Genomic DNA, 55544 nt, shown 5'->3' on the forward strand with positions numbered 1-55544 from the left:
CGGGGGCGGCGGCTTCGGCCGGAGCGGCCTCGGCGGCAGCAGGGGCATCGCCGGCAGGGGCCGCGCCGCTGCCGTCACCGATGCGGGCCAGCAGAGCACCGACCTCGACGGTCTCGTCCTCGGCGACGAGGATCTCCTCGATGACGCCGGTGACGGGGGAGGGGATCTCGGTGTCGACCTTGTCGGTCGAGATCTCGAGCAGGCCCTCGTCCGCCTGGACGGTGTCTCCCACCTGCTTGAGCCAGCGGGTGACCGTACCCTCTGTGACGCTCTCACCGAGAGCGGGGAGGACCACGGATGTGCTCATGACTGAGTCTCCTTCAGAAGTTGTATGACGCTTGTCTAGCTTAGTGACTCGGGCACCGGTTGGTGCTCAGAGGGCGTGCAGGGGCTTTCCGGCCAGCGCGAGGAAGGCTTCGCCGAGTGCCTCGCTCTGGGTCGGGTGGGCGTGGATGAGCGGCGCGATGTCCTCCGGGTGGGCTTCCCACGCGACCGCGAGCTGCCCCTCGGTGATGAGTTCGCCGACGCGGTCGCCGAGGAGATGTACACCGAGGACGGGACCGTCCTTGAGGCGGACGACCTTGACGAGGCCGCCCGTGCCGATGATCTCGCTCTTCCCGTTCCCCGCGAGGTTGTACTCGTAGGAGTGGACGGCATCGGCACCGTGCGCGGCGACCGCCGCCTCCTCCGTGAGACCGACCGAGGCGACCTCGGGGCTGGAGTAGGTGACCTTCGGGATCTGCACGTCAGGCACGTTCACGGGGGAGAGGCCCGCGATGCGCTCGGCGACCGCGATCCCCTGCTGGAACCCGCGGTGGGCGAGCTGGAGGCCCGGGACGATGTCGCCGACCGCCCAGATGCCAGGGACGCCGGTGCGGAGCTCGTCGTCCACTGTCACGAACCCACGGTCCAGGCGCACTCCGGCTTCCTCGAATCCCAGGTCGGCGGTGGCGGGGCCGCGGCCGACGGCGACGAGGAGGTAGTCGGCGGTGAACTCCTTGCCGTCCTCCAGTGTGACGGTCACGGAGGAGTCGTCCTGCGTGGCGGTCTGGAAGCGTACGCCGAGCGAGTACTGGATGCCGCGGCGACGGAAGGCGCGCTCGAGGCCCTTGCTCATCGCGATGTCCTCGTTCGGGACGAGGTGGGGCAGCGCCTCCACGATCGTCACCTCGGCACCGAAGGAGCGCCACACGCTCGCGAACTCGACGCCGATCACGCCGCCGCCCAGGATGAGCACGCGCTCGGGGATGACGTCCAGGGCGAGTGCCTGCTCGCTGGTCAGGATGCGTCCGCCGATCTCCAGCCCGGGCAACGAGCGGCTGTAGGAGCCCGTGGCGAGGATCACGTCCGTGCCCACGTAGACGTCGTCGCCCACGCTGACGCTCCGGTCCGTGTTGAGGCGGCCGAGCCCGGGGACCGTCGTGATCCCGCGCGCCTTCACGAGCCCCTCGAGGCCCTTGTACTTCTTGGCGACGATGCCCTCGCGGTACGTGCGCACGCCCGCGGGGTCGATCCCGCCGAACGAGGCCGTGACGCCCACGGAGGAGGCGTCGCGCACGTGGTCCGCCACCTCGGCGGCGTGCAGCAGCGCCTTCGTCGGGATGCACCCGCGGTGGAGGCATGTGCCTCCCACCTTGTCCTTCTCGATCAGCGCGACGGACTTGCCGAGCTCGCTGGCTCGCAGTGCCGCGGCGTACCCGCCGCTGCCGCCGCCCAGGACGACGATGTCGAAGGTGTGGGTTGTCATGGGTGTCATGCCTCCGGGTGGGATGCTGCTTCGGCGAAGGCGATGATCGATCGGACCATCGCCCCCGTGGGGCCCTTCTCGGTGAAGCCGTAGGGGGCGCCGGCGTGTTCACCGGAGCCCGCGATGTCGAGGTGCACCCAGGGGATGCGCGGCGCGTCATCCGCGTCCGAGGTGCGGCCGACGAAGCGCCGCAGGAAGAGGCCGGCGAACGAGGCGCCGCCCATCCGGTCTCCCATGTTGGCGTTGATCATGTCGGCGATGGGGGAGTCCAGCGTCTCCTCCATGTAGGCGGGCAGAGGCATGTGCCACGCCGGCTCTCCCGTGCGCGCGGCGGCGGCGAGGAACTCCGCGACCGTCTCGTCGTCGCCGAAGACGCCGGTGTGGCGGTGGCCGAGGGCCGCGACGATCGCGCCGGTGAGGGTCGCGACGTCGATGATGACGTCGGGATTCTCCCGGCTCGCTGCGACCAGCCCGTCGGCGAGGACGAGGCGCCCCTCGGCGTCGGTGTTCAGCACCTCGACGGTGGTGCCGTCGAGGATGCGGATGACGTCGCCGGGGCGGAGGGCACGACCGGAGGGCATGTTGTCGGTGATGCAGAGCCACGCCGTCACATGCACGGGGAGGCGGAGAGCGGCGATGGCGCGGAGCGCGGCGAGAGAGGTCGCGGCACCCGCCATGTCGAACTTCATGCCGACCATCGACGCGGCCGGCTTCAGGGAGAGCCCACCGGTGTCGAACGTGATCCCCTTGCCGACGAGGGCGATGTGGCGCTGCGCGTCCGCGGGCGCGTAGTCGAGGCGGACGAGGCGCGGCGGTCGGTCGGATCCCTGGCCGACGCCGAGGATGCCGCCGAAGCCCTGTTCCGCGAGAGCGGTCTCGTCGAGGATCTCCACGGTGACATCCAGGTCCGCGACGCTGTCGGCAGCGCTCTGCGCGAGCTGCGCGGGGCTCTGCCACTCGGCGGGCACGTTCACGAGGTCTTTGACGAGGGCGACAGCTTCGCCGGTGGCATGGGCGCGGGCGATCGTCTCGTCGTCGAGCGGGGCGTGGACGACGACCGCCGTCGCCCGCTTCTTCCTGCCGTTCTCGGCGCGGTAGTCGTCGAAGCGGTAGCCGCCGAGGACGGCGCCCTCCGCCGCGGCGGCCGCGTGCTTCTCGAGCCCGGCCGCGAGGCCGAGCGCGACCGTGTCGAAGCCGGTCAGGGAGCGGAGAGCCACGCCGGCTGCGCTCCGAACGGACGCGTCGTCGATGGTGGAACCGACGCCGACGACGGCGAAGGGCAGGCTCGTCACCTGCGGCGCATAGACCCTGGTGAACCCGCCGGCGGCGCCGGTGAAGCCGATGCCCGCCAGGACGTCGGCGAGACCGGGATGAGCCGCCAGCGACTCGGCCGACTCGGAGAGATCGGGGACGACGAGCACTGCGGCATCGGCAGCGCTTCCGGGGAACTGATCGGTGGTGTGCGAGAGCACGGGAAGCGTCATGCTCTCCATCCTAGGATCTCTGCACCGGGGTCGTCGGTCCGGCGGCCGGGGTGTGTTCGCTCTCAGCGAGACACGTCAGAGCCCGGCTCCGGGTGCGGCTCGTAGCATGGAGACATGCCCTTCTCCGGAGAGATCCACGAACGCGTCGCGAACGCCCCCGCGGTGCCCCACGGCCTGCCTCTCGTGATGCTGCTCACCGGTTTCACCGACGCAGGCAGTGCGGTGTCCGGGCTCATCGATCACCTGCGGGAGACGACGTCGCCGCAGCCGCTCGCGATCTTCGACAACGATGTGCTCCTCGACTACCGCGCGCGCCGCCCGGTCATCTCGTTCGACCAGGACCACCTCGCCGAGTTCCGCCCGCCGCGCCTCGAGCTCTCCCTCGCCACGGACGCGCTGGGACGCCCGTTCCTGCTGCTCACCGGGTATGAGCCCGACTTCGCGTGGAATGCCTTCGCGGAGACCGTTCTGGATCTCGCTGCGGAGTTCGAGGCCTCGGGACTGCACTGGGTCCACTCGATCGCGATGCCCGTGCCGCACACGCGTCCCATCGGGACGACGGTGAGCGGGAATCGGCGCGATCTCGTGGTGTCGCACTCCGTGTGGCGTCCGCGTACGCAGGTCCCGGCGACCGCGGGTCACCTGCTCGAGTTCCGGTTCGCGGAGCGGGGCGAGCGCGTCGTCGGCTTCGTGCTGCTGGTGCCGCATTACCTCGCCGAGACCGAGAATCCGGAGGCGGTCAGCGCGGCAGCGGAGAAGCTGATGGCCTCGACCGGGCTCGTGCTCATGCTCGACGCAGTCCAGGAGCGGCGTGCGGACTACATCGCGAGGGTGGACGAGCAGGTCGCCGCGAACGACGAGCTGCAGCAGATGGTGCACAACCTCGAGCGGCGGTACGACGCCTACATGGCCGGTCGTGACCCCGAGGACGACTCGTACGACGAGGGCGGGTTCAGCGAACGCGACCTGCCCAGCGCCGATGAACTCGCGGCCGAGCTTGAGCGCTACCTCGCCTCGCGTCCGTCCGGCGACGAGGACAAGCCGGGGCGCGGCTGAATCTCTCGCAGCGGATCGCCCTCGAATGCGTCCTCATCGCCATACGTGTGCGATACTAGGAGTCCGACCCGTTGTCAATCAGTGTTTTCGAGCGCTGGACTTGACAAGGGTCTTACTAGTGTCCGAAATGTCCCGGGGTCTCCCAGCGGCCCCGTGAAAGGCGAAACGTGACTCCTGCCACGACGAAGAACACGCGGACGAAGAAGGCCGATCAGATCACCGCGGATCCCGAGGTCGAGGACGTCGAAGCGACCGAAGCGGCTCCCGCGCCCAAGCGTGCCGCGGCCAAGCGCGCCCCCGCGAAGAAGAAGAAGGCGGACGACGTCGTCGAAGAGGACGACGCCGCTGCGGCCGAAGACGCCGCGGGCGACGAGGAGGAGGACGACACGAAGCCGGCCTTCACCGAGCCGCTGCCGACCGGTGCGATCGTCATTTCCTCCAAGGATGACGAAGAGGTCCCGGTCTACTCGACTCAGATCACCGGAGCCACGGCGGACCCGGTCAAGGACTACCTGAAGCAGATCGGAAAGGTCGCGCTGCTGAACGCGGCCGAAGAAGTCGAGCTCGCGATGCGCATCGAGGCGGGTCTCTTCGCGGAGGAGAAGCTCTCCGCGATGTCCCCCGCCGAGAAGACGAGCCAGCTCGGACTCGACCTGCAGTGGGTCGCCCGTGACGGTCAGCGCGCGAAGAGCCACCTGCTGGGCGCGAACCTCCGTCTCGTGGTCTCTCTCGCCAAGCGGTACACCGGTCGGGGCATGCAGTTCCTGGATCTGATCCAGGAGGGCAACCTCGGTCTCATCCGCGCGGTCGAGAAGTTCGACTACACCAAGGGCTTCAAGTTCTCGACCTACGCCACCTGGTGGATCCGTCAGGCCATCACCCGCGCCATGGCCGACCAGGCCCGCACGATTCGCATCCCGGTGCACATGGTCGAGGTCATCAACAAGCTCGCCCGCGTGCAGCGGCAGATGCTGCAGGACCTCGGTCGCGAGCCCACTCCGGAGGAACTGAGCCGCGAGCTCGACATGACGCCGGAGAAGGTTGTGGAGGTGCAGAAGTACGGCCGCGAGCCGATCTCGCTGCACACCCCGCTCGGTGAAGACGGAGACAGCGAGTTCGGTGACCTCATCGAGGACACCGAGGCCGTGGTCCCTGCCGACGCCGTGGGCTTCACGATGCTGCAGCGTCAGCTCGAGCAGCTCCTCGACTCGCTCTCCGAGCGGGAGGCCGGCGTGATCCGGATGCGCTTCGGCCTGGGCGACGGTCAGCCGAAGACGCTCGACCAGATCGGTGACACGTTCGGCGTGACGCGTGAGCGCATCCGCCAGATCGAGTCGAAGACGATGGCCAAGCTGCGCCACCCGAGCCGCTCGCAGTCGCTGCGGGACTACCTCGAGTGATGCAGGCGAACGAGGGCAAGGCGCTCGAGACGAGCGTCGACGGAAAGAGCTACGCGCGGATTCCGCTGCGCACCCGTGTCGTGATGCCGGACGACGATCTCGACGCCATCATCACGGAGTACGCGAAGGCTGCCGTCCAGCCGGGCGACCTGCTGTTCGTGACGGAGAAGATCGTCGCGATCACGCAGGGTCGGTCCTACCGCTTGGACGAGATCAAGCCGCGCAAGCTCGCGCTGTTCCTGTCGAAGTACGTCACCCGCACGCCGTACGGCATCGGTCTCGGCATGCCGGAGACGATGGAGATGGCGCTGCGCGAGTGCGGTACGCCGCGCATCCTCTTCGCGGCGGCCGTCTCGGCGGTCACCAAGGCGTTCGGGCGCAAGGGCGATTTCTACCGCATCGCGGGGGACAAGGCCCGCGCGATCGACGGCCCGACGAAGCACACCATCCCTCCGTACAACGAGGCTGTGGTGCTCGGGCCGAAGGACCCGGACCGGGTCGCGGCGCACCTGAAGACGCTGATCGGCGGCCAGGCCGAGGTGGCCGTGGTCGACATCAACGATCTCGGCGGCAACATCCTCGGCTCCACCCTGGACAAGGCGGGGGAGCTGCGTCTGGTGAAGATCCTCGGGGACAACCCACTCGGCCAGGGCCTCGAGTCCACCCCGCTCGGCATCGTCCGCGCGGTCTGAGCAGGCCGAACCACCCCTTTTCAAACGAACCGGCCCCTTGCGTGCAAACGCAAGGGGCCGGTTCGTATGTAAAGGGCCGGGTCGGCGCTTCGACAGGCTCAGAAGCCGATGACCTCGCGATACCGCGGCTTGTGGCCGGTGCGGATGCCGGTGACGCTGGGCTTGTTCTCGTACACGCCCGCACCCCAGTTGCCCTCGACAAGCACGGGGCCGTCCGGGGTCACGACGACGTCCCACCCGACGTACTGCACCTGCGGCACGACGCGGGCGACCTGATCGATGAACGCGCGCACCTCGTCCATGTAGGGCAGCTGGAAGTCGGCGATGCGGAACCCGGAGTCCGGGTGCGTCTCGTGGACGTGGCCGTGCGAGTCGTAGCCGGCCCCCACCGCGTGCCCGTTCTCGTCGAGCATCGTGTAGAAGCCGCCGAAGGTCATCTGGTCGCTGACCGCGCCGCGTCCGAACTTCTGGGCCATCGCGAGGATGTGTGCCTTCTCGCCGTCGAAGAACGCGGTGATGCGCGTGGTGTTCACGGTCCCGGGGCACACGGCCGCCAGGTCGTCGTGCTGACGGATGACCTCTTCGATCAGCAGCTCGCCGCGATCCAGGAGGCCGCGGTGGAACTCGGTCCAGTCCGTGATGTCGGCCGCGTGATACCGGTGCACGCCGGTTCCGGCCTGGCCGACCGGCTCCTTCGTGACGATTGTGCCGAGGCGCTCCGTCAGAGCGCGGACCTCGTCCGCGTTCCCCTCCTCGACCACCATCCACTCCCGATGGAGGTGCGCGGAGAACTTGCGGTTGAACTCGATCTTGTCCTGGAAGATCCAGCGGAAGTCGGGGTGGTCGTACTTCTGCGAGAGCTGGTTGGACACGGGGTGCGTCATGTACGTCTCGCGCTCGGCACGGTTGAGCATCGCGAAGTCGTAGTCGATGTAGTCCTGGAACCCCACGTTGTGACGAGCCGCCGACCAGAGCATGTCGGCGACGATCGTGGGCACGGGCCGGTTGTGCTGGGCCGAGGCCTCCCTGGCCCGTTCGAACACCGAACCGACGTCGATGCGGCGGGCGCGGCTGAGGAGATAGCGGATGCGGGGCGCGAGAGAAAGACGTGACATGAAGCTCCGGGTCTAGGGGTCGACGTCCCAGTCTACGCGGGGAGCCCCCAGGCTCCTGGGAGCGCGGAAGCTAGTCTGGAAGACGTGTGTGACACGAGTTCGAGTGCGCTTCCGCAGGCGATGATCTCGCGATCGGCCCTCGCGGCCGGCGCGTCCACGGCGATCCGGGCGGGGGGTCGCCGAGCCGACCTCCGGCGCGATGCGTGGGGACATGGGCTGCTCGCCGTCGCTCAGGCAGTGACCGCCGCGGGGGCGGAGGAGGTGCTCGTGGACTCTCCCGGAGAGGTCGAGGCGCTCCGTCTCGAAGGCATCACCGCCACCACCACCGGACTGCCGGACCTCGATCCCGGTCTCCTCTACGGGCTGCCGTCCGCACAGGGACTCCCGGCGACGCCTCCGGTCATGCGCCTGGTCGGCCGGGTCATGTCCACCAAGCGTCTCCGGGCGGGGGAGGCCGTCTCCTATGGCTACACCTTCCGTGCGGCGGAGGACACCGTCGTCGCGCTCGTGACGGGCGGCTACGCCCAGGGCGTCGTCCGAAGCCTCGGCAATCGGGTCGACGTGGAGATCGACGGTGAGCCTCGTCCCATCGTCGGACGTGTCGCGATGGACGTCTGCGTCATCGATCTCCAGGGCACCACGGCGGACGTGGGCGACGCGGTGACCTTCTTCGGCGGTGCCGGCCCCGCGTCCGGCGCCATCGCGCGCTGGGCGACGCTCACCGGGATGACTCCGGCAGAGCTCGTCGCCGTCCCCGGGGCGCACGCCGTGCGCGGATGGGAGGCATGATGGGTGGCCCGATGCGCCCCGAACTGCGTCTGGACAGCGCCGTGTTCCGCACGAACATCCAGGCGGTCCGAGACCGCCTGGGCGACTCCGCGCTGATGCTGGTCCTCAAGGACGACGCCTACGGCCACGGGCTCCGCTGGGCGGTCGAGACGGCTCTCGAGGCCGGAGTGACCTCTTTCGGCAGCTACGACGTGCGCGGGGGCGTCGAGGTCCGGCGTATCGCGGGCGGGGAGGTGACGGTGTTCGCCTGGGCGACCTCGACCGATGAGGAGATCGACGAGGCGCTCCTGCAGGACATCGAGCTGGGCGTCGGCACAGTCGAGTACCTCCGACGGATCATCGCCCGGGCGGAGGTCCTCGGCGCGCGTGCCCGGGTCCACCTCAAGATCGACACCGGGCTGCACCGCAACGGCGTGCGGCCGGAGGACTGGGAAGGCGCGGTCGCCGAAGCTCGGGAGGCGGAACGCTCCGGTGCCCTCGCCCTCGTCGGGGTATGGAGCCATATCGCCGAGGCGAGCGACGCCGAGGACGACGAGGCGCACGCCGTGTTCCTCGACGCCGTCCACGTCGTCGGCCGCTCCGGGCCGCGGCCGGCGTCCCTGCACCTCACAGCCTCGGCGGCGTCCTGGTGGCGACCCGAGCTGCGCGGCACCGTGTCGCGCGTCGGCGCGTTCTGCTACGGCATCCGCTCGGCGGACGGCCCGGATCTCGACGGCGTGCGCCCCGCGGCCCGTCTCGTCGCCCCGGTGGTGCGGGTGGAGGGCGAGAGCGCGATCATCGCCGTCGGGAGTCTGGACGGCGTCCCCTCCACGCTGACCGGGATGACGGTGGGCACCCCCGCCGGCTCGCGTGCGGTCTCGACCATCGATGTCGCCACGATGACGGTCGAAGGCTGGCCGGAGATGGCGGTCGGCCACGAGGTGACGATCTTCGGCCCCGGCGCACAGGGGGAGGAGACAGCAACGACCCTCGCCGAGCGGATCGATACGGTGGGCGAGGAGATCCTCACCCGCCTCGGTCCGCGGATTCGGCGGAGGGTCGTGGACTGAACCGGTTCAGCCGGCTCAGGCGCTGATCAGACCGTCTCGATGAGACGAGCGGTCTCGTCGTGCCAGCTCGTGGCCACGCTGCGCAGCTTCTCTTCGTACTTGCGGCCGTGGTGGGCGCAGAAGAGCAGTTCGGAACCGTTGACCTCGGCGGCGATGTAGGCCTGCGCTCCACACGAGTCGCAGCGGTCCATCGCGGTCAGGCGGTACTCGACAGCGGAGGTCTCACGTTCGGTCGTTGCATTCATCTCGGGGCCTCCTCGGGTGTCGGCGTCCTTGTTGGTCGTGCTCAATACAACCACGCTGCACCTGGGGGCATGCCCGGTCGACGGCGTGTTTCGCTCAGCGCGTACGCGCGCACCCGCGAAGGCGGCGCCCCGGGGAGTGTCTGCGAGGGGCGGCTCCCTCCCGCGAATAGACTCGGAGATTGTGAATGCCGAGTACTCCGCCCATCATCTCCAGGTGCTCGAAGGACTCGAAGCGGTCCGCAAGCGCCCCGGCATGTACATCGGCTCGAACGGTTCGCCCGGGCTCATGCACTGCCTCTGGGAGATCATCGACAACTCCGTCGACGAGGCGGTGGCAGGCAACGGCTCGCGCATCGACGTCATCCTCCACGACGACGGCAGCGTCGAGGTGCACGACCGCGGTCGCGGCATCCCCGTCGACGTCGAGCCCCGGACCGGTCTGACCGGTGTCGAGGTCGTTTACACCAAGCTGCACGCCGGAGGGAAGTTCGGCGGCGGCTCCTACGCCGCGTCGGGCGGTCTCCACGGCGTCGGCGCCTCGGTGGTGAATGCGCTCTCCGAGCGCCTCGACGTCGAGGTCGACCGCGGCGGCAAGACCTACGCGATGTCCTTCCACCGCGGCGAGCCCGGCATCTTCCAGGACTCGGGGGAGAAACGGCCCGATGCGCCCTTCACCCCGTTCGAGGAGAACAGCGAGCTGCGGGTCGTGGGGAAGGCTCCGCGCGGGGTCACCGGCACCCGCGTGCGCTACTGGGCGGACCGTCAGATCTTCACCAAGGACGCCGCGTTCCAGCTCGCGGAGCTCGAGACGCGGGCGCGACAGACGGCATTCCTGGTCCCCGGGCTCGAGATCGTGGTGCGCGACGAGCGCGCCGCGAGCGCCGTGGTGGGGGAGGACGGCACCCCGACCGGCCCCGTGGAGACCTCGTACCTCTACGAGGGCGGCATCTCCGAGTTCGTGGAGTACCTGGCGGTCGACCCGCCGGTGACCGACACCTGGCGCATCCAGGGCGAGGGCACGTTCACCGAGACCGTCCCGGTCCTGCAGCCCGACGGGCACATGGTGGCGACCGAGGTCGAGCGCGTGTGTGCGGTCGACATCGCCCTGCGCTGGGGCACCGGCTACGACACCCGTATCCGCTCCTTCGTCAACATCATCTCCACGCCCAAGGGCGGCACCCATCAGCAGGGCTTCGAACAGGAGCTGCTGAAGGTCCTGCGCAGTCAGGTCGAGCAGAACGCCCGCCGGCTCAAGGTCGGCAACGACAAGCTGGAGAAGGACGACGTCCTCGCCGGCCTCACCGCGGTGCTCACGGTCAACGTGCCGGAACCGCAGTTCGAGGGTCAGACGAAGGAGGTGCTCGGCACGCCCGCCGTGCGCCAGATCGTGGCTCAGGTGATGCGGAAGGACCTCCAGCAGCGGTTCACCTCCACCAAGCGCGACGACAAGAGCCAGGCCACGCAGCTGCTCGACAAGATCGTCTCCGAGATGAAGGCCCGCGTGTCGGCACGGGCGCACAAGGAGACGCAGCGCCGGAAGAACGCGCTCGAGTCCTCGACCCTGCCGACCAAGCTCGTCGACTGCCGGACGAACGACGTGGAGCGCAGCGAGCTCTTCATCGTCGAGGGCGACTCGGCCCTCGGCACGGCCAAGAACGCGCGCAACAGCGAGTTCCAGGCGCTGCTGCCGATCCGCGGGAAGATCTTGAACGTGCAGAAGGCCTCGGTCGGCGACATGCTGTCCAACGCCGAATGCGCGTCGATCATCCAGGTGATCGGGGCCGGTTCCGGTCGGACCTTCGACATCGACGCGGCGCGCTACGGGAAGATCATCCTCATGAGCGACGCCGACGTCGACGGCGCGCACATCCGCACCCTCCTGCTCACGCTGTTCTTCCGCTACATGCGGCCCCTCATCGAGCACGGGCGGGTCTTCGCGGCGGTGCCGCCGCTGCACCGGATCATCGTCATCAACCCGGGATCGAAGCCGAACGAGACCATCTACACCTACAGCGAGCAGGAGCTGCACGCGCTCCTCGCCAAGCTCCGCAAGGCCGGCAAGCGCTGGCACGAGCCGATCCAGCGCTACAAGGGTCTCGGCGAGATGGACGCGGAGCAGCTCGCGAACACGACGATGGACCGCTCCGGTCGTCTGCTCCGTCGTGTGCGGATGGAGGACGCGGAGGCGGCGGGCCGGGTCTTCGAACTGCTCATGGGCAACGAGGTCGCTCCGCGACGCGAGTTCATCATCGACTCCGCCGACCAGCTCTCGCGCGAATCCATCGACGCCTGACGGCCACCGCGACGAAGAAGGGGACTCGGCGACGCCGAGTCCCCTTCCTCGTGGAACGGATCAGACGAGTGTGCGGCCGATGCTGCCGATGACCCCGTCGATCGGCTGGCCGGAGGCATCGCGTCGTGCCCCGACGTCCGGGAGCTTGCGCACCGCGCCGGTGGGGTCGACGGCCAGGGCCGGGTTCGGGCCGACCCAGGCGACGGTGAGGCGGTCCTCGCCCTTCAGGAAGGCGTGTGCGCGGACGCCACCGGTCGCGCGGCCCTTCGACGGGTACTCCGTGAAGGCCGAGACCTTCGCGCGGCCGGGGTCGGTCCCGGGCAGGATGCTCTCCGCGCCGGAGACCGTGGCGACCACAGCCTCGGTGTCGGGGGCGACGGCGCCGAAGAAGAGGACCGTGGCGCCGGAGCCGAGCTTGATGCCCGCCATGCCACCCGCAGGTGCCCCCTGGGGGCGTACCGTCGAAGCCGAGAACCGCAGGAGCTGCGCGTCGGTGGTGAGGAACACGAGGTCGGCGTCATCCGCAGCGTCGGCAGCACCGACCACGGCGTCGCCGGCCTTGAGGCCGATGACCTCGAGGTCGGGGCGCACCGGAAGAGTCGACGGCACGATCCGCTTCACGATGCCCTGAGCGGTGCCGAGGGCGACCGGGGTCTCGCTGTCGAAACGGACGAACCCGAGGATGCGCTCGCCCTTGGTCGTGATCCCCAGGTAGTCGCGCAGCGGGGTCCCCGCGGCGAGCTGCACGGAGGTGCCGGGCACCGAGGGCAGGTCGACGGGGGAGAAGCGGACGACGCGCCCCGTGCTCGTGAGGGCACCGACCTCACCGCGGACCGTCGTCTCGACGGTCGCGAGGATGGCGTCGTGCTTGCTGCGCCGGGCAGGAGCCGTCAGCTCCTGTCCTTCGCCGAGGTCCACGCGCACGGCGCGGCCCGTGGTCGAGAGGACCACCGTGGTCGGTGCGTCGGCGATCTGCAGATCCACCGCGCCCTTCGTCGCGCGAGGTTTCGGAGGGGCGGCGTTCATCAGCAGGGTGCGACGCGGCGTGCCGTAGGCCTCGGCCACGGCGTCCAGCTCCTGGGCGACGGCCGCGCGCAGCAGCGCCGGGCTGGCGAGCAGCTCGCGCAGGGACGCGATCTCCGCGAGGAGGGCATCCCGCTCCGCTTCGAGCTCGATGCGCGAGAACTTCGTCAGACGGCGCAGACGCAGCTCGAGGATGTACTCGGCCTGCGGCTCGCTGAGGTCGAACACGGAGCGGAGCCGGGTGCGGGCCTGCTCGGTGTCGTCCGACGACCGGATGACCTGGATGACCTCGTCGATGTCGAGGATCGCGATGAGCAGACCCTCCACCAGGTGCAGGCGCTCCTCCCGACGGGCGAGACGATAGCGGCTGCGGCGGGTGATGACCTCGATGCGGTGGCCGACGTAGACGCTGAGCATCTCCTTGAGCCCGAGCGTGCGGGGCTGGCCGTCGACGAGGGCGACGTTGTTGATGCTGAAGGAGTCCTCGAGCGGCGTGAGTCGGTACAGCTGCTCCAGAACGGCGTTCGGGTCGAATCCGGTCTTGATCCCGATGGCGACGCGGAGACCGTGGTTGCGGTCGGTGAGGTCGGTGACGTCGCTGATGCCCTGGAGCTTCTTCGCCTGCACCGCGTCGCGGATCTTCTCGATCAGACGCTCCGGGCCGACCATGTACGGCAGCTCCGAGACGATGATGCCCGTGCGCCGGGGGCCGAGCGGCTCGATCGACGTGCGTCCGCGGACCTTGAGGGCGCCGCGACCGGTCGTGTAGGCGTCCTTCACGCCGTCGAGCCCCATGAGGATCCCACCCGAGGGGAAGTCGGGGCCCGGGACGTACTCCATGAGGTCCTCGGTGGTGGCGTCCGGGTTCTCGAGCAGGTGGGTCGCCGCGGCGACGACCTCGATGAGGTTGTGCGGCGCCATGTTGGTCGCCATGCCCACGGCGATGCCGCTGGCGCCGTTGACGAGCAGGTTCGGGAAGGCCGCAGGCAGCACGGCGGGCTGCTGGAACTGGCCGTCGTAGTTCGGGATGAAGTCGACGACGTCCTCGTCGAGGTTCTCGGTGAGCGACAGCGCGGGGGCCGCGAGACGCGCCTCGGTGTACCGTGCGGCGGCGGGTCCGTCGTCCAGGGAGCCGAAGTTGCCGTGGCCGTCGACCAGCGGCACCCGGAGGGCCCACTCCTGCGCGAGACGGACGAGCGCGTCGTAGATCGCCGAGTCGCCGTGGGGGTGCAGCTTTCCCATGACCTCGCCCACCACGCGGGCGCTCTTCACGTGACCGCGGTCAGGACGCAGCCCCATCTCCGCCATCTGGAACAGGATCCGTCGCTGCACCGGCTTGAGGCCGTCTCTGGCGTCCGGGAGTGCGCGCGAGTAGATGACGGAGTAGGCGTACTCCAGGAACGAGCCCTGCATCTCGTGGGAGAGATCGATGTCCTGGATGCGTTCCTCGACAGGCTCGGGCGGCGGGGTTTTCGGCATGGACTTCCTGAGGGCGTACGGGAGCCTGTGTCAGACTGGCTCGGATGTCCTTCATGCTACCGTCCGCGCCGCCCGGCGCCCGGAGCGTCGTCGGGGTGGCGGACGACCTGTGCGCCGCTCTCCGAGGCGAATCCGCCACGCTACCGCGCGCCGATTCGGCCGTGCTCGTGGTGATCGACGGTCTCGGGGCGATCAGCCTCCGGGGCCACGCCGGCCATGCCCGCTCGCTGACCGCTTCCATGACGAAGAAGGACATCGCCCAGACGGTGTTCCCGACGACGACGACGGCGGCGCTGACCAGTCTCACCACGGGGGCCTGGCCGGGGGAGCACGGCCTCGTCGGGTACCGGGTCAGGGATCCGGAACGGGACGTGCTCGTGAACCAGCTCAGCGGGTGGGAGACGGACGGCCTGGATCCCCTCACCTGGCAGGGGACGCCCACCGTGTTCGAGCGCGCGGCGTCGGTCGGACGAGAGACCTTTGCCGTCGGACTCGCGACCTACGCGCACAGCGGCTTCACGCGGGCGACGCTGCGGGGAGCGACCTTCGTGCCCGCCGCGACGCCGGAGGAGCGGGTCGAGGTCGCCTACACGCTGGCCGCGGAGCATCCGGGCTCGCTGGTGTACTGCTACCTTCCCGAGGTCGACAAGGCGGGCCACAAGCACGGTGTCGCGTCCGCCGAGTGGGTGGCCGCGTTGGAGCGGATCGACGGGGCGCTGTCGCTCCGTGTCCCCCCGCGGGTCGGCGTGGTGGTCACCTCTGATCACGGGATGGTCGATGTGCCGTTCCACCGCCAGGTGGTGCTCGAGGCGTCGCATCTCGCGGATATCCGTCACGTGGGCGGCGAGCCCCGCATGCTGCACCTCTACCGTGAACCGGACGCCGATGCCGCGCTGGTTGCGACGCGTCTTCGCCGTGACCTTGAGGGCGCGGCCGATGTCGTCACCCGCGCGGAGGCGGTGGAGGCCGGGCTCTTCGGTCCGGTCGTGCGAGACGAGGTCCTGGAGCGCATCGGCGACGTCTTGGTCATCGCCACGGGAGTCCGGGCGCTCTACGACGGCACGGCCGACGACCAGCGCAATCGCGGCATGGTGGGGCAGCACGGGGCGCTCACGCCGGATGAGATGCGGGTTCCCTTCCTACGGTTCGGGTCGTTCGCCTCCTGAGGCGCAACCCGTGACCGATCACTCGTCGGTGCGCGCTCCGAAGACGATCTCGTCCCACGACGGCATTGCGTTCCGGCGGCGCCGACGCCCGCTGCCGTCGCTGTCCCCGGCAGCAGGCTGACGCGGCGCGGGCTCAGGAGCCTCGGGCTCGTCGTCCGGCTCCTCCAGGGCGGCGAACAGGGCGATGGGGTCGGACTCTTCCGGAGTCTCCTCGATCTCGTGCTCGATCGGCGACGGTTCCCGCTGGCCGCGACGGCGGCGCAGGGCTTCGAGGAGGTCGGCGGTCTCCGGACTCGTCGAGGCGGAGTCGGGTGCGCGATTGATCGCGGCGTCCTGGACCGCCGGCGCCGACCGCTCGGGCTGGGCCGGCTCGTCGGCCTCTGCAACCGGAGTCGGGACCAGACGAGGACCGAAGGCACCGGAGTCGAAGCGGCTGTCGTCCTTGTAAGGAGAAGCGGCACGGTCGGCCTCCACCGCCCGCAGGCGTGGGATGAGGCCCTCCGGGAGCGAACCCTGGCGGGAGAGCTGCGTGGCGTCGGCGTTCAGGGGGGAGAGGGCGCTGCGCCGCGGATCGAAGCTCCAGCGGGCGTCATGCTCGACGTCGTTGGCGGAGAACTCCAGCTTGATGATCCAACCGGACTCCTCCTTCCAGCTGGCCCAGCGTTCGGACGACGCGGCCACCTCGGCGAGCTTGGCGCGGACCGCAGCTCCGAAGGTGGGCTGCGCGTCCGGCTCGACCTCGCTGCCGATGAGGACGGGCACGGCGAGGGCCTGGCCGATGATGTGCTCACGCTCGGCGAGGACCGGACCCTCGAAGCGGGCGACGTCGTCGACGCTGATTCCGAGGAGCTCGGCGACCTCCGCGGCGGTGAGACCGGCACGGATCTGCGCCTGGATGTCGCGTGGGCTCGCAGCGAGCTTCTGGGCGGCCGGCTCGGCCTGGCGGGTCGCGCGGCGGATCTCCCGCTGCAGCACGGCGTCGATGGGCAGCGCGAACCGCTCGCCCGCCTCGGTAGCGAGGACGAGCACTCCTGCCTCTGTGCCGACGATGGTGACGTTTTCCATGCGAATGCCCCTCTGATGGGTGTGCGTTCATGGTGTCACGCCGGGCTCGCCGGAACGGGGAATACGGCGGGCGTGCCGTGAGTTTGCCCTGTCGCATGGGAGGGCATTTGCGAAACGCCCGCCGGTCATGCAAACTATGGCCGCCGATTACCCGACGGCGCACCCGCCCACTCGCACCATGAAAGTGGAGATTCACCGCATGGCAACCGATTACGACGCTCCCCGAAAGAGTGAAGACGACTCCGAGTCGATCGAAGCCCTCAAGGAGCGTGTGCCGGACAAGCTGTCCGGCACGACCGGAGACGAGGACTCCGACAACCCGTCGAGCTTCGACCTCCCTGGCGCGGACCTCTCCGACCTCGAGCTGGATGTCGTCGTGCTGCCCGCGCAGCAGGACGAGTTCACCTGCATGAGCTGCTTCCTCGTGAAGCACCGCTCGCAGCTCGACCACGAGGGACCCGATGGCCCCATCTGCAAGGAGTGCGCTGCCTGAGCAGCCCTCTGAGCGACGCCCCACGCGCCCCCGACCATCCCGGTCAGGGGCGCGCTGTCGTCTGCGGGGTGCGGTCAGTCCCGTGCGGCGCGGATGGCCGCGGCGAGGCGGTCGGGCGTGCGGGTCGAGATCGTCCAGGCCACGACGGGGTCAGCCTCGTCGGTGTTCGGCACTACCACGACGCCATCGATGCCGCCGCGGATGAGGTGCCACCCGCGTGCGGGGAGCTCGGGTCCTCTGGCGCTTCGCGCGTCCTCGCCGGTCAAAGCCATCGGCTCACCGAGATAGCGCACGTCGATGTGAGCAGGCCCGGCGCGGAGTACGCCGTCCTGCACCGCCACCACCGGAGCGAGGGCGAGGGCAGCCACCACGAGGAGCGCCGAGACCGCCGCGCCGAGGAGCAGCGCGAAGGTCGAGCCGACCGGCACGAAGATCAGGGACACCATCGGTCCCGCCAGGGCGATGGTGACCAGCAGCCACAGGCTGGGGGCCAGTCGTTCGTGGTAGCGGGGACGTGCGTCCGTTGCGGGGTTCTGCATTAGCCTCATGGGGTGACCGATTCCGTTGATGTCCCCATTATCGCCGCAGTGGTCCCCGGCTATGCGCATCCGGGCGACGCCGGAGCCGATCTCGTCGCCGCCGAGGCCGTGCGGCTGGAGCCGGGGGAGCGGGCTCTCGTGCCCACGGGCGTGCGCATCGCGCTGCCGGACGGCTATGCGGCCTTCGTAGTGCCCCGCAGCGGTCTCGCGGCGAAGCACGGCATCTCGATCGTGAACTCTCCCGGCACCGTCGACGCCGGCTACCGGGGCGAGATCAAGGTCAGTCTGATCAACACGGACATCCACAGCGCGTACGATGTCGCCGTCGGCGATCGCATCGCACAGCTCATCGTGATGCCCGTCACCCGGGCCCGGTTCCTCCCGGTCGACGAGCTGCCGGACAGCGTCCGCGGCGCCGGCGGATTCGGCTCGACCGGCTACCAGGCACAGATCCCCGAGAACGAAGCAGGACAGGCGAAATGACCGACAGCAACGAGACTCCCTCCAAGTCGGCGCCGGAGAACCGCGCCACCGAAGGCCCGTTCGACGACTCCGAGGCGAACCCCGTCCGCCCGTACATCGACCTCGGCGGGATCAAGATCCTGCCGCGCGAGGGCCTGAACCTGCGGCTCGAGGTGGAGGAGCAGAGCAAGCGCATCGTGGCGGTCGGGCTCGACTACGCCGAGTCCTCGCTCCAGGTGCAGCCGTTCGCGGCTCCCCGCAGCGGTGGTCTCTGGGACGAGACGCGCGTGCAGCTCCGCGACCAGGTGAAGGCGCAGGGCGGTCGCGTCGAGGAGCGGGAGGGGCCGCTCGGCAAGGAGCTCCTCGCCGAGGTCCCCGCGACGGCCAGCGAGGGCTCTGGCCTGCGTCTGGCGCGCTTCATCGGCATCGACGGTCCGCGCTGGTTCCTCCGAGGCGTGATCGGCGGCGCGGCGGCGTCCGACCCCGAGGCCGCGGCGAAGGTCGAGGACCTCTTCCGCTCCATCGTCGTCGTGCGCGGGGGAGCACCCATGCCGCCGCGCGACCTCATCCCCCTGAAGATGCCGGCGACGCCGGGCTCCGCGTGACGACGCCGGACGCCGAGGAGCCGCGCACACAGAGCGCGTCGGAGATCCTCGGAGCAGCACTCGGCGGCGCGGCGCGCAAGGCGGGACTCGACCCGGCGGAGAGCGCGAGCACGCACAAGGTCGTCTGGTCGGCCATGGGCGGCTGGCGCGGGATCCTGGAATCGGTGCTGCCGAGTCTCGCGTTCGTCATCCTGTTCACCCTCCGACCGGAGCCTCTACTGCTGCCCCTCGGGGTGTCGGTCGGTCTGGCCGCCGTGTTCACCGTCGTCCGTCTGGTGCAGAAGTCGCCGCCGTCGGCCGCCCTCGGCGGGCTGATCGCGGCCGTGGCTGCCGCCGGGCTGGCGCTGTGGACGGGGCGCGGCGAGGACAACTTCGTCCCCGGCCTCATCACGAACGCGGTCTACGGCTCGGCGATCCTCGTCTCGGCCCTCATCGGCTGGTCCGTCATCGGGCTCGCGGTCGGCTTCCTCATGGGGGAGGGCACCGCCTGGCGCTCCGACCGTCGCAAGCGACGCGCGTTCTTCTGGCTCGGCATTGCCTGGGCGGCGCTGTTCTTCGCGCGGCTGATCGTGCAGTTCCCGCTGTACCTGGCCGGCGACGTGACGGCTCTCGGAACCCTGAAGCTCGTGATGGGGCTGCCGCTGTTCGCGCCGCTGATCGCGGTGACCTGGCTGGTCGTCCGTGCGCTCTATCCCCGCGCGTCGTCGTACGACGACCCCGCGGCGGCGTGATAGATTTATCTCGACATCAAGATAAATCACGGGCTTTCGCCGGTGACCAGCGCGGAGCAGACTGGTTAGGTCCCCCTTGCTAGCCGCGCGGCCGCACCGGCGAGCAAGATGGAGGCGCCTGTCGCTCCCATCCGAATAGAAGGAGACGGATTCGTGTCCACGGTGAACAGCTTCGGTGCCAAGAGCACCCTGACGGTCGGCAGCACCGACTACGAGATCTTCCGCATCGACACGGTGCCCGGTTTCGACAAGCTCCCCTTCAGCCTCAAGGTCCTCCTGGAGAACCTGCTTCGCACCGAGGACGGCGCGAACGTCACGAAGGCGCAGATCGAGGCGCTCGGGTCGTGGGACGCCAACGCGGAGCCCAACACGGAGATCCAGTTCACGCCGGCGCGCGTGGTCATGCAGGACTTCACCGGCGTGCCCTGCATCGTCGACCTCGCCACGATGCGTGAGGCCGTCACGGCGCTCGGCGGCGACCCGAACAAGATCAACCCGCTCTCGCCGGCTGAGATGGTCATCGACCACTCCGTCATCGCCGACCTCTTCGGCACCGAGAACGCCCTCGAGCGCAACGTCGAGATCGAGTACGAGCGCAACGGCGAGCGGTACCAGTTCCTCCGCTGGGGCCAGACCGCGTTCCAGGACTTCAAGGTCGTACCCCCCGGCACCGGCATCGTCCACCAGGTGAACATCGAGCACCTGGCGAAGGTCATCTACGACCGCACCAACGGCGGCGTCCTCCAGGCCTACCCCGACACCTGTGTCGGCACCGACTCGCACACCACGATGGTCAACGGACTGGGCGTGCTCGGCTGGGGCGTCGGCGGCATCGAGGCCGAGGCCGCGATGCTCGGCCAGCCCGTGTCGATGCTCATCCCACGCGTCGTCGGCTTCAAGCTCTCGGGTGAGATCCCCGCCGGCGTGACCGCGACCGACGTGGTGCTGACCATCACCGACATGCTGCGCAAGCACGGCGTCGTCGGCAAGTTCGTCGAGTTCTACGGCGAGGGCGTCGCCTCGGTGCCGCTGGCCAACCGCGCGACGATCGGCAACATGTCGCCCGAGTTCGGCTCGACCGCCGCGATCTTCCCGATCGACGACGTCACCCTCGACTACCTGCGCCTCACCGGCCGCAGCGAGGAGGCCGTCGCGCTCGTCGAGGCCTACGCCAAGGAGCAGAAGCTCTGGCACGACGCCTCCCACGAGCCGGTCTTCAGCGAGTACATGGAGCTCGACCTCGGCACAGTCGTCCCGTCCATCGCCGGCCCGAAGCGCCCGCAGGACCGCATCCTCCTCTCCGAGGCGAAGACGCAGTTCGAGCAGGACATCCTGAACTACGCCACGGCGTCGACCAGCGACGACATCGTCGACCTCGAGTCCAAGCACTCCTTCCCGGCGTCCGACCCCGGTCAGGTCCCCGGCGAGGAGGAGCCGACCACGCGTCCCGTGCACATCAGCAGCGGCGCGCCGGCGAACGTGTCGAACCCGGTCCCGGTCACGACTCCCGAGGGCGAGAAGTACATCCTCGACAACGGCGCCGTCACCCTGGCGGCCATCACGTCGTGCACCAACACGTCCAACCCGTCGGTGATGATCGCCGCCGGCCTCCTCGCCCGCAAGGCGCGGGAGAAGGGCCTCAAGCAGAAGCCGTGGGTGAAGACCACGCTCGGCCCCGGCTCGAAGGTCGTCACCGACTACTACGAGAAGTCGGGTCTGGACAAGGACCTCGAGGGCCTCGGCTTCTACACGGTCGGCTACGGCTGCACCATCTGCATCGGAAACTCCGGGCCGCTCATCGAAGAGGTCTCCGAGGCGATCAACTCGCACGACCTCGCGGTCACGGCCGTCCTCTCGGGCAACCGCAACTTCGAGGGCCGCATCAGCCCGGACGTGAAGATGAACTACCTGGCCAGCCCGCCGCTGGTCATCGCGTACGCCCTCGCAGGCTCGATGCACTTCGACTTCGAGACCGACGCGCTCGGCAAGGACGCGGACGGCAACGACGTGTTCCTCAAGGACATCTGGCCCTCGCCGGACGAGGTCCAGGAGATCGTCGACTCGTCGATCTCGCGCGACCAGTTCATCAAGCAGTACGCCACCGTGTTCGACGGTGACGAGCGCTGGCGCAACCTGCCCACGCCGGACGACGACACGTTCCAGTGGGACGAGAACTCGACGTACGTGCGCAAGGCCCCGTACTTCGACGGCATGACGATGGAGCTCACCCCGGTGAAGGACATCGAAGGTGCGCGCGTCATGGCGACGCTCGGCGACTCGGTCACCACCGACCACATCTCGCCGGCCGGCAACATCAAGCCGGGCACCCCCGCGGCCCAGTACCTCACGGAGCACGGCGTCGACCGCAAGGACTTCAACTCCTTCGGCTCGCGCCGCGGCAACCACGAGGTCATGATCCGCGGCACCTTCGCGAACATCCGCCTGAAGAACCTCATGGTCTCGGCCGTGAACGACGGGCAGGTCGTCGAGGGCGGCTACACCCGCGACTTCACGCAGCCGGGCGGCCCGCAGTCGTACATCTACGACGCGTGCATGAACTACGCCGAGCAGGGCACCCCGCTCGTCGTCTTCGGCGGCAAGGAGTACGGCTCCGGCTCGTCCCGCGACTGGGCGGCCAAGGGCACGAGCCTCCTGGGCGTCAAGGCCGTGATCACGGAGAGCTTCGAGCGCATCCACCGTTCCAACCTCATCGGCATGGGCGTCGTCCCGCTGCAGTTCCCCGCCGGCGAGAGCTGGGAGTCGCTGGGTCTCGACGGCACCGAGATCGTCTCGATCACGGGACTCGAGGAGCTCAACAACGGCGTCACCCCGAAGACGGTCAAGGTCACCGCCACCCCGAGCGAGCACTCGCCCGAGGGCAAGCAGACCGTCGAGTTCGACGCGGTCGTCCGCATCGACACCCCCGGTGAGGCGGACTACTACCGCAACGGCGGCATCCTGCAGTACGTGCTGCGCTCGCTCGTCTGAGCCGCGACGACGAAGGGGCTCGTGTCCACGGACACGGGCCCCTTCGGCGTGTCAAGGGTCTCCCGCCCTCGGGGGATTCCCGGCTCCGAGCGGTAGGATCGGGAAGACGTCCGCACCCGTTCGGACGCTCTGTCGAGGCCTGTGAGGAGGCGCAGATGCCCATTCTTCCGAGCATCTCTGGACCGCGCGATCTTGATCGGCTCTCGCCGGAGCAACTGGAAGAACTTGCTGCGGAGATCCGGGCTTTCCTCGTCGAGAACGTCTCGCAGACGGGTGGGCACCTCGGTCCCAACCTCGGTGTCGTGGAGCTCACGATCGCCCTGCACCGTGTGTTCTCCTCGCCGGACGACCCCTTCATCTTCGACACCGGCCACCAGTCCTATGTCCACAAGATCCTCACCGGCCGCCAGGACTTCTCGAAGCTGCGCGTCCGGGAGGGGCTCGCGGGCTACCCGCAGCGCGCGGAGAGCCCGCACGACGTCGTCGAGTCCTCTCACGCCTCCAGCTCGCTGAGCTGGGCCGACGGCGTGTCCCGAGCGCTCACCGCGACCGGCCGTGCGGACCGACACGTGGTCGCGGTCGTCGGCGACGGCGCGCTGACCGGCGGCATGACGTGGGAGGCTCTGAACAACATCTCCGACGACAACGACCGCAACCTCGTGATCGTCGTCAACGACAACGGCCGCTCCTACGCGCCGACCATCGGCGGCATGTCCCGCTTCCTGAACCGGGTCCGCACCGCGGCGGCGTACAAGGATCTCCACCACAAGTCCGATCGCCTCTTCCGCGCGTTCGGACCGGTGGGTCGAGCGGTGTTCCGCGGAGTGCGCGGCGGCACCCACGGATTCCTCTCGCGGTTCACCAACAACGAGGCCCTGTACTCCAACCTCGACATCAAGTACCTCGGTCCCGTCGACGGCCACGATCTTCCGGCGCTGCTGGAGACCCTGGAGCTGGCGAAGTCCTACGGCGCACCCGTCATCGTGCACGCGATCACCGAGAAGGGCCGCGGGTATCAGCCGGCCCGCGACGATGAGGCCGACCAGTTCCACGCGGTCGGCAAGATCGACCCGACGACGGGGGAGACGCTGTCCTCGGGCGGCCGCGGGTGGACCGACGTCTTCTCCGACGCCCTCGTGAAGGTCGGCGAGCGCCGCTCGGACGTGATCGCCATCACCGCGGCGATGCTCCGGCCCACCGGCCTCGCCCCCTTCGCGGAGCGCTTCCCCGACCGTGTCTACGACGTCGGCATCGCCGAGCAGCACGCGGTGGCCTCGGCCGCCGGACTCGCGTACGGCGGCCTGCACCCGGTCGTCGCCGTGTACGCCACGTTCATGGGACGGGCGTTCGACCAGGTGCTCATGGACGTCGCGCTGCACCGCGCGGGCGTGACCTTCGTGCTCGATCGGGCCGGCGTCACGGGTCCCGACGGCCCGAGTCACCACGGCATGTGGGATCTGGCCATGCTGCAGATCGTCCCGCACATCCGCATCGCGGCGCCCCGTGACGGTGCGCGTCTGACCGAGGCGCTGGACGAAGCGGTCGCCGTCGAGGACGCTCCGACCGTCATCCGCTTCCCGAAGGGCGACGTCTCGGCCGATCTGCCGGCGCTCGAGCGCCTCGCGGACGGCGTGGACGTGCTGGCGCGCGGCGAGGGCGAAGACGTCCTCATCGTCGCCATCGGCCCGTTCGCCGCTCTGGCTCTCGACGTGGCCGACCGGCTGCGCGCCCAGGGCATCGGCGCCACCGTGATCGACCCGCGGTGGGCGATCCCGGTGCAGCCCTCGGTGGTCGAGCTGGCGGCGCGGCATCGCCTGGTGATCACGCTGGAGGACGGCATCCGCGTGGGTGGCATCGGCACCCGCGTGCGGCAGGTGCTCCGCGAGGCGGGGATCGACACGGCGGTGGACGAGCTGGGCCTTCCCGACGAGTTCATCGATCACGCGTCGCGCGATCAGATCCTCGCCGACGCCGGTCTCACCGCCTCGAAGATCGCCCAGGACGTCGTGGCGCAGGTGCTGGGCACCCGCATCCCGAAGGCCCGCCACGCCGGTGAGACCGGCGCGATCGAGCTCCCGCTCCACGAGCGCCACTGACGCGCTTCCCCGCGCAGGACTCCCGTCGGTCAGCGGAGGTCGTCCACCGTCTCGGCGACGATCCGTTCCACCGCCGGGAGGGCGCGGGCGCGCTCGTCGGGGACGAGGCCGACCCGCGTGCGGCGGTCCAGCACATCGGCTGCGGTGAGGGCGCCCTGGAACCGGACGGCGTGCTCGACGGCGGCGCGGGAGAGAGGGGTTCCCTCGACGACGGCGTCCCGCGGGCCGTCCGGTGCGGGATCGTCGATCAGGCGCAGGGACGCGGTGCTGCTGGGGCCGGCGCGGAGACCGCGCTGCCGCACCGCCAGGTCGACGGCGTCCTCGGCCATCCGACGGTAGGTCGTCAGCTTGCCGCCGAGAACGGAGACGACGCCCGACGCGGAGGTGCGCACGAGATGCCGACGGGAGACGTCCGCGGTCTCGGCCGCTCCGGTGTCGACGAGCGGGCGGAGGCCGGCGAACGCCCCTCGGACGCGGTCCCGCGCCAGCGGCACTGCGAGCAGGCGGTTCAGGGTCTCCAGGAGGAAGGCGATCTCCGCCTCGGTGGGTCCGGCGACGGAGGGGATGGGCCCCGGTGCGTCGACATCCGTGAGCCCGACGATGACCCGCCCGCCGCGCTGCGGCAGGGCGAACACGTAGCGGCTGATGGAGCCTTCGAGCGGGATGGTGAGCGCGGCGATCGGACGACCGAGGTCGGCGGCGTCGAGGACGATGTGGGTGCCGCGGCTCGGGCGCAGCGTGAGGCCGTCGTCCAGAGTCGCCGCCCAGACTCCGGTGGCGTTGACGACCGCTCGTGCGCGGATCTCGATGCGTTCCCCGGTGAGCATGTCCGTCGCCGTGGCTCCGTCGGCGTGCAGCCGCTCGGCGCGGACTCTGGTCAGGATCCGCGTGCCGAGACCGGCAGCCGTGCGGGCGACGGCCACGACGAGGGCGGCGTCATCGGAGAGCTGGCCGTCGTACGTGACCATGCCGCCGCGCAGTCCCTGCGCGTTCAGGGCGGGGAACAGGCGCAGCGCCTTCGCCCTCCCGACGGGGTGCGGGCCCGGCAGGACCTTCCCGCTCGTGCGCGCCTGCAGGCGGAGGAGGTCGCCCATGGCCATCCCCGCCGCGCCGGCCCCGCGCTGGCGGCCGCTGACTCCGGGGGCGAACGGGAGAAGCTGTCCGAGTGGACGGATGAGGTGCGGTGCGATCACCGACATCAGCAGATGCCGCTCCCGCGCACTCTCGCGTGCCGTCGCCACGTCGCCCGTCGCGAGATACCGTAGGCCGCCGTGGACCAGTTTTGAGCTGAACCGGCTCGTCCCGAAAGCGAGGTCCTCCGCCTCGATGAGGGTCACGCGAAGCCCGCGTGATGCGGCGTCCAGGGCCACGCCCGTCCCGGTGATCCCGCCGCCGACCACGAGGAGGTCGCACGTGTCATCGGCCGCGGCCGCGAGGTCGCTTCGGCGGCGCGCCGCGTGGAGGGCGGTCGAGGCGGCGGTCATGGCCGGAGGTGGCCGTCCAACGCGGCGCGGAGCTCGCGTTCCCAGGCCTGCTCGTCGATGAGGTCGGCCACCGTGCCGTGCGACAGGACGGCGGACTGGGCGATCAGAAGCAGCATGACGGCGATCTCGCCCGGTTCGCCCGCGCGCACCGAGCCCTGGGCCTGAGCCGCTGCGATCGCGTCGGCCAGCCACCGCAGGATGAGCCGCTGGCTGGAGCCCACCCGGTGCAGCGTGTACCGCGTGAACGCCTCAGGTTCCTCCTCGAGGAGACGGCCGTACACCGGATCGGCGCGGAAGAGGGAGGTGAACCGCAGCACGTCGGCGACGAGCGCATCCCGGGAGTCGACCTTCTCGGGGAAGTCCTGGAGGAGGGTGGCGACGCGCCGCAGGAGCGCGGAACGGACGACGTCGTCGGCATCGCGCCAGGTCCGGTAGATGGTGGGGCGGCTGAGGCCGGAGCGCCGGGCGAGTGCGGCGATGGTCACACCGTGGACGCCGCCGCGGACGAGCAGGTCGTCCGCCGCGTCGAGGACTCGGCGCTGAGTGGCATCCCAAGGGGGAGTGAAGGCTTCCGAGGGAACATCCGAAGGTTGACGTTCTTCCATGATGTGTCACACTGTAACCCATGGAGCAGCGGAACGGCAGAGGAGCCGACAGGCCCGAGATGCGCTGGAACGGCTGGGGCGACCCGGAACGGGCGAAAGGCCTCCCGCTCGCGGTCCGCGGACTGCTGCCCCTGCTGCTGGGCCGCGTTCCCCGTCCGCCGCGTCCGCCCGCGCTGGACGACGTGCGAGTGCGGGCCTCCCGGCTCACGGCCGATGATCTCGACGCGCTGGTGGCGGCGGTCGGACCTGACGCGGTCGACGACACGTCGTCGGTGCGCCTTCGGCATGCCGGGGGGCGCTCCACGCCCGATCTCCTGCGGCGGCGGGCTGTCGAGCAGGACGCGCCCGACGCCGTCGTGTTCCCCGCGGACCACGACGCCGTGCGCGCCTGCCTCGCGCTGGCGGGGGTGCGCGGGATCGCCGTGATCCCCTTCGGCGGGGGAACGAGCGTGGTCGGCGCGCTGGACCCGGAGACCGGCCCGCATCGCGCGGTGCTCAGCCTGGACCTGCGCCGGCTGTCCGGCCTGCTCCGGCTCGACGCAGTCAGCGGCGAGGCGACCCTCGCGGCAGGTACGACCGGACCCGAGGCCGAAGCGCTGCTGTCGGCGCACGGGTTCGAGCTGGGGCACTTCCCGCAGAGCTTCCGGTACGCGACCATCGGGGGTTTTGCCGCTGCCCGATCGTCCGGACAGAACTCGGCGGGCAACGGCCGCTTCGACGCGATGGTGACGGGGATCCGCGTCGCGACACCGACGGGCGACCTCGACCTCGGCCGCGCGCCGGGATCGGCGGCCGGGCCCGATCTGCTCCGACTCTTCCTGGGTTCCGAGGGGATCTTCGGCGTGATCACGGAGGTCCGCGTCCGAGTGCACCCGGTACCGACGGTGCGGATCTTCGAGTCGTGGACCTTTCCCGACTTCGACCGCGGGGCCGATGCTCTCCGCCGGGTCGTCCAGCAGGGAGCCGGCCCCACGGTCATCCGGCTCTCGGATGAAGCCGAGACCGCCGTGAGCCTGGCCCAGGTCGGCCGGATCGGGAAGGCTCTCGCGAAGGGGGCGAGCGTCGTGACGGTGTTCGAGGGCGACGACGCCGCGGCGCGCCGGGACCGGACCGCGGAGATCCTCGCCGCGGTCGGCGGTCGCTCCGCGGGCACCGGCGACGCGGAGGAGTGGGCGGCGGGACGCTTCGACGGTCCGTATCTGCGCGATGCTCTCCTCGACGCCGGGGTGTTCTGCGAGACGTTGGAGACCGCGACCACGTGGTCGAACCTGCGCACTCTGAAGGAGGCCGTCGAGGGGGCGCTGCGGGATGGCTTCGATGCGGTCGATGCGCGCACGTACGTCATGTGCCACGTCTCGCACGTGTACCCGACCGGCGCGTCCCTCTACTTCACGGTGCTCGCCGGGCTGCGACAGGATCCACTCGGCGCCTGGACCGTCGTGAAGGGCAGGGTGAACGACGCGATCCTCGCGAACGGCGGGACGATCAGCCACCATCACGCCGTGGGTCGCGATCACGCCCCCTGGCTCGCGCAGGAGGTCGGGGACACCGGCGTGCGGATCCTCACCGCCGTGAAGCGGGAGCTCGATCCTCGCGGCATCATGAACCCGGGCGCCGTCCTCGTCGACGGCGGGCACAGGGCGACCGTCTGACATGGGTCACATCGCGGTGCTGTCGAACCCGCTGTCCGGCAAGGGCCGCGGACAGCGGGTCGCGCAGGAGGTGCTCGTTCATCTGCGGCAGCGGGGCGCAGTCGTCCGCGTCTATGTCGGAGAGTCGGCTGCGGACACGAGGCGGCTGGCCGGGGCCGCGCTGGACGCGGCACCGGACGGGCTCGTCGTGGTCGGCGGCGACGGCACCCTCTCCGGCATCCTCGAGCTCGTGTGCGCCGCGGGCGTCCCGGTCACGGTCGTCCCCGCCGGCACGGGGAACGATCTGGCGCGCGCGCTCGGGTTGCCGCGCGCGGACGTGGCAGAGGCGGTCGAGCTCGCGCTGACCGGCGTGCCCCGTGCCATCGACATCGGCGAGGTGCGGACCGCGACGGGCACCTCGCTGTTCCTCACCGTGGCGGCTCTGGGGTTCGACGCCCAAGTGAGCGATCGCACCAACCGCCTCCGCTGGCCCTCCGGCGCGTTGCGGTACTACCTCGCGCTGCTGATCGAGCTCATCCGGCTGCGTCCCCTCGATTTCACGATCCGTGCCGATGACGGCCCGGTGACCCCGGCCCGCGGCACCCTCGTGGCGGTCGGGAACACAGCCAGCTACGGCGGGGGGATGCCGGTCTGCGTGGGTGCGGCCCCGGACGACGGCGCCCTGGACGTCGTCGCCGTGGGCCCCCTGGGCCGCCTCCGGCTGCTGCGCCTGTTCCCGCTCCTCCTGCGCGGGACGCACCTCGCGCGGCCCGAGGTCCGTCACCTGCGCGCCCGCACCGTCACGGTCTCCGCTCCGGGCCTCGTGGCCTACGCGGACGGCGAGCGCGTGGGGGAGGGTTCCTGCACGATCTCGGTCCGGGCGGAAGCACTGACCGTCATGACGCGGGCGGAGCGGAGGGACGCGCATGTTCGATGAGGACGTCGTCATCGTCGGGTCGGGGTTCGGCGGATCCGTCGCTGCGCTCCGGCTCACGGAGAAGGGCTACCGCGTCCGCGTGTTCGAAGCCGGGCGGCGATTCGCCGACGAGGACTTCGCGAAGACGAGCTGGGACGTGCGTCGCTACCTCTGGGCCCCGGCGCTCAGGTGCTTCGGGGTGCAGCGCATCCATCGGCTGCCGCACGTCATGATCCTCGCCGGCGCGGGCGTCGGCGGCGGGTCGCTCAACTACGCGAACACACTGTACGAGCCGGGCGCGGCGTTCTTCGCCGACCCTCAGTGGGCGTCGATTCGAGACTGGCGCGCGGCACTGGCACCGCATTACGCCACGGCCAAGCGCATGCTCGGTGTGGTCGAGCGCTACCCGCACGAGGGCCCTGTCGAACGGATCATGGCCGGAGCCGCGGAGGACCTCGGGGTGGGCGCGACTTTTCGCCGAGCCCCGGTCGGCGTGTGGTTCGGTGAACCGGGGCAGCGGGTCGCCGATCCGTTCTTCGGGGGCGAGGGCCCCGATCGCACGGGCTGCACGCTCTGCGGCAACTGCATGGTCGGCTGCCGCGTCGGTGCGAAGAACACCCTGGTGAAGAACTACCTCGCCCTCGCCGAGCGCCGCGGAGCGGTCATCGAGCCGCTGCGCACGGTCACCGAGGTGCGGGAGCTGCCGGACGGCGGCTTCTCCGTCACGACGCGGCGCAGCGGGGCCTGGTTCCGGCGGCGTGAGCAGACCGTCACCGCGCGAGAGGTCGTGTTGGCCGCGGGGACCTGGGGCACCCAACAGCTCCTGCACCGGATGAAGGACGCCGGAGCGCTGCCACGGATCTCCGACGCCGTGGGCCGGCTCACGCGCACCAATTCGGAGGCCTTGGACGGGGCCGTCGCCGTCCGAGTGCCCGAGGGAGTGGAGCTGGCGCGCGGCGTGGCGATCACCACCTCGTTCCACGTGGACGAGCGCACCCACGTCGAGAACGTCCGCTACGGTCCGGGATCGAACCTGATGGGCGCTCTCGCCACCGTGCTGGTCCCCGGCGACCGCGGCCTGCCGGGCCGCCTGGTCGCGCTCGCGGGGCAGGTGCTGCGCCGCCCCGCGCGGGCCCTGCGCCTCGCCTCTCTCCGACGCTGGAGCGAGCGGGGGATCATCGCGCTCGTCATGCAGACCGCCGACAACTCGCTCACGCTGTCGCTGCGACGGCGCTTCGGGCGCGTGCAGCTCACGAGCGCCCAGGGGCACGGCGCGCCGAACCCCAGCCACCTCCCGGAGGCGCATCGTGCCGCCCGTGCCATCGCTGCCCGCCTGCAGCGCGAGGGCGGTGTGCCGACGGCGGCGCGCGGCTCCTGGCCCGAGGTCTTCGGGATCCCGCTCACCGCGCACTTCCTCGGCGGGGCGGTCATCTCCGGTGCGCCGGAGGAGGGTGTCGTGGACGAGTATCAGCGTGTCTGGGGACACCCCGGGCTGCACGTCGTCGACGGCGCCGCTGTGCCGGCGAATCCGGGAGTGAACCCGTCCCTGACCATCACCGCGCTCGCGGAGCATGCGCTGTCGCACTGGCCACGACGCGGGGAGCCGGATCCCCGGCCGACGCCGGGGACGACACAGGGGGCCACGCCCTCGGCGTGACCCCCTGCGGAGAGTTGATCAGCGGTTCTGGATACCGCGGATCTGCGGGGTGTGGAACGAGCCGCCGAATGCGCGCTCGGAGGCCCCCTCGCGGTCGAGGTACGGCGACGCCCCACCATCGATGAACGGCCAGCCGGCGCCGAGGATGAGGCACAGGTCGATGTCCTCGACCTCCGGCACCACGCCCTCGTCGAGCATCCGCTTGATCTCGGTCGCGAGCCCGTCCTGCACGCGCTGCAGGATCGTGGCCGCCGACGCCGAGCTCTTGCCGACGGCGGGAGCCAGGACCTTCTCGGCCTGCTTCGTCCAGCCGACCACCCGGCCGCCCTTGTCCTTCTCCACGACCTGGTCGAGCTCGGCCAGGGCGTGGAAGTTCTCGTTCGCGTAGAACCGGTCGGGGAACGCGCGCACCATCGTGTCCTGCACGTGCGCGGCGACCTTCCAGCCGACGAGGTCGATGAGCTGGAAGGGGCCCATCGGCAGGCCGAGCGGCGCGAACGCCTTCTCGACGTCGGCGATGGGGGTGCCCTCGTAGACGGCGCGCGCCGCCTCGCCCATGACCTTCGCGAGCAGACGGTTCACCACGAAGCCCGGGGCGTCGGCGGTGAGCACCGCGTTCTTGCCGAGGTTCCTGGCGACGACGAACGCCGTCGACAGGGCGGCGTCGGCCGTCGCGGGCGTCTTCACGATCTCGATCAGCGGCATGACCGCGACCGGGTTGAAGAAGTGGAAGCCGACGAGCCGTTCCGGGTGGGCCAGCTTCGCGCCGATCTCCTCGACCGACAGCGACGAGGTGTTCGTGGCGAGCACCGCGTCCTCCGCGATGATCTTCTCGATCTCGCCGAAGACCTGCTGCTTGACGCCGACCTCTTCGAAGACCGCCTCGATGACGAAGTCGCAGTCCGCGTAGAGGCTCTTGTCGGTGGTGCCCGTGACGAGGCCGCGCAGCTTGTTCGCGGTGTCCGCGTCCACCCGGCCCTTCGTCTCCAGCTTGCCGATCTCCTCGTGGATGTAGGCGACACCCTTGTCGACGCGAGCCTGGTCGAGGTCGGTGATGAGCACCGGGACCTGGAGCTTCCGCACGAACAGCAGCGCGAACTGGCTGGCCATGAGACCCGCGCCGATGATGCCGACCTTGGTGACCTTCTTCGCGAGCTCCTTGTCGGGGGCGCCGACTGGACGCTTCGCGCGCTTCTGTACGAGGTCGAACGCGTACATCGAGGCCGCGAACTGATCGCCGGTCACGAGTTCCGCCAGCGCCTCGTCCTCGCGGGCGAAGCCCTCCGCCTTGGTGCCGCTCTTCGCCTTGTCGAGCAGCTCGAGGGCGGCGTACGGCGACTTCGGCACGGTGCCGATCTTCGACTCCAGCATGCCGCGGGCCATCTTGATGGCGATCGGCCACTTGGTGAGGCGCTCGATCTTGCCCGGCTCGTTCTTGCGCACGACCTTCTTGCCGCCGAGGACCGCGTCCGCCCAGGCGAGGGAGTTCTCGAGGTAGGTCGCGGCAGGGAAGATGGCGTCGAAGATGCCGAGGTCGAAGGCCTGCTGGGGCTTCAGCATGCGGTTCTGCTTGAGCGGGTTGGAGATGACCACCTCGAGGGCGTTCTCGATGCCGATGAGGTTCGGCAGCAGGTAGGCGCCGCCCCAACCGGGGATGATGCCGAGGAAGACCTCGGGCAGCGCCACGGCCGCGGCCGAGGCGTCGACCGTGCGGTACGTGGAGTTCAGGGCGATCTCCAGGCCGCCGCCGAGCGCGAGGCCGTTCACGAACGCGAACGACGGCACGCCGAGCTCGCTCAGCTTCCCGAGCACCTTGTGGCCGAGCTGGGCGATCAGCCGCGCGTTGTCGCGCGAGCCGACCTTGCTGATGTCCGAGAGGTCGGCGCCGGCGGCCATGATGTACTGCTTGCCGGTGATGCCGACCGCCTGGATCTCTCCGGCCGCCGCCCGGGCCTTGAGTCCGTCCAGCGTCGCGCCGAGCTCGGTGAGGGTGGCCGGGCCCAGGGTGTTCGGGCGGGTGTGGTCACGACCGTTGTCCAGCGTGATCAGGGCGAGGATCTTCCCCGAGGCGAGGCGGATGTCGCGCACGGGGGAGTGCGTGACGACCTCTCCCTCGGTGAGCGCCTGGATGGGCGAGAAGTCGACGTCGTCGTAGCTCACTTCTTCTTCTTTCCGTCGTAGTGCGGGTTCTCCCAGATGACCGATCCGCCCTGTCCGAGGCCGACGCACATCGCCGTCAGGCCGTAGCGCACGTCCGGGCGCTCGGCGAACTGCGCCGCGAGCTGGATCATCAGGCGGACGCCGGAGGCGGCCAGCGGGTGACCGACGGCGATCGCGCCGCCCCACGGGTTCACGCGAGGGTCGTCGTCGTCGATGCCGAAGTGGTCGAGAAGGGAGATCACCTGGATGGCGAACGCCTCGTTGAGCTCGAAGAGTCCGATGTCGGAGATGTCCAGACCGGCCTTCTTGAGCGCCTTCTCGGTCGACGGGATCGGGCCGATGCCCATGATCTCGGGCTGCACGCCGGCGAAGGCGAACGAGACCATCCGCATCTTCGGCGCGAGTCCGAGCTCCTTGACCGCGCCGCCGCCGGCGAGCAGCGACATCGTCGCGCCGTCGGTGAGCGGCGAAGACGTTCCGGCGGTCACGCGGCCGTGCGGACGGAACGGCGTCTTGAGGCCGGCGAGGTCCTCCATCGTGGTCTGCGGACGGCGGCCCTCGTCCTCGGTGGCGAGGCCCCAGGCGCCATCGGCACCCTTGATCGCGACGGACACGAGGTCCGGCTGGATCTTGCCGGCGTCGTACGCGGCCTGCACCTTCTGCTGGCTGCGCATGCCGTAGCGGTCGGAGCGCTCCTTGGTGAGGTGCGGGAAGCGGTCGAAGATGCGCTCCGCGGTGACGCCCATGTTGAGAGCGCCCGGGTCGACCATCTTCTCCGCCACGAAACGCGGGTTGGGGTCGGCGTTCGCGCCGATCGGGTGGTGACCCATGTGCTCGACGCCGCCGGCGAGGGCGAGGTCGTACATGCCCAGGCCGATCGAGGCGCCCATGGTCGTCACGCTCGTCATCGCGCCGGCGCACATGCGCTCGACCGCGAGTCCGGGGACGGTCTGGGGGAGTCCGGCGAGGATCGCCACCGACCGCCCGAGGGTGAGCCCCTGGTCGCCGGTCTGGCTCGTCGCCGCGATGGCGACATCGTCGATGCGATCCGCCGGCACGGCCGCGTTGCGTTCCATCAGGCCGATGGTCGCCTTGACGGCGAGGTCATCCGCGCGGGTGTTCCAGTACATGCCCTTTTCGCCGGCGCGCCCGAAGGGGGTGCGCACTCCATCGACGAAGAAGACGTCCGAGATCTCGGCCACTCTGCCTCCAAGTTAGTGCGGTGGCCTCAGTCTATGAACGGCCGGAAACCGGGAGGAATCGGTTGGATCGAACCTACGAAGCGGTCGCGGACGTGGTGTCGGGCGATTGCGTCGCCTCTACAAAGGCGTCGGCGATCTTCTGTGCAGTCTGTTCAACCTGCCAGGGGCGTGCCCCGAGCGCGGACAGCGCGGTGCCGACCTCTTCGGCCGTGGCGGCAGGACCATCCCAGGCGATCCGGCGCAGGTACTCGGGCGTGAGGAGGTTCTCGGTGGGCATGCCCAGTTCCTCCGCGACCGCCTCGACGGCAGGACGGGCAGCCTTCAGGCGGGCGTCCGCCGCCGGATTGCGGTCGCCCCAGGCGCGGGGCGGGGGGAGCGCGTCGCTCGGCACGCGCTCGCGCGGCAGCGTCTCGGCGGCACGGCCGTCGACGATCGCCTGCCACCAGCGGTCGAGCTGCGTGCGGCTCGCCCGGCCCTGGAACTCCTTGACTCCCGCGAGTGCCTGCTTGGAGGCGGGGTTGGCAAGGACCGCGGCGACGAGGGAGCGGTCGGGAACGAGGCGCCCGGGCGAGATGTCCTGCTGCTGCGCGTACATCTCGCGCGCCTCCCACAGGGCGCGGGCGACGGCGAGATTGCGGGCGCCGCGCACCTGGTGGAGCCCGCTCAGCCGCCGCCAGGGATCTTCGCGTGGGGCCTTCGGGGCTCGCGCCAGGGTGGCGGCGAACTCCTGCGCGGCGAACGCGGTCTTGCCCTGCTCCTCGAGCTCGGCGACAAGGGCGTCACGGACGTCGACGAGGTGCAGCACGTCCAGCGCGGCATAGTCCAGCCAGGAGTCGGGCAGCGGACGGGTCGACCAGTCGGCCGCCGAGTGCTCCTTCTTCAGGGTGATGCCGAGCGTGTCCTCGACGACGGCCGCCAGACCCACCCGGTCGTGACCGAGCAGACGGGACGCGAGCTCGGTGTCGAAGATCACCTTCGGCTCCAGGTGCAGCTCGCGCAGCGACGGGAGGTCCTGGCTGGCGGCATGGAGCACCCACTCGACCTCGCCGATGGCCTCCTGCAGCGGAGCGAAGTCGCCGATCGCGGGCGGGTCGAACAGGAAGACCCCGGCGTCGCGCCGGAAGACCTGGACCAGATACGCCCGCTGCGAGTACCGGAATCCCGACGCCCGCTCCACGTCGACGGCCACGGGGCCGGTGCCGGCGGCGAGCGCAGCACAGGCGGCGCGGAACTCCTCGGTTTCGGAGATCACGGAGTATTCAGTCACGTACAGCCTTTCGCGCGCCGATCACGGCGATGCCCTCGGAGCCCGGCGGAAGTCCCGCCAGCATTCCGACCAGCTCGGCCCATGCTTCGACGTGCGGTCGGAACGGGCCCTCCGGAGTCCAGGACGCCCGCAATTCTATCTGTGCCCCGTCTCCCTCGTCGGCGAGGCCGCCGAACCCCTTCGACAGCGTCTTCGTCGACGTGCCGGACGGGGAGTGGGAGATCGCGTCCCGGGAATCCAGCGCGTCCACGAGCCACGACCAGGTGACGTCGGCGAGCAGGGGGTCGGTGCCGATCTCGGTCTCCAGCGGAGCCTGGGCGAAGATCACGATGCGCCAGGCGCCGCCCCAGGCATCCGGCTCGTCCGGATCGTGCAGGAGGATGAACCGCCCGGTGCCGTACACGGAGTCGCCGTCCTCGCCGGGGCGGACGTCGGCGGACAGGGCGATCGCGAAGGGCGCCAGATTCTGCGGGGTGGGGATCTCACGGACCGCGATGTCGTCACGGAACGTGGTCGCGCGCAGTTCGGCGACGGCGGCGTCGAAGGGCGTCCCGGCCTCGGGGTGTGCGGTCACGGCAACAGGCTAGAGTCGGAAGGCGATGAAGAGTCTCAGGCACGCCGTTGCGATCGTTGTCCCCGCGCTCCTCGCCCTGGGCGCTGCCGTCGGCGTCCTCGTGATCGCCGTGGCGCGTCGGGTCGTCATCCCGTTGCGCAGCCGCACCCTCGACACCGAGATCCTCGCGGTCGACACCGGGGCGCAGACGATCGAGCTCCGCCGCACCCTCGACACCGAGCTGCCGGGGCGATACGGCCTCTTCACCACGGGCACCTACGGCTACGTCAAGCTCGGCGCGGTGCTCAGCGCGGACAGCACGACCGTGCGGCGCAAGCTCCTCACGAAGATCGAGCCCGGAGCCCGGGTGGACCGCGGAGCCTCGTTCAGCGGCAGCTACTACACGTCACCGAGCGAGCTGCACCTGCGCTGGGAGAACGTGCTCATCGGCTCTCCGGCCGGCCCGTGCCCCGCGTGGTTCTTCCCCGGGGACTCCTCGACCTGGGTCATCCAGGTGCACGGTCGCGGCACCACGCGGGCGGAATGCCTCCGCGCCGTGCCGGTGCTGCACGCGGCGGGGCTGCCCACGCTCGTGGTGTCGTACCGCAACGACGGCGAGGCACCGCGGACCAAGGCGGGCGCCTATGCGCTCGGGGCGTCGGAGTGGCGGGACGTGGACGCCGGGATCGCCTACGCGCTGCGTCACGGCGCGGAGCGCGTCGTGCTGATGGGCTGGTCCATGGGCGGGGCCGTGTCGTTGCAGGCCGCGGTCAACTCCGGCCATCGGGATCGCATCGCGGGCATCATCCTCGAGTCGCCGGTCGTGGACTGGCGCACCGTGCTGCGCTTCCAGGCCCGGGTCGCCCGGGTCCGCGAACCCCTGCCCGCCCTCGCGATGGGGGCGCTGCAGCTGCCGCTCACGGCGAGGCTCAGCGGTGCGGACGAGCCGATCCTGTTCGATCGCCTGGACATGGTCGCGCGGGCCGACGAACTACAGGCGCCGATCCTCATCCTGCACAGCGACGACGACGGCTTCGTCCCCGCGGACGCCTCGCATGCCCTGCAGGAGGCGCGGCCGGACCTCGTCACCATGCCGCGCTTCACGGTCGCGAGGCACACCAAGCTCTGGAACTACGACGAGAAGGGCTGGACCACGGCCATCACGGAGTGGCTGGCGGCCCAGGGGCTCAGCGCTTCTGCCTGACCTGGTTCTTGGCGCGCATGAGCATGCCGGTCATGCCGCCGATCCGCAGCGGTGACACGGCCTTGGTGAGCCCGATCGACTGCGGGTAGTCCTCGGGGATCGCCAGCACCTCGTCCGCCGTCAGTCCGGTGAGGCCCTGCACGAGGATGCTCGCGAACCCCCGGGTCGTCGGCGCCTCTTCCGGGGCCGTGGCATGCATGGTCACGACGTCGTCGTGGACTTCGACGTAGATGTAGACCGGCGACTGGCACTCCGCGACGCGCTCGCACATCTCCGGATGCGCCGCCACCTCATCGGAGACGGCGGGCAGCTCGTCGGCGTACTCCAGGAGCAGCAGCAGGCGATCCGATTCCGGGGTCTCCAGGAATCCGTCGCGGATCTCGGCGAGGGTCTCGGGCAGTGCGGAGGCGTTCATCCCCGCCATTCTCCCACCTCAGACGGTGCCGGGCTCCGTGCCCGTGACGATCGGGACGCGCACCGCGCTGCCCCACTCCGTCCACGAGCCGTCGTAGTTGCGGACGTTCTCGAAGCCGAGGAGGTGCTTCAGCACGAACCACGTGTGGCTCGAGCGCTCCCCGATGCGACAGTAGGCCACGACGTCGTCGCCGTCCTGCAGCCCGGCGCCGTCCCGGTAGATGGCATCGAGTTCGGCGCGGCTCTTGAAGCCGCCGTCCTCGGCGACCGCCTTCGCCCACGGCACGCTCTGCGCGGTGGGGATGTGACCGGCGCGCAGGGTCCCCTCCTCCGGGTAGGCCGGAGCCGTGGTGCGCTCTCCGCTGTACTCCTCCGGCGAACGGACGTCGATGAGCGGGTTGCCGAGGTGGGCGAGCACGTCCTCCTTGTATGCACGGATGGCCGTGTCGTCCCGCTCCACCACCGGGTACTCCGTGGCGGGGCGGTTCGTCGCCTCGCGGGTGAGCTCGCGGCCCTCCGCGATCCAGCGGTCACGGCCGCCGTCGAGCAGACGGACGTCCTCGTGGCCGAACAGCGAGAACACCCACAGCGCGTACGCCGCCCACCAGTTGTTCTTGTCGCCGTAGATGACCACCGTGTCGTCGCGGGCGATGCCCTTGCGGCTCAGCAGCTCCGCGAAGCCCTCGCCGTCGACGTAGTCCCGCACCACCGGGTCGTTGAGCTCGGTGTGCCAGTCCACCTTCACCGCTCCGGGTATATGGCCCGTCTCGTAGAGGAGGACATCCTCGTCCGACTCGACGACCACGAGGCCGGGCTCTCCCAGGTGGGCCGCGAGCCACTCGGTCGTCACCAGGCGGCCGGGCTCGGCGTACTCGGCGAACTTGGGGGAGGAGGAGTCGAACTCGATGGCCATGGGGTCTCCGTAGCGGTGAGCGGGCGAGCGGGCGGTGCGGACGGCGTAGTGTGGATCCGTCCCTTCGACGATAGATCCTCCGCGCGCCTCCGGGACCCGATCCGTAAGACTTCGACACAGGCCGTTGCCTGATTCAGGACCGTGATGACCGACCCGACCACCCGCACCGGAACCGTCCACCTCACCGAGCGCACGCCGACGGTCAGCGGACCCGAGATGCTCGCGAGCCTGGTGCCGCCGCCGCAGTTCGACGACGCCACGTTCGACAGCTACCGGGCGGACCCCGCCTACCCGTCGCAGGAGGAGGCCAAGCAGACGCTGCTCCGGTTCGCCGGACGCGGCGCCCCCGTCAAGCGGGGCGGTCTGTTCAGCAGGGCGAAGAAGGAGCCGGAGCTCAAGCCGGGGGTCTACCTCGACGGCGGCTTCGGCGTGGGCAAGACCCACCTGCTCGCGTCGATCTACCACGCGATGCCCGCGCGCCGGAAGTACTTCGGCTCGTTCATCGAGTACACCGCGCTGGTGGGTGCCCTCGGGTACAAGAACACCGTCGACCTCCTGAAGGGCGCCGATCTGCTCTGCATCGACGAGTTCGAGCTCGACGATCCGGGCGACACCATGGTCATGACGCGTCTGCTCGGTGAGCTCGTGCCCACCGGGACCCGGCTTGCGGCGACCTCCAACACGCCGCCGAACGCGCTCGGCGAGGGGCGCTTCGCCGCGCAGGACTTCCTCCGGGAGATCCACGCGATGTCGGACAGCTTCCAGACCCTGCGCATCGACGGCGTCGACTTCCGGCAGCGCGCGATCGACGGTCACGCCGTGACGCTGGACGACGCGGCGTACGGGGCCGCCGTGGAGGCGGCCGCGGCGGACGGCGCCGTGTCGGACGACGCGTTCGACGATCTCATCCGGCACCTCGCCCAGGTGCACCCCTCGCGCTACATCCGCCTCATCGACGGGTTGCATCTGGTGGGCCTGCGGGGCGTGCGCCAGCTCACCGACCAGTCGGAGGCGCTGCGGTTCGTGGCGTTCGTCGATCGCGTCTACGACGCGCAGATCCCGATCCTCGCGACGGGCGTCGGGCTCGATGCCGTGTTCTCCGACGAGATGCTCGCCGGGGGCTACCGCAAGAAGTACCTGCGCGCCATCTCCCGGTTGAACGCACTCACGCATTCTGCGTAAGCCCGAAGGCCGGCGTAACGCGATGTTCACACCCGGAGCCGGGCTGTAACAGCGGGGAAACAAACCTCACGCATGGGCGAAATCGCCCGTGGTCACACTGAAGCTCTCAACTACTTCGGATGTGAGGTTTTCCTATGGATGCTCCCGGCAACATCTCGTGGGCGATCACCGCGACGGCACTGGTGCTGCTCATGACGCCCGGCGTCGCGTTCTTCTACGGCGGTCTCGTCAAGGCGAAGAGCGTCGTCAGCATGATGATGATGAGCTTCGGCTCGATCGGACTCGTCGCCGTGCTGTGGATTCTCTTCGGCTTCTCGATGAGCGCCGTCGACAGCCCGACGGCTTTCGCGGGCAACCCTTTCGCGGACATCGGCCTGTCCAGCCTCGCCTCGGGTGAGGGGTCGAACGTCGCCCTCCTCAGCGTCGCGTACGGCGCCACCTTCGCGATCATCACCGTCGCCCTCATCTCCGGGGCGATCGCCGATCGGGCGAAGTTCGGCAGCTGGCTGATCTTCGCGGGCGTCTTCGCCACGGTCGGCTACTTCCCGGTCGCCGCCTGGGTCTGGGGCGGTGGCTGGATCATGAACCTCGGCACCACCCTGTTCGGCGAGGACAGCGGCATCGGCGTGATCGATTACGCCGGCGGCACCGCGGTGCACATCAACGCGGGCGCCGCGGCGCTGGCCCTCGCCCTGGTGCTCGGCAAGCGCATCGGTTTCCAGAAGGGCATCCTCAAGCCGCACAACGTGCCGCTGACGCTGCTGGGCGCCGCCCTGCTGTGGTTCGGCTGGTTCGGCTTCAACGCCGGTGCGGAGTGGCTCGCCGAGGACATGGGCGGCGTCGGCCTCATCGGCCTGAACACCCTGGGTGCGACCGCGGCCGCGATCCTCGGCTGGATCCTCATCGAGCGCATCAAGGACGGCAAGCCCACCTCGGTCGGCGCCGCCTCCGGCGCCGTGGCGGGACTCGTAGCGATCACCCCGGCGTGCGCAAACCTCACCCCCGGGTGGTCCCTCCTGCTCGGCGCGGTGGCCGGGATCGTCTGCGCCCTCGCGGTGGAGCTGAAGTTCCGTCTCGGCTTCGACGACTCGCTCGACGTGGTCGGCATCCACCTCGTCGGCGGTCTCATCGGCACCGTGTACCTCGGCTTCTTCGCCACCGGCACCGGCCTGTTCGTCGGCGGCGACGCCCGCCAGCTCGCCGTCCAGGTGATCGCCGCCGCCGGCGTGCTGATCTACTCCTTCGTGGTCGCCTGGGTGATCGGCTTCGTGATCCAGAAGACGATCGGGTTCCGCATCACGAACGAGGACGAGATCGCCGGTGTCGACCAGGTCGTCCACGGCGAGGAGGGCTACGCTCTCGCGAACGCGTGACGACGGTTAGGGTGACCGTGTGGGCACGACCAGCAACGGCATCCTGAAGACACTTGCGGATCTCCTGCGCCGAGCAGTGGGCTCCCCCCGGGCGTCGCGGACCTCTCCCGGTCCGCGGCGCCCGGACGCGCGTCTGCGGACGGCCGAGGAGCGCGAGCGGCGGTCGGCATCGGATGCCGGCGTCGAGCCGGGACGCGCCCGCGGCACCGAGACCGTGCGGCTCGACGCCGGGCGCATGCCGGCCGTCCGCGTGTCCTATGCGCCGCAGCGGGACGGGGCCCCGGATGCGGGCGAGGTCGTCTGGACCTGGGTGCCGTACGAGGAGAACGACGGCCGAGGCAAGGACCGACCGGTGCTGGTGATCGGGCGGCAGTCCTCCGAACGGGTGTACGCGGTGCGGATGACCAGCCGGCCGCACGACGGCGACCGCGACTACCTCTCGATCGGGAGCGGGGAGTGGGACGGGCAGGGCCGCGAGTCCTGGGTCGACATCGAACAGCTCTACAGCGTCCACGAGCGAGGTCTCCGCCGGGAGGCAGCGGCCCTGGACCGTACCCGGTACGCCCGGGTCGCTGCGGCGCTCCAGCGGCGATACGGGTGGGCGCAGAGCTGAGGCGGATGCCGCGTTCCCATCCGATGGGGGCAGGGCTCCGAACCTTCCTGTGAGTCGCCGCCGGCGGCACCCAAGGAGGAATCATGCGTTTCATCCCGACCAAGGTCCATGGAGTTCTCGATTACGTCGTCGGAATTGCTCTGATCGCCGCGCCCTGGCTCTTCGGCTTCGCCGGCATGGGCGGAGCCCCCGTCGTCATCCCGATCGTCCTCGGCGTCGGCCTCATCGTCTACAGCCTCTTCACGAAGTACGAGTGGGGTCCGTTCGGTCTGATCCCCATGCCCGTGCACCTCGTCTTCGACATCGTCGCGAGCCTCTTCCTCGCCCTGTCGCCGTGGCTGTTCGGCTTCGCGGGCGAGGCGCTGAACGTCTGGCTCCCGCACGTCGTCGTCGGTGCCGCCGTCATCGTCGTCGTGCTGTTCTCCCAGCCGCAGCCGCAGAGCACCCGCGGACGCGCCGCTACCGCCTGACGCCGGACACGACGAGGGGCGACCGCATGCCGATCCGGTCACCCCTCGTCGTCGCGAGGACTACTCCTCGTCGTCGGCCTCGGCCTGATGCTCCTGCTGCTGCTCGGTGTCGACCTGGGCGGGAGGCAGATCCTGCAGGAACTGGCGGTCGCTGTTCGGGTCGCCGCTCCCGTCGCCGGCGAGCGGATCCTGCGCGCTGACGTCGTCGGCGGGGATGTTCTCTCGTCCGTTCATGTCCGGTCCTCTCACGCGGGGCGCCGGGTGCGCCCGTTCATCGGCGAGTCTGCCTGCCGTCCGCGACGGACGGGATCCCCTGGTGCGATCCGGCGCGTGGTGATAGGCGGCTCAGCCGCGGAGAGCGGCGCTGAGCCAGCGGGCGTACTGGTGCCAGGGGTCGCCGTCCTGCTGCAAGCGGGCGATGTGAGCGCCGATCTCGGGCGTCAGGGTGAACCACTCGCCGCCTTCGCGCGCGGAGGCGAACTCGCGGTGACGCTGCTGTTCGCGGACCCGGTCGCCCCGTTCGAAGGCGAGGAGCTCATCATGACGGATGCTCGCGAGTCTGCGCCGTGGCTGCCTGCTCGTGCCGATCTTCACCCTGCGGTCGTACCGGAGGTAGTACACGACGTCGATCCGCGGGAACGGCAGGTCGGGGTCGGGGGAGTCCCCGTAGCGCCAGCCGCAGAGCACGCAATGCCAGGCATCGTCCGTCCGCAGCCCGGTGAGACCGCCGCAGAGCGGGCAGGGTCCGGGGAGAAGGCGGGGTTTCGGCACCGGTGCAGCCTACGTCCGCCCTCGGACATCGGCCGTACCTGCCAGTACCCGGCGCTTCTGTCAACCACTGCCGTGGGGCGTCGTCGCTTGCCAGACTCGGCCTATGGTCTTCATCGGATTCCACGCCTCCCATGAGCAGATCCCGCCCGGCGCCTTGCTCGACGCGGTCGTCAGCGCGGAGTGGGCCGGCTTCGACGGGGCGATGTGCTCCGATCACCTGGCCCCGTGGCTGCCCGAGCAGGGGGAGTCGGGATTTGCGTTCAGCTGGATCGCCGCGGCGCTGGCCCGCACCCGCTTCCCGATCGGCATGGTCAACGCGCCGGGACAGCGATACCACCCGGCGATTGTGGCGCAGGCCTTCGGGACGCTGGAGGAGATGTTCCCCGGGCGGTTCTGGGCCGCGCTCGGCAGCGGGGAGGCGATGAACGAGCACGTGACCGGTGAGGTGTGGCCCGCCAAGGACGTTCGGAACGCGCGGCTGCGCGAGAGCGTGGACGTGATCCGCCGGCTGCTGGCCGGTGAGGAGGTCGACCACGACGGTCTCGTGCGCGTGCACCGCGCGCGGATCTGGACCCGCCCGGCTCAGCCGCCGCCGCTCCTCGCCACCGCGGTCAGTGCGGAGACGGCGGAGTGGGCAGCCGGCTGGGCGGACGGGCTCGCGACGGTCGCCCAGGAGCCGTCCGCGCTGCGGAGGGTGGTCGAGGCCTACCGATCGGCCGGGGGACAAGGGCCGTGCATCCTGCAGACGCACGTGAGCTGGGGCACCGACGACGCCGAGGCCTACGCGACCGCGAAGGAGCAGTGGCGGCAGGGCGTCGTCACCCCGCCGCTCGCGTGGAACATCGAGCAGCCGGAGGACTTCGACGCGGCGGTGGGCGAGGTCGACGAGGCGGGGCTGCGCGCGGCGGTCCTCGTCGACCATGACGCCCGTTCCCTCGCGGAACGGCTGGCGGAGCTCGTCGGCGTCGGCTTCGACCGGATCTACCTGCACCACGTGGGCCGCGAGCAGACCGGGTTCCTGAAGGCGGCCGCCTCCGAGATCCTCCCGGCTCTGAGAGAGCGCACATGAAGATCACCGACATGAGCGACCTGTGGTGGAAGACGGCCGTCGTCTACTGCCTCGACGTGGAGACGTTCCTGGACGCGGACGGCGACGGCGTCGGCGACCTCCGCGGCCTCGCGCAGCGCATCGACTACCTGTCGCAGCTCGGTGTGACATGCCTGTGGCTCATGCCGTTCTATCCCTCGCCCGACCTCGACGACGGCTACGACGTCAGCGACTTCTACGGCGTGGACCCTCGTCTGGGCACCCACGGCGACCTCGTGGAGGTGATCCGCACGGCCCGCGACCGCGGCGTCCGCGTGATCGTCGACCTCGTCGTCAACCACACCTCCGACCGTCACCCGTGGTTCCGCTCGGCGCTCCGGAGCGTCGACTCGCCCTATCGCGACTACTACGTGTGGCGGGACGATGCGCCGCCCAAGGGCCAGAAGAACACGGTGTTCCCGGGGCAGGCCGACGGGATCTGGACGAAGGACGAGAAGTCGGGGCAGTGGTACCAGCACAGCTTCTACGAGCACCAGCCCGACCTCAACATCGCCAACCCCGTGGTCAGGGACGAGATCGCGAAGGTGATCGGATTCTGGCTGCAGCTCGGCGTCTCGGGTTTCCGGGTGGACGCCGTGCCGTTCCTCCTCGAGGTCCCGAAGACGGCCGACATCCCCGACCCGCACGAGCTGCTGCGGGACATGCGACGCTTCCTCCAGCGCCGCTCCAGTGAGGCGATCCTGCTCGGCGAGGTCAATCTCCCGTACGAGGAGCAGCGGGCCTACTTCGGGGGCGCGGACGGCGACGAGCTGACCATGCAGTTCGACTTCGTGGCGATGCAGGCGCTCTATCTTTCGCTCGCCCGCCGCGATCCCGCCCCTCTCGTCGCCGCGCTCACCGCGCGGCCCGTCCTCGGACCGGAGGTGCAGTGGGCGAACTTCCTCCGGAACCACGACGAGCTCACCCTCGACAAGCTGACCGAGGCCGAGCGCCAGGAGGTCTTCGCGGCCTTCGCGCCGGACGAGCGGCAGCGGGTGTTCGGGCGTGGGATCACCCGCCGCCTCCCCCCGATGCTGGAAGGAGACCCCCGGAGGATCCGGATGGCGTACAGCCTGCTCTTCACGCTCCCCGGGACGCCGGTGCTGTTCTACGGCGAGGAGATCGGGATGGGCGAGAACATCGCCGTCGAGGGGCGGCAGGCCGTGCGCACCCCGATGCAGTGGTCGGCGGATCGCAACGGCGGCTTCTCCGATGCGCGTCCCTCCCGGCTGGTCGCGCCGTTGCCGACGGACGGGTACGCGCCCACGCACGTGAACGCCGCCGCCCGGCTCGAGGATCACGGTTCGCTCCTCCACTTCGTCCGCGACCTGACCGCGCGCTACCGGGTGTCGCCCGAGCTCGGGTGGGGGATGTTCCGCGTCGTCGACCAGCCGCAGGACGCCCTGCTGGTGCACTCCCTGGAGGCCGATGTGGGGCGCACGATCGCCGTCCACAACTTCGCGGAACGGCCGGCGACGACGCGGTTCCGGCTGGGGGAGGAGCCCGCGGGCACGACCCTGGTCGATCTCCTCGACGCGCGGCGCGTGACCCTCGACGACGACGGCGGGGTGGAACTGGAGCTTCCCGCCTACGGCTATCGGTGGCTGCGCGTCTCGCGCCCGGGGGACGGCAGGGTCCTATGACGATCCGGAAACGCCGAAGGCCCCGGATGACCGGGGCCTTCGAAGGGATTCTGTGGGCGATACCGGACTCGAACCGATGACCTCTTCCGTGTGAAGGAAGCGCGCTACCAACTGCGCCAATCGCCCATACCCGTGGGGTACGTCAACCGATACTACCCGACCGGAAAGCGCTCGGATGACCAGTCCGGGAGACACGCGCGAGATTCGCCACGGGTTTGGCGGAGCGCGGATCATCGGCTAATGTTTCATAAGTGCCCGGGACAACCGGGAACGAAATGCGGATGTAGCGCAGTTGGTAGCGCACAACCTTGCCAAGGTTGGGGTCGCGAGTTCGAGTCTCGTCATCCGCTCGAGTGCAGTAGATCTTCTCGAAGATCGGCGGCACGTGGGGTCAATCCACACGGTGGCGTGGCCGAGCGGCTAGGCACCGGCCTGCAAAGCCGTTTACACGGGTTCGAATCCCGTCGCCACCTCACGGGAAAACTGAATAGCCCCAACGGGCGCGATTGGCGCAGCGGTAGCGCGCTTCCCTGACACGGAAGAGGTCACTGGTTCGATCCCAGTATCGCGCACCACCTGAAACCCCCGGTTCTGCCGGGGGTTTTTTCTTGCCCGCGCCCCGTTCCTCCCGCTCCTTCGCCTCGCGCGGTGTCGCAGATCCGCGCGAGGTCGCAGCCTCACGGCAGAGCTCTGCGACATCGGTGCTGATCTGCGTGTCGGTGCCGCGGGAATCGAGTTCGAAGATGTGTTCGAATATCGGTATCCTGGAGGAGGCCGGAGGAAGGAGCCGGTGTGGGGAACTCGGGTCGCGCGCTCTCCGCGTACAACGACATGCGGTCGCAGCATCAGGCCATCGAGGCCGCCGCACGCCGCGGCCCCCTGCAGTCCCTGTCCGATCGCGAACTCGCCTTGCGCGAGTCCGCCATCACCGTCTATCCGCACGCGCTCCAACGGCGGGTGCGGGCGTGGGTGCGATTCGGCCCGGAGGCGATCCGCGTGGAGGCCAAGGTCGTCCGCTCCACTCCGCTCGCGGCGGGCATCGAGTTCCGTGCCGGCGAGCGCACGTATCGCTGCTGGGTCTGGGGGAACGCGGTGCAGCCGGCGGAGGGGTGACCGCGAGAGTGGACACCGCTCGCACGATCTGTTCGTTTCCCGTCCGCACATCGGTGTCTTCGGTCTTCCCGAGGCGGTGCCGCTGACAGGGTGGACGGACATCACCACCGGCGATCGACGATCGCACCTCCGTGGGACGAGATTCCGTGGCGATCATCTCAGGAGGGCGGACATGGGTAGATTCATCTACGAAGGAAGCGCCAAGATCGAGGTCGAGGATCGCCCACTGCGACATCTGCAGCTCGTGATGACCGCGAAGCTCCGGCGGGGCGAGCCCTTCCCGTACACCTGGAAGGAGGACGCCAGCATCGGGGGCGGACGGATCACCGTCTGGATCCATGCCGGGAGCTCCATGGTGTTCAAGTACGTGGGCAGCCGCCAGCCGGAGGTCAACCGGGCCTGGGTTGACGCGCTGGCATACACGGCCAACTCGCCGAGCGGCCTGTATCTCGTGCCGGAGCCGGCTAGCAGCGCGGTCACCGGCACCCTCGACGCGGCGTAGGGCGCGACGACAGACGGGACGCCCCCTCCGCGAGGCGAGGAGGAGGCGTCCCGACCTGGTGCACCGAGCGTCAGACGCGCGCGGTGCCTGCGCCGTTCCGCGGGACGCGCGGCTCTCGACTGACGAAGATGCCCAGCAGCACCATGCCGATCGCGAGACCGAGGTGGAGCCAGTTGTCGGCGTTGTTCACCGGCAGGAAGTTCAGCTGCTCGTTGCCGACCGCGATGAGGCCGTACAGCCAGACGACGAGGTACGCGAGCCCGCCGATGATGAGGTAGAGGCGGGAGGCGCGCGGCGAGGCGGCGAGCGCGATGCCCGCGACGGCGAACAGCAGGTGCACGACGTTGTGTAGGACCGAGACCTGGAAGAGGCCGAGGAGCAGGGCCTCCGATGCTGCTCCGGCACCGTGCAGGTGTTCGGCCGAGTGGGTCAGGCCCGGGATGAAGCCGGCGATGCCGACGATGAGGAAGACGATGCCGACGGTCAGCGCCGTCTTCTGGATCGGTGTCTCGGCGTAGCGGGTGGTGCGGGTGGTGTCGCTCATGATCCCCTCCAAGGTGGGTGCGGTTGCCCGAAAGTAGAACCCCGGGGCGCGGGCTGAGAGGGCATTGACGCGGCGGAAGCGGCGCGGTAACTTATCGCGCGTCCGCGGCCGCTCCGGCGATGATGAGCTCCAAGCCCGGATTGTCAATCCCCCTCGGCGTCGTCACGGCCGCTTCTTACGCTCAGCCCATGACCGACGCCGCTCTCGACCGCACCTGCGGCACCTCGACCGATCGCGACGCTGCGACCGGGCTGCGACGCATCGACCACCTGGCGCAGCTGGCCGCGGTCGTCCGCGCATGCCCCGGTCTGCATGTCCGCTACTCCGAGGGACCGGACGCGGACGCCCGCCGCTCCAGCGTCGACACCGAGAGCGGACTGGAGCTCCCCGGGCTCTCCGTCAATCCTCTCGACGCCGAGCGGTGGTGGACGCGTCCCCTGGAGGACTGGCTGGCGCGCCAACTCTGCCAGTACCGGCACCTCGCCGAGAAGGATCCGCAGCGCGTCGCCTGAATCCTCCGGGGCGAGCACTGCGGCCGCGGCCCGGATTGCGAGCCGCTGCTGAAGGACGTGGAGCCGATCGCCGTGATCGGCGCACACGTGCTGCTCGAGGCCAGGGAGCGGTACGAGCGCAACTTCGATGCGGGGCACGGACCCGCCGACGACGAGGAGGACCGGGGATGAGCAGAGGGCGGCAGTGGACGGAGGTCGTTCCCGGCTTCTTCGGCATCAGCGTGGCGGACGTCAACTGCTACCTCGTGCAGACCGCGGATGGGCTGACGCTGTTCGATGCGGGGCTGCCGCGCAGCAGGGGCGTGCTGCGCGACGTGCTCGGCCACATCGGCGCGAAGGAGACCGACATCGATGCGGTCGTCCTGACGCACGGGCATTTCGACCACGTCGGTGTCGCATGCGGGCTGCATGAGGAGGGGGTCTCCGTATTCGTCCACCCTCGCGACGCACAGCTGGCCCGTCATCCGTACAGTTACCGTCCGGCGTCGCCGCGCGTCCCGTACGTGCTCACCCATCCGCGGGGGATCCCGACCATCACCCGGATGGCACTCGCCGGAGCTCTGAATGTCCGGGGCGTCGAGGCGCAGCCGCGCGTGAGGCACGAGCATCCGATCGACGCCCCCGGCACCCCGATCGCCCTGTGGACTCCCGGGCACACGGAAGGGCACTGCGCGTACCTCTTCGAGGAGTCCGGGGTGCTCATCGCCGGCGACGCCCTCGTGACGCTCGACCGGTACACGGGGGAGTCCGGGCCCCAGATCGTCGCGAGGGCCGCCACGGCCGACACCACGGAGGCGATGGAATCGCTGGACACCCTGGCGCGGACGAGCGCGCGCGTCGTCCTGACAGGTCACGGAGAGCCCGTGCTGGACGGCGTGGGGCCCGCGGTCGCTGCGGCGCGGCGACGCGGACCCCACTGACCCCGCATCTCAGTCGAGCAGCGTCTCACCGATGTAGCTGCCCTCCGCACATCCCGGGGGCACGGCGAACACGGCGGATCCGATCGGGACGGTCCACTCGTTGAGCAGGTCGAGCTCGTCGAGCCGTTGCTGCATGGGGACGAACTGCCGCGCGACGTCGGCCTGGAACGCGGCGAAGAGCAGTCCGGATTCGGAGACGCCGTCTCCGGCCGGGCGCTCGTCATAGTTGTACGCCCGGCGGAAGATGCGCTCCGCGCCGTCGCCGCGAGCGCGTCGGATGTGCGCGAACGCCGGGATGACGGGGAACCCGATGGCCGTCGTCGCGTCGAAGTCCGGCTCGTCGAACTCCGACGTCCCCGTGAGCGGCGCGCCGTCGCGGAGCGTCCGCCCCACCGAGGCCTCGCGGCCCCCGCGATCCAGTCGGTCCCAGGCGTCGAGGTCCATGCGGATGCGGCGGAGGACCATGCCCGTGCCGCCGGCGAGCCAGCCGTCATCGCTCCACACCACCCGGTCGAAGTCCTCGGTCCCCGGCTGCGGATTGCTCGTGCCGTCGACCTGACCGAAGAGGTTGCGCATGGTCGTGCCCGGTCGCTCGGTGCCGTGTGCCCGGCGGAAGCCCTGCTGGATCCATCGCACGGTCGCGAAGCTGCGCGCGTCCTTCAGGAGCATGCGCTGGGCGTGCGCGACGGTCAGGGGGTCGTCGGCCGCGATCTGCAGGAGCAGGTCTCCGTCCGAGAACTCCGGCTGCAGGCGGTCCACGCGGAAGGCGGGTAGGGGAGCGAGCCACGCGGGGGTGCTGCCGCCCGCTCGAGCCACGAGCGCCTGGCCGAAGCCGAACGTGACGGTCAACCGGGCAGGGGCGAGTGCGAGCTCCGGCTCCGAGTCCGCGAGCGCCGATCGTCCCTGGGTGAGCCGCGCCGCGTCGTCCGTGAGGATACGCAGGAGCCGGCGGAGCGCGTCGCGGTCGACCTCCGGGCGCAGATCGAGCGCGACGAACGAGCCGTGCGCCTGCGCCGCGGTGTCGATCCCGGCCTGATGGACGCCATGGAACGGGACGGTGCGGGAGCCGTTGAGCGGAGCCGGGGCCGCGGGAGCCTCCGTGTCCGCTCGCGTGAGGGCGAGGTCGGCCCCGACCGCGACGGCGGCGCCGACACCGGCGACAGCCCCTCCGAGGAGGAACTGCCGCCGGGTCGAGCCGGTGCGGCCGGTGCGCGCGCCCGAGACGCGCGCGGACATCAGTGGTCCATGCCCTCGTGGTCGTCGGCTCCGTCGTAGTTCTCGTTCGCGCCGGAGTAGTCCTTCACCGGCGCGGCGAACTCGAACGTGGAGTCGTCCGACAGGGTGACGGTGAAAGCGACCTCGTCACCGGCTTTCAGCGGCTCGGCGAGATCCATCATCATGATGTGATTCCCCCCGGGCTCGAGGGCCAGAGTGCCGCCGGCGGGGACGACGAAGCCCCCGGCGATCTCCCGCATGACCATCTCCCCGGCCTCGTTCTCCACGGTCTCGTGCAGCTCGATCATCGGCGAGGCGGCGGAGGTGACCGATGTCACCGTCACGTCCTCCTCGCCCTCGTTGACGAGCACGCCGAAGGCTGCGGACATGCCTTCATCGGCCGCCTTGACCCAGGCGTCGTGAATCCGGAGATCGTCACCGGCGGGGGCGCTGGTCGGCGTCTCGGCTGTGGGCGCGGTGCACCCGGTGAGCGCGACGAGCGAGAGGACGATCGCCGCGCCGAGGCGGGGGAGGGAAGTGCGAGTGTTCATGATGATGCCTTTCAGGAGTTCTCTGCCGTGTCGCCGGATTCCGGCGACACGGCGGCCGCGCGACGGCGGCGGAGGATGAGGAGGACGGCGAAGGCGGCGACGGCGAGTGCCGCTCCCGCCCCGCCGACGAGCAGGACCCGGATCGGGTCGCCCGTCTCGTCTGCGTTCTGATCCGATGCGGTCGATGAGTCGTCCGTGGCGGAGGAGGTCGGCTCCGGATTCCCCGTCGACTCCAGCGGGACGGCGTCGCCGATCGCGAAGGGGATGACCCCCGCGATCGGATGTCCGTCCTCGGAGACGACCTGCCAACGCACCTGGTACCCGCCCTCCGGCATGTCGGGCAGGAGGGCAGCGGTGACGTTCCGTCCGCGCACCTCCACCTCGCCCGTCGCCCAGTCCTCGCCCTCCGCGTCGACGACGAGGACGACAGCCCCGGCGGTCGACTCGTCGAGGACGAGGAGTTCGCCCGAGAACGTCATCGTGACGCTGACAGGCGCGGTGTCGAGCCGTTCCCCGTCGGCGGGGTTGCTCTCGATGAGTTGGTCATGGGCGGTCGCCGGCACCGCCGTCGCGAGGATCGCGACAGCCGCCAGCACCGCCCCGGCCGCGAATCTGCGGACAGGGGACATGGGAAGAGCCTCTCTTCGAACGTCGCCGAGCGACGGGGTACCTGCGTTCGTGCGCGCGTCACCGGGGACAGCGCGAGGACGCACCGCGCGGTCGGAGGCCGCGGGCGCGGATCAGAGCGCGGGGAGAGCGGGCGGGGCGCGTCCGAGGAGCGGGGTGAGGAGACGGAGGCGGCGGGCCGTCCGGACGACGAAGAGACCGGCCAGGCGGAACGGAGAAGCGGCGGAGCGCGGGGCGAGCGTCACGTCCGCACGCCGACGCACCCAGCGGATCAATCGGACGGCGAGGTCGCGCAGGGTGAGGAGCAGCCGCTCCCCGCGGTGGAGCGCGGCCACGGTGACGATCGCGGCGAGGGCATGCCCGAGCCACATCGCGGCATCCGCGGTCGCGACGACCGCGGAGCCTTCGGCGGCGGGGAGCACGAGCGGAGCGCCGTGCACGTGACGGATCGCCGCGCCGGACGGGGTGACCGTGCCGACCACGAAGAGCACGTGGAAGAGGAACTGGCTCACGGCCACGGAGAGGGTGAGCCGGGTGAGGGAGAGCGTCCGCCCGGCGAGGAGCACGCTCACCATGAAGGCGAACAGCCAGGGCACGAGGATCCCCAAGGGGCCCGGCATCTCGCCGCCGCCGCTCACATGACCCGCCAGGGCCACGAAGATCGCGAGCGACGAGGTCGCGAAGCCCCGCACGACGGCGGGCTTGCGGGACGGGCTCACGGGCACCAGTCTGCCATGCGCCGGAGATCGTGACGGGCGGGAGTCGTGCGTCAGCTCCGCGGTGCTCCGGAGCGCTTGACGACGTCGTAGGCGGCGAGCGCTGCCTTCCGGGTCTCACCGAGGTCGACGATCGGCTCGGCGGGGGCGTCCGCAGCCCAGCGGCTGATGTACCGCCCCTCGCTGTCGAACTTCCTGGCCTGCAGCTCCGGGTTGAACACGCGGAAGTACGGGGCGGCGTCGGCACCGGAGCCCGCGACCCACTGCCAGTTGAACGGGTTGCTCGCGTCGTCGGCGTCCACCAGCGTGTCCCAGAACCACTCCTCGCCGAGCCGCCAGTCGATGAGGAGGTTCTTGACGAGGAACGATGCCGTGACCATCCGCACCCGGTTGTGCATGTACCCGGTGTGCCAGAGCTCGCGCATGCCCGCGTCGACGAGGGGGACTCCGGTCTCGCCGTGCTGCCAGAGCTCCAGCCGCGCGGGGTCCAGGGGAGGCCACGGGAACGCGTCGAACTCGCGCCGCAGGTTCTTCGTCGCGAGATCCGGGAAATGGAACAGCGTGTGCCAGGCGAACTCGCGCCAGCCGAGCTCCGAGAGGAATCCGCCGGCCCCGTCGACATCGATCGCCTCGTGCCACACGGTGAACGGACTGAGCTCGCCCCAGCGCAGACGCGGAGACAGCCGGGAGGTGGCACCGGCGGCCGGCGCGTCGCGAGCGTGGTCGTACGTGCGGAGGTCTTCGGCGAGGAAGTGCTGCAACCGGCGGCGCGCGGCGGGCTCGCCGGGCTCCCAGGTGTCGCGCAGACCGCCCGCCCAGTCCGGGGCGGAGGGCAGCAATCCCCAGTCGTCCAGCGCGTCGGAGGGGAGCCGCCTGCCGGCGCCGCGGAGCTCTCGAGGCTCGGGAAGCGGGGCGCGCGGCGCCGGAAGGGCCAGACAGGCCCGCCAGAACGGCGTGAAGACCGAATAGTGCGTGCCGCTCCCGGTGGTGACCGTCCACGGCTCGTGCAGGAGCGACCCCGCGAAAGACGCGACCTGGAGCCCCTCGTCGCGCAGCGTCGTCTTCAGCCCGGCGTCGATCTCGCGCCCGGCGGCGCCGTAGCGACGGTTCCAGAAGACCGCTCCCGCACCCGACTCGGTGATCAGTTCTCGCACGACCCGGTCGGCGGGCCCGCGCCGCAGCACCAGCGTCGCCCCCTTCTCACGCAGTCGCTCGGCGAGCGAGGCCAGCGAATGGTGCAGCCACCAGCGCGCCGCGCCGCCCAGCGGACGGACGCCGGGGGACTCCTCGTCGAGGACGAAGAGCGCGATGATCGGTTCGTCGCGCTCGACGGCGGCGCGCAGCGCGGGGTTGTCCGCCAGGCGGAGATCGTCGCGGAACCAGACGATCGAGGGCGAGGTCATCGGGTCGCCCACAGGGCCCAGGCGATCAGCAGAGGCTGCAGGAACAGGCGGCCGAACCGCCGCCGGTCCGTGTCGAGCCCGGGCGTCGATCGCCCGGTGCGCCACTGATGCCAGTTGCCGGGGAAGACCGCGGCGAAGAAACCGGCCGTCGCCACTCCCATCCGTCGGCGCTCGCGGGGCAGAGCCACCAGACCCGCGGCGAGCGCGACCTCGGCCGCACCGGACGCCAGGACGATCGCGTCCTTGTCCATCCGGGTGAGGCGGGTCGCCCAGTCGGGCACGACGACCCGGAACCCGCGTGTCTGCGTGAAGTGCAGCACGCCCATCGCGCCGAGGGCGAGAGTGAGGAGCCAGCGGGCGATCGTCCGTGTCATGCGCCCACGCTACCGTCCCCGTCGGACGCCGTGCCTGCCACACTGAGGCGATGACCGTGCTGCGCATCACCGTCCTCTTCCTCCTCGCCGCCATCGCCGAGATCGGCGGCGCCTGGCTCATCTGGCAGGCGGTGAAGGAGGAGAGGGGCTGGTTGTTCGCGGTCCTCGGGGTCATGGCGCTCGGCGCCTACGGGTTCATCGCGGCTCTGCAGCCGGATGCGAACTTCGGCCGTGTCCTCGCCGCGTACGGCGGGATCTTCATCGCCGGATCCCTCGCCTGGGGCGTCATCATCGACGGATTCCGCCCCACCTCGTGGGACGTCGTCGGCTCCGTCGTGGCTCTGGCCGGGGCGGCGATCATCATCTTCGCGCCGGTGGCGACGGATTCGCTGTCGGAGACCGCCGCGTGACGGTCGGCGACCTGCGAGCGGACGAGTAGCCTAGATCCAGACCCAGATGGAGTGATCAGTGCCTGAAAACGCCCAGCCGACCGACGGCTTCGCCCTGTTCTCTGACCGAAACGTCGTCGCCATGCGCGTCGGCGGCGTCCTCAAGGACCTCGCTGCGACGGTCACCGAGACCGACGAGGTCGAGCCCGTCACGATCGACAGCCCCGACGGCCTGAACATCCTGCGTCACTCGACCGCGCATGTGCTCGCGCAGGCGGTGCAGCGGATCAACCCGCAGGCCAACCTCGGCATCGGTCCGCCCATCACCGACGGCTTCTACTACGACTTCGGCGTCGACACCCCGTTCACGCCGGAGGACATCAAGGCGATCTCCAAGGAGATGCAGCGCATCGTCCGCGAGGGCCAGCGCTTCGTCCGTCGCGTCGTGACCGACGAGGAGGCTCGTGCGGAGCTCGCGGACGAGCCGTTCAAGCTCGAGCTCATCGGGCTCAAGGGCCCTTCGGCGGGCTCCGAGGGCGAGATCGCCGAGGGGGCCTCCGTCGAGGTGGGCGAGGGCGAGCTCACGATCTACGACAACACCACCCGCGACGGCGAGGTCGTCTGGAAGGACCTCTGCCGCGGTCCGCACCTGCCCAACACGCGCATGATCGGCAACGGCTGGGACCTCACCCGCATCGCCGCCGCGTACTGGCGAGGGAGCGAGAAGAACCCGCAGCTCCAGCGCATCTACGGCACCGCATGGCCGACGAAGGACGAGCTGCGCGCCTACCAGGAGCGCATCGCCGAGGCCGAGCGCCGTGACCACCGCAAGCTCGGCGCCGAGATGGACCTGTTCTCCTTCCCGGACGAGATCGGCTCGGGACTGGCGGTGTTCCACCCCAAGGGGGGCATCATCCGCTACGAGATCGAGGAGAACCTGCGCAAGCACCTGCTGCGCAACGGCTACGACCTCGTCAACAGCCCGCACATCACGAAGAAGGATCTCTTCATGACGT

General features: G+C 70.2%; 53 protein-coding genes, 4 tRNA genes and 1 pseudogene (1 of these 58 running past the window's edge). 32 read left to right on the forward strand and 26 right to left on the reverse strand.

Annotated elements, in window-relative coordinates; translation table 11 throughout:
• The 3 genes from DW296_RS08385 to DW296_RS08395 all read right to left on the reverse strand — a co-directional run.
• The coding region (locus tag DW296_RS08385; RefSeq protein WP_342588950.1) for a biotin/lipoyl-containing protein at positions 1-307 on the reverse strand (307 nt) is incomplete at its 3' end.
• A 66-nt stretch (positions 308-373) separates the two neighbouring features.
• Positions 374-1747 carry a dihydrolipoyl dehydrogenase gene (gene lpdA / locus DW296_RS08390; protein WP_136051864.1) on the reverse strand — a complete coding sequence of 458 codons (1374 nt, stop codon included), beginning with the start codon at positions 1745-1747 and terminating at the stop codon, positions 374-376.
• Positions 1748-1752: 5 nt separating this feature from the next.
• Positions 1753-3231, reverse strand: a complete 1479-nt coding sequence (locus DW296_RS08395; RefSeq protein ID WP_136051865.1) for a leucyl aminopeptidase — start codon at positions 3229-3231, stop codon at positions 1753-1755.
• Positions 3232-3345: 114 nt separating this feature from the next.
• Between DW296_RS08395 and DW296_RS08400 the strand changes: the two genes are divergently transcribed.
• The 3 genes from DW296_RS08400 to DW296_RS08410 all read left to right on the forward strand — a co-directional run bounded on the left by DW296_RS08400 (position 3346) and on the right by DW296_RS08410 (position 6379).
• Positions 3346-4287, forward strand: coding sequence for a proteasome assembly chaperone family protein (locus DW296_RS08400; protein WP_060921805.1), 942 nt, complete (start codon positions 3346-3348; stop codon positions 4285-4287).
• A 167-nt stretch (positions 4288-4454) separates the two neighbouring features.
• Positions 4455-5687: an RNA polymerase sigma factor gene (locus DW296_RS08405; protein WP_136051866.1), complete on the forward strand. Its 1233-nt coding sequence runs from the start codon at positions 4455-4457 to the stop codon at positions 5685-5687.
• A complete protein-coding gene (locus DW296_RS08410; protein WP_071328695.1) occupies positions 5687-6379 on the forward strand; it encodes a coenzyme F420-0:L-glutamate ligase in 693 nt (230 codons plus the stop codon). The genes DW296_RS08405 and DW296_RS08410 overlap by 1 nt, the downstream gene beginning before the upstream one ends.
• Positions 6380-6477: 98 nt before the next feature.
• On the opposite strand, the gene DW296_RS08415 is transcribed toward DW296_RS08410, so the two are convergent.
• Complete coding sequence (locus tag DW296_RS08415) at positions 6478-7494, reverse strand: sugar-transfer associated ATP-grasp domain-containing protein (protein WP_136051867.1); 1017 nt, start codon at positions 7492-7494, stop codon at positions 6478-6480.
• A gap of 84 nt (positions 7495-7578) precedes the next feature.
• On the opposite strand from DW296_RS08415, the gene DW296_RS08420 reads away from it, so the two are divergent.
• Both DW296_RS08420 and DW296_RS08425 read left to right on the forward strand, forming a co-directional pair.
• Positions 7579-8283, forward strand: coding sequence for an alanine racemase (locus DW296_RS08420; protein ID WP_240743038.1), 705 nt, complete (start codon positions 7579-7581; stop codon positions 8281-8283).
• Between the two features lie 11 nt (positions 8284-8294).
• Positions 8295-9332 carry an alanine racemase gene (locus DW296_RS08425; RefSeq protein WP_136051868.1) on the forward strand — a complete coding sequence of 346 codons (1038 nt, stop codon included), beginning with the start codon at positions 8295-8297 and terminating at the stop codon, positions 9330-9332.
• A gap of 26 nt (positions 9333-9358) precedes the next feature.
• Here the strand turns inward: DW296_RS08425 and DW296_RS08430 are convergent, their stop codons facing one another.
• On the reverse strand, positions 9359-9577 hold the full coding sequence (locus DW296_RS08430; protein WP_025103577.1) for a DUF7455 domain-containing protein: 219 nt from the start codon (positions 9575-9577) through the stop codon (positions 9359-9361).
• Between the two features lie 181 nt (positions 9578-9758).
• On the opposite strand from DW296_RS08430, the gene DW296_RS08435 reads away from it, so the two are divergent.
• Positions 9759-11870 carry a DNA gyrase/topoisomerase IV subunit B gene (locus tag DW296_RS08435; RefSeq protein ID WP_446724134.1) on the forward strand — a complete coding sequence of 704 codons (2112 nt, stop codon included), beginning with the start codon at positions 9759-9761 and terminating at the stop codon, positions 11868-11870.
• 60 nt (positions 11871-11930) lie between these two features.
• Here DW296_RS08435 and DW296_RS08440 read toward each other — a convergent pair whose 3' ends face one another.
• Positions 11931-14372, reverse strand: a complete 2442-nt coding sequence (locus DW296_RS08440; protein WP_136051869.1) for a DNA gyrase/topoisomerase IV subunit A — start codon at positions 14370-14372, stop codon at positions 11931-11933.
• A 44-nt stretch (positions 14373-14416) separates the two neighbouring features.
• Between DW296_RS08440 and DW296_RS08445 the strand changes: the two genes are divergently transcribed.
• Positions 14417-15538, forward strand: a complete 1122-nt coding sequence (locus DW296_RS08445) for an alkaline phosphatase family protein (RefSeq protein WP_136051870.1) — start codon at positions 14417-14419, stop codon at positions 15536-15538.
• Positions 15539-15556: 18 nt separating this feature from the next.
• On the opposite strand, the gene sepH is transcribed toward DW296_RS08445, so the two are convergent.
• Positions 15557-16603: a septation protein SepH gene (gene sepH / locus DW296_RS08450; protein ID WP_136051871.1), complete on the reverse strand. Its 1047-nt coding sequence runs from the start codon at positions 16601-16603 to the stop codon at positions 15557-15559.
• A 199-nt stretch (positions 16604-16802) separates the two neighbouring features.
• Here sepH and DW296_RS08455 point away from each other — a divergent pair, with 199 nt between their 5' ends.
• A complete protein-coding gene (locus DW296_RS08455) occupies positions 16803-17096 on the forward strand; it encodes a DUF4193 domain-containing protein (protein ID WP_060921810.1) in 294 nt (97 codons plus the stop codon).
• A 74-nt stretch (positions 17097-17170) separates the two neighbouring features.
• On the opposite strand, the gene DW296_RS08460 is transcribed toward DW296_RS08455, so the two are convergent.
• Positions 17171-17635: a DUF3093 family protein gene (locus DW296_RS08460; RefSeq protein ID WP_136051872.1), complete on the reverse strand. Its 465-nt coding sequence runs from the start codon at positions 17633-17635 to the stop codon at positions 17171-17173.
• A gap of 12 nt (positions 17636-17647) precedes the next feature.
• Here DW296_RS08460 and dut point away from each other — a divergent pair, with 12 nt between their 5' ends.
• From dut to dxs, 5 genes are all read left to right on the forward strand, one after another.
• Complete coding sequence (gene dut / locus DW296_RS08465; RefSeq protein ID WP_168429000.1) at positions 17648-18118, forward strand: dUTP diphosphatase; 471 nt, start codon at positions 17648-17650, stop codon at positions 18116-18118.
• Positions 18115-18702: a DUF3710 domain-containing protein gene (locus DW296_RS08470; protein ID WP_025103569.1), complete on the forward strand. Its 588-nt coding sequence runs from the start codon at positions 18115-18117 to the stop codon at positions 18700-18702. Before dut ends, DW296_RS08470 begins: the two co-directional genes overlap by 4 nt.
• Complete coding sequence (locus tag DW296_RS08475) at positions 18699-19433, forward strand: DUF3159 domain-containing protein (RefSeq protein WP_136051873.1); 735 nt, start codon at positions 18699-18701, stop codon at positions 19431-19433. The genes DW296_RS08470 and DW296_RS08475 overlap by 4 nt, the downstream gene beginning before the upstream one ends.
• Positions 19434-19541: 108 nt before the next feature.
• Entirely contained in the window at positions 19542-22421 is a 2880-nt protein-coding gene (locus DW296_RS08480) for an aconitate hydratase (protein ID WP_197426452.1), read from the forward strand.
• A 155-nt stretch (positions 22422-22576) separates the two neighbouring features.
• Complete coding sequence (gene dxs, locus DW296_RS08485) at positions 22577-24517, forward strand: 1-deoxy-D-xylulose-5-phosphate synthase (RefSeq protein WP_025103566.1); 1941 nt, start codon at positions 22577-22579, stop codon at positions 24515-24517.
• Positions 24518-24546: 29 nt separating this feature from the next.
• Here dxs and DW296_RS08490 read toward each other — a convergent pair whose 3' ends face one another.
• Complete coding sequence (locus tag DW296_RS08490) at positions 24547-26001, reverse strand: glycerol-3-phosphate dehydrogenase/oxidase (protein WP_136051874.1); 1455 nt, start codon at positions 25999-26001, stop codon at positions 24547-24549.
• Positions 25998-26606 (reverse strand): TetR/AcrR family transcriptional regulator, encoded by a 609-nt coding sequence (locus DW296_RS08495; protein ID WP_136051875.1) that lies wholly within the window; start codon positions 26604-26606, stop codon positions 25998-26000. Before DW296_RS08495 ends, DW296_RS08490 begins: the two co-directional genes overlap by 4 nt.
• A gap of 20 nt (positions 26607-26626) precedes the next feature.
• On the opposite strand from DW296_RS08495, the gene DW296_RS08500 reads away from it, so the two are divergent.
• Genes DW296_RS08500 through DW296_RS08510 form a run of 3 tightly spaced genes read left to right on the forward strand, consistent with a single transcriptional unit; the run spans position 26627 to position 30810 of the window.
• Positions 26627-28258: an FAD-binding oxidoreductase gene (locus tag DW296_RS08500; RefSeq protein WP_240743039.1), complete on the forward strand. Its 1632-nt coding sequence runs from the start codon at positions 26627-26629 to the stop codon at positions 28256-28258.
• A gap of 1 nt (position 28259) precedes the next feature.
• Positions 28260-29174, forward strand: a complete 915-nt coding sequence (locus DW296_RS08505; protein WP_136051876.1) for a YegS/Rv2252/BmrU family lipid kinase — start codon at positions 28260-28262, stop codon at positions 29172-29174.
• Complete coding sequence (locus DW296_RS08510) at positions 29164-30810, forward strand: GMC oxidoreductase (protein ID WP_136051877.1); 1647 nt, start codon at positions 29164-29166, stop codon at positions 30808-30810. The genes DW296_RS08505 and DW296_RS08510 overlap by 11 nt, the downstream gene beginning before the upstream one ends.
• Positions 30811-30828: 18 nt before the next feature.
• Here DW296_RS08510 and DW296_RS08515 read toward each other — a convergent pair whose 3' ends face one another.
• From DW296_RS08515 to DW296_RS08530, 4 genes are all read right to left on the reverse strand, one after another.
• Positions 30829-32970: a 3-hydroxyacyl-CoA dehydrogenase NAD-binding domain-containing protein gene (locus DW296_RS08515; RefSeq protein ID WP_136051878.1), complete on the reverse strand. Its 2142-nt coding sequence runs from the start codon at positions 32968-32970 to the stop codon at positions 30829-30831.
• Positions 32967-34172: a thiolase family protein gene (locus DW296_RS08520; protein WP_136051879.1), complete on the reverse strand. Its 1206-nt coding sequence runs from the start codon at positions 34170-34172 to the stop codon at positions 32967-32969. The genes DW296_RS08515 and DW296_RS08520 overlap by 4 nt, the downstream gene beginning before the upstream one ends.
• 73 nt (positions 34173-34245) lie before the next feature.
• Positions 34246-35439 (reverse strand): ribonuclease D, encoded by a 1194-nt coding sequence (locus tag DW296_RS08525; protein ID WP_136051880.1) that lies wholly within the window; start codon positions 35437-35439, stop codon positions 34246-34248.
• A complete protein-coding gene (locus DW296_RS08530; RefSeq protein ID WP_136051881.1) occupies positions 35432-36013 on the reverse strand; it encodes a DUF3000 domain-containing protein in 582 nt (193 codons plus the stop codon). The genes DW296_RS08525 and DW296_RS08530 overlap by 8 nt, the downstream gene beginning before the upstream one ends.
• A 25-nt stretch (positions 36014-36038) precedes the next feature.
• Here DW296_RS08530 and DW296_RS08535 point away from each other — a divergent pair, with 25 nt between their 5' ends.
• The gene (locus DW296_RS08535) at positions 36039-37196 is read left to right on the forward strand and encodes an alpha/beta hydrolase family protein (protein ID WP_136051882.1); all 1158 of its coding nucleotides are present in this window, start codon (positions 36039-36041) and stop codon (positions 37194-37196) included.
• On the opposite strand, the gene DW296_RS08540 is transcribed toward DW296_RS08535, so the two are convergent.
• Positions 37180-37611: a SufE family protein gene (locus DW296_RS08540; RefSeq protein ID WP_025103555.1), complete on the reverse strand. Its 432-nt coding sequence runs from the start codon at positions 37609-37611 to the stop codon at positions 37180-37182. The two genes, DW296_RS08535 and DW296_RS08540, sit on opposite strands and share 17 nt — an antisense overlap.
• 18 nt (positions 37612-37629) lie before the next feature.
• Complete coding sequence (locus tag DW296_RS08545; RefSeq protein WP_025103554.1) at positions 37630-38523, reverse strand: sulfurtransferase; 894 nt, start codon at positions 38521-38523, stop codon at positions 37630-37632.
• 144 nt (positions 38524-38667) lie between these two features.
• Here DW296_RS08545 and zapE point away from each other — a divergent pair, with 144 nt between their 5' ends.
• The 4 genes from zapE to DW296_RS08565 all read left to right on the forward strand — a co-directional run bounded on the left by zapE (position 38668) and on the right by DW296_RS08565 (position 42161).
• Complete coding sequence (zapE, locus tag DW296_RS08550; RefSeq protein WP_136051883.1) at positions 38668-39705, forward strand: cell division protein ZapE; 1038 nt, start codon at positions 38668-38670, stop codon at positions 39703-39705.
• 134 nt (positions 39706-39839) lie between these two features.
• On the forward strand, positions 39840-41078 hold the full coding sequence (locus DW296_RS08555; RefSeq protein ID WP_025103552.1) for an ammonium transporter: 1239 nt from the start codon (positions 39840-39842) through the stop codon (positions 41076-41078).
• Positions 41079-41097: 19 nt separating this feature from the next.
• Positions 41098-41691 (forward strand): type II toxin-antitoxin system PemK/MazF family toxin, encoded by a 594-nt coding sequence (locus tag DW296_RS08560; RefSeq protein ID WP_025103551.1) that lies wholly within the window; start codon positions 41098-41100, stop codon positions 41689-41691.
• Between the two features lie 83 nt (positions 41692-41774).
• Positions 41775-42161 (forward strand): SPW repeat domain-containing protein, encoded by a 387-nt coding sequence (locus DW296_RS08565; RefSeq protein ID WP_025103550.1) that lies wholly within the window; start codon positions 41775-41777, stop codon positions 42159-42161.
• A 60-nt stretch (positions 42162-42221) separates the two neighbouring features.
• Here DW296_RS08565 and DW296_RS16445 read toward each other — a convergent pair whose 3' ends face one another.
• Positions 42222-42395 carry a hypothetical protein gene (locus DW296_RS16445; RefSeq protein WP_153244978.1) on the reverse strand — a complete coding sequence of 58 codons (174 nt, stop codon included), beginning with the start codon at positions 42393-42395 and terminating at the stop codon, positions 42222-42224.
• A 111-nt stretch (positions 42396-42506) separates the two neighbouring features.
• Positions 42507-42932, reverse strand: coding sequence for a GIY-YIG nuclease family protein (locus DW296_RS08570; RefSeq protein WP_102209279.1), 426 nt, complete (start codon positions 42930-42932; stop codon positions 42507-42509).
• A gap of 103 nt (positions 42933-43035) precedes the next feature.
• Between DW296_RS08570 and DW296_RS08575 the strand changes: the two genes are divergently transcribed.
• Together DW296_RS08575 and DW296_RS08580 are read left to right on the forward strand one after the other, a co-directional pair.
• Positions 43036-44001: a TIGR03885 family FMN-dependent LLM class oxidoreductase gene (locus tag DW296_RS08575; protein ID WP_136051884.1), complete on the forward strand. Its 966-nt coding sequence runs from the start codon at positions 43036-43038 to the stop codon at positions 43999-44001.
• On the forward strand, positions 43998-45662 hold the full coding sequence (locus DW296_RS08580) for an alpha-amylase family protein (protein WP_136051885.1): 1665 nt from the start codon (positions 43998-44000) through the stop codon (positions 45660-45662). The genes DW296_RS08575 and DW296_RS08580 overlap by 4 nt, the downstream gene beginning before the upstream one ends.
• Before the next feature lie 53 nt (positions 45663-45715).
• Here the strand turns inward: DW296_RS08580 and DW296_RS08585 are convergent.
• Positions 45716-45788 (reverse strand) — tRNA-Val (locus tag DW296_RS08585).
• Between the two features lie 151 nt (positions 45789-45939).
• Between DW296_RS08585 and DW296_RS08590 the strand changes: the two genes are divergently transcribed.
• From DW296_RS08590 to DW296_RS08610, 5 genes are all read left to right on the forward strand, one after another.
• Positions 45940-46012 (forward strand) — tRNA-Gly (locus DW296_RS08590).
• Positions 46013-46064: 52 nt separating this feature from the next.
• A tRNA-Cys gene (locus DW296_RS08595) sits at positions 46065-46135 on the forward strand.
• A gap of 27 nt (positions 46136-46162) precedes the next feature.
• Positions 46163-46237: transfer RNA gene (locus tag DW296_RS08600), tRNA-Val, on the forward strand.
• A gap of 217 nt (positions 46238-46454) precedes the next feature.
• Complete coding sequence (locus DW296_RS08605; protein WP_238695585.1) at positions 46455-46775, forward strand: hypothetical protein; 321 nt, start codon at positions 46455-46457, stop codon at positions 46773-46775.
• A 172-nt stretch (positions 46776-46947) separates the two neighbouring features.
• A complete protein-coding gene (locus tag DW296_RS08610) occupies positions 46948-47277 on the forward strand; it encodes a DUF7882 family protein (RefSeq protein ID WP_136051886.1) in 330 nt (109 codons plus the stop codon).
• A 70-nt stretch (positions 47278-47347) separates the two neighbouring features.
• On the opposite strand, the gene DW296_RS08615 is transcribed toward DW296_RS08610, so the two are convergent.
• A complete protein-coding gene (locus DW296_RS08615) occupies positions 47348-47821 on the reverse strand; it encodes a DUF4383 domain-containing protein (protein WP_126893138.1) in 474 nt (157 codons plus the stop codon).
• A 188-nt stretch (positions 47822-48009) separates the two neighbouring features.
• Here DW296_RS08615 and DW296_RS08620 point away from each other — a divergent pair.
• A pseudogene (locus DW296_RS08620) lies at positions 48010-48504 on the forward strand (DUF6098 family protein).
• A complete protein-coding gene (locus DW296_RS08625) occupies positions 48501-49253 on the forward strand; it encodes an MBL fold metallo-hydrolase (protein WP_136051887.1) in 753 nt (250 codons plus the stop codon). Before DW296_RS08620 ends, DW296_RS08625 begins: the two are co-directional and overlap by 4 nt.
• Before the next feature lie 9 nt (positions 49254-49262).
• Here the strand turns inward: DW296_RS08625 and DW296_RS08630 are convergent, their stop codons facing one another.
• The 6 genes from DW296_RS08630 to DW296_RS08655 all read right to left on the reverse strand — a co-directional run bounded on the left by DW296_RS08630 (position 49263) and on the right by DW296_RS08655 (position 54139).
• Entirely contained in the window at positions 49263-50489 is a 1227-nt protein-coding gene (locus DW296_RS08630) for a Dyp-type peroxidase (RefSeq protein ID WP_136051888.1), read from the reverse strand.
• Positions 50489-51019, reverse strand: a complete 531-nt coding sequence (locus tag DW296_RS08635; protein WP_136051889.1) for a copper chaperone PCu(A)C — start codon at positions 51017-51019, stop codon at positions 50489-50491. The genes DW296_RS08630 and DW296_RS08635 overlap by 1 nt, the downstream gene beginning before the upstream one ends.
• An 11-nt stretch (positions 51020-51030) precedes the next feature.
• The gene (locus DW296_RS08640) at positions 51031-51648 is read right to left on the reverse strand and encodes a copper resistance CopC family protein (RefSeq protein WP_240743040.1); all 618 of its coding nucleotides are present in this window, start codon (positions 51646-51648) and stop codon (positions 51031-51033) included.
• A 111-nt stretch (positions 51649-51759) separates the two neighbouring features.
• Positions 51760-52365, reverse strand: coding sequence for a hypothetical protein (locus DW296_RS08645; RefSeq protein ID WP_136051890.1), 606 nt, complete (start codon positions 52363-52365; stop codon positions 51760-51762).
• 50 nt (positions 52366-52415) lie between these two features.
• A complete protein-coding gene (locus DW296_RS08650) occupies positions 52416-53765 on the reverse strand; it encodes a cryptochrome/photolyase family protein (RefSeq protein ID WP_136051891.1) in 1350 nt (449 codons plus the stop codon).
• Complete coding sequence (locus DW296_RS08655) at positions 53762-54139, reverse strand: DoxX family protein (RefSeq protein ID WP_136051892.1); 378 nt, start codon at positions 54137-54139, stop codon at positions 53762-53764. Before DW296_RS08655 ends, DW296_RS08650 begins: the two co-directional genes overlap by 4 nt.
• 50 nt (positions 54140-54189) lie before the next feature.
• On the opposite strand from DW296_RS08655, the gene DW296_RS08660 reads away from it, so the two are divergent.
• Together DW296_RS08660 and thrS are read left to right on the forward strand one after the other, a co-directional pair.
• Positions 54190-54549, forward strand: a complete 360-nt coding sequence (locus tag DW296_RS08660; protein WP_136051893.1) for a YnfA family protein — start codon at positions 54190-54192, stop codon at positions 54547-54549.
• Positions 54550-54670: 121 nt separating this feature from the next.
• Positions 54671-55544, forward strand: the beginning of a protein-coding gene (thrS, locus tag DW296_RS08665; RefSeq protein WP_240743042.1) for a threonine--tRNA ligase. 1067 nt of this gene lie beyond the right edge of the window; the window shows 874 of its 1941 coding nt (coding positions 1-874); the start codon lies at positions 54671-54673; the stop codon falls past the right edge of the window.

This window comes from Microbacterium sp. K36, assembly GCF_004794355.1.
Taxonomy (GTDB): Bacteria; Actinomycetota; Actinomycetes; order Actinomycetales; family Microbacteriaceae; genus Microbacterium; species Microbacterium paraoxydans_D.

What these genes read in the sequence shown, in the direction of transcription:
- zapE (WP_136051883.1), top strand. Translation starts at nt 38,668, where the DNA reads ATGACCGACCCGACCACCCGCACCGGAACCGTCCACCTCACCGAGCGC.
- DW296_RS08650 (WP_136051891.1), bottom strand. Translation starts at nt 53,765, where the DNA reads ATGACCTCGCCCTCGATCGTCTGGTTCCGCGACGATCTCCGCCTGGCG.
- DW296_RS08640 (WP_240743040.1), bottom strand. Translation starts at nt 51,648, where the DNA reads ATGTCCCCTGTCCGCAGATTCGCGGCCGGGGCGGTGCTGGCGGCTGTC.
- DW296_RS08400 (WP_060921805.1), top strand. Translation starts at nt 3,346, where the DNA reads ATGCCCTTCTCCGGAGAGATCCACGAACGCGTCGCGAACGCCCCCGCG.
- DW296_RS08630 (WP_136051888.1), bottom strand. Translation starts at nt 50,489, where the DNA reads ATGTCCGCGCGCGTCTCGGGCGCGCGCACCGGCCGCACCGGCTCGACC.
- DW296_RS08540 (WP_025103555.1), bottom strand. Translation starts at nt 37,611, where the DNA reads ATGAACGCCTCCGCACTGCCCGAGACCCTCGCCGAGATCCGCGACGGA.
- DW296_RS16445 (WP_153244978.1), bottom strand. Translation starts at nt 42,395, where the DNA reads ATGAACGGACGAGAGAACATCCCCGCCGACGACGTCAGCGCGCAGGAT.
- DW296_RS08635 (WP_136051889.1), bottom strand. Translation starts at nt 51,019, where the DNA reads ATGAACACTCGCACTTCCCTCCCCCGCCTCGGCGCGGCGATCGTCCTC.
- dxs (WP_025103566.1), top strand. Translation starts at nt 22,577, where the DNA reads ATGCCCATTCTTCCGAGCATCTCTGGACCGCGCGATCTTGATCGGCTC.
- DW296_RS08430 (WP_025103577.1), bottom strand. Translation starts at nt 9,577, where the DNA reads ATGAATGCAACGACCGAACGTGAGACCTCCGCTGTCGAGTACCGCCTG.
- DW296_RS08470 (WP_025103569.1), top strand. Translation starts at nt 18,115, where the DNA reads ATGACCGACAGCAACGAGACTCCCTCCAAGTCGGCGCCGGAGAACCGC.
- DW296_RS08445 (WP_136051870.1), top strand. Translation starts at nt 14,417, where the DNA reads ATGTCCTTCATGCTACCGTCCGCGCCGCCCGGCGCCCGGAGCGTCGTC.
- DW296_RS08455 (WP_060921810.1), top strand. Translation starts at nt 16,803, where the DNA reads ATGGCAACCGATTACGACGCTCCCCGAAAGAGTGAAGACGACTCCGAG.
- DW296_RS08535 (WP_136051882.1), top strand. Translation starts at nt 36,039, where the DNA reads ATGAAGAGTCTCAGGCACGCCGTTGCGATCGTTGTCCCCGCGCTCCTC.
- lpdA (WP_136051864.1), bottom strand. Translation starts at nt 1,747, where the DNA reads ATGACAACCCACACCTTCGACATCGTCGTCCTGGGCGGCGGCAGCGGC.
- DW296_RS08510 (WP_136051877.1), top strand. Translation starts at nt 29,164, where the DNA reads ATGTTCGATGAGGACGTCGTCATCGTCGGGTCGGGGTTCGGCGGATCC.
- DW296_RS08490 (WP_136051874.1), bottom strand. Translation starts at nt 26,001, where the DNA reads ATGACCGCCGCCTCGACCGCCCTCCACGCGGCGCGCCGCCGAAGCGAC.
- DW296_RS08655 (WP_136051892.1), bottom strand. Translation starts at nt 54,139, where the DNA reads ATGACACGGACGATCGCCCGCTGGCTCCTCACTCTCGCCCTCGGCGCG.
- DW296_RS08555 (WP_025103552.1), top strand. Translation starts at nt 39,840, where the DNA reads ATGGATGCTCCCGGCAACATCTCGTGGGCGATCACCGCGACGGCACTG.
- DW296_RS08410 (WP_071328695.1), top strand. Translation starts at nt 5,687, where the DNA reads ATGCAGGCGAACGAGGGCAAGGCGCTCGAGACGAGCGTCGACGGAAAG.
- DW296_RS08415 (WP_136051867.1), bottom strand. Translation starts at nt 7,494, where the DNA reads ATGTCACGTCTTTCTCTCGCGCCCCGCATCCGCTATCTCCTCAGCCGC.
- DW296_RS08575 (WP_136051884.1), top strand. Translation starts at nt 43,036, where the DNA reads ATGGTCTTCATCGGATTCCACGCCTCCCATGAGCAGATCCCGCCCGGC.
- DW296_RS08545 (WP_025103554.1), bottom strand. Translation starts at nt 38,523, where the DNA reads ATGGCCATCGAGTTCGACTCCTCCTCCCCCAAGTTCGCCGAGTACGCC.
- DW296_RS08425 (WP_136051868.1), top strand. Translation starts at nt 8,295, where the DNA reads ATGCGCCCCGAACTGCGTCTGGACAGCGCCGTGTTCCGCACGAACATC.
- DW296_RS08625 (WP_136051887.1), top strand. Translation starts at nt 48,501, where the DNA reads ATGAGCAGAGGGCGGCAGTGGACGGAGGTCGTTCCCGGCTTCTTCGGC.
- DW296_RS08395 (WP_136051865.1), bottom strand. Translation starts at nt 3,231, where the DNA reads ATGACGCTTCCCGTGCTCTCGCACACCACCGATCAGTTCCCCGGAAGC.
- DW296_RS08660 (WP_136051893.1), top strand. Translation starts at nt 54,190, where the DNA reads ATGACCGTGCTGCGCATCACCGTCCTCTTCCTCCTCGCCGCCATCGCC.
- DW296_RS08610 (WP_136051886.1), top strand. Translation starts at nt 46,948, where the DNA reads ATGGGTAGATTCATCTACGAAGGAAGCGCCAAGATCGAGGTCGAGGAT.
- DW296_RS08480 (WP_197426452.1), top strand. Translation starts at nt 19,542, where the DNA reads ATGGAGGCGCCTGTCGCTCCCATCCGAATAGAAGGAGACGGATTCGTG.
- sepH (WP_136051871.1), bottom strand. Translation starts at nt 16,603, where the DNA reads ATGGAAAACGTCACCATCGTCGGCACAGAGGCAGGAGTGCTCGTCCTC.
- DW296_RS08565 (WP_025103550.1), top strand. Translation starts at nt 41,775, where the DNA reads ATGCGTTTCATCCCGACCAAGGTCCATGGAGTTCTCGATTACGTCGTC.
- DW296_RS08505 (WP_136051876.1), top strand. Translation starts at nt 28,260, where the DNA reads ATGGGTCACATCGCGGTGCTGTCGAACCCGCTGTCCGGCAAGGGCCGC.
- DW296_RS08500 (WP_240743039.1), top strand. Translation starts at nt 26,627, where the DNA reads ATGGAGCAGCGGAACGGCAGAGGAGCCGACAGGCCCGAGATGCGCTGG.
- DW296_RS08460 (WP_136051872.1), bottom strand. Translation starts at nt 17,635, where the DNA reads ATGCAGAACCCCGCAACGGACGCACGTCCCCGCTACCACGAACGACTG.
- DW296_RS08440 (WP_136051869.1), bottom strand. Translation starts at nt 14,372, where the DNA reads ATGCCGAAAACCCCGCCGCCCGAGCCTGTCGAGGAACGCATCCAGGAC.
- DW296_RS08495 (WP_136051875.1), bottom strand. Translation starts at nt 26,606, where the DNA reads ATGGAAGAACGTCAACCTTCGGATGTTCCCTCGGAAGCCTTCACTCCC.
- DW296_RS08580 (WP_136051885.1), top strand. Translation starts at nt 43,998, where the DNA reads ATGAAGATCACCGACATGAGCGACCTGTGGTGGAAGACGGCCGTCGTC.
- DW296_RS08615 (WP_126893138.1), bottom strand. Translation starts at nt 47,821, where the DNA reads ATGAGCGACACCACCCGCACCACCCGCTACGCCGAGACACCGATCCAG.